At 65.9% G+C, this 57671-nt stretch carries 47 protein-coding genes and 2 pseudogenes (2 of these 49 running past the window's edge); 35 read left to right on the top strand and 14 right to left on the bottom strand.

Annotated features, from left to right (window positions below; genetic code table 11):
* From AB0H00_RS19980 to AB0H00_RS19970, 3 genes are all read right to left on the bottom strand, one after another.
* Nucleotides 1-4807, bottom strand: part of the annotated coding region (locus AB0H00_RS19980; protein ID WP_357268140.1) for a type I polyketide synthase (this coding region is incomplete at its 3' end). 8425 nt of the annotated region lie to the left of the window's left edge; 4807 of its 13232 annotated nt are in view.
* An 88-nt stretch (nucleotides 4808-4895) separates the two neighbouring features.
* Nucleotides 4896-5558 carry a hypothetical protein gene (locus AB0H00_RS19975; protein ID WP_357268138.1) on the bottom strand — a complete coding sequence of 221 codons (663 nt, stop codon included), beginning with the start codon at nucleotides 5556-5558 and terminating at the stop codon, nucleotides 4896-4898.
* 478 nt (nucleotides 5559-6036) lie between these two features.
* Nucleotides 6037-6165, bottom strand: a complete 129-nt coding sequence (locus AB0H00_RS19970; RefSeq protein ID WP_357268136.1) for a hypothetical protein — start codon at nucleotides 6163-6165, stop codon at nucleotides 6037-6039.
* A 676-nt stretch (nucleotides 6166-6841) separates the two neighbouring features.
* On the opposite strand from AB0H00_RS19970, the pseudogene AB0H00_RS19965 reads away from it, so the two are divergent.
* Nucleotides 6842-7925: pseudogene (locus AB0H00_RS19965) on the top strand (DDE-type integrase/transposase/recombinase).
* Between the two features lie 769 nt (nucleotides 7926-8694).
* On the opposite strand, the gene AB0H00_RS19960 reads toward AB0H00_RS19965, so the two are convergent.
* Nucleotides 8695-8868, bottom strand: coding sequence for a hypothetical protein (locus AB0H00_RS19960; RefSeq protein ID WP_357268134.1), 174 nt, complete (start codon nucleotides 8866-8868; stop codon nucleotides 8695-8697).
* A gap of 845 nt (nucleotides 8869-9713) precedes the next feature.
* Here AB0H00_RS19960 and AB0H00_RS19955 point away from each other — a divergent pair.
* From AB0H00_RS19955 to AB0H00_RS19940, 4 genes are all read left to right on the top strand, one after another.
* Nucleotides 9714-10631 (top strand): MHYT domain-containing protein, encoded by a 918-nt coding sequence (locus AB0H00_RS19955; RefSeq protein ID WP_357268132.1) that lies wholly within the window; start codon nucleotides 9714-9716, stop codon nucleotides 10629-10631.
* Nucleotides 10632-10669: 38 nt separating this feature from the next.
* Nucleotides 10670-11848: a serpin family protein gene (locus AB0H00_RS19950; protein ID WP_357268130.1), complete on the top strand. Its 1179-nt coding sequence runs from the start codon at nucleotides 10670-10672 to the stop codon at nucleotides 11846-11848.
* Between the two features lie 102 nt (nucleotides 11849-11950).
* On the top strand, nucleotides 11951-13537 hold the full coding sequence (locus AB0H00_RS19945; RefSeq protein WP_357268128.1) for a cytochrome P450: 1587 nt from the start codon (nucleotides 11951-11953) through the stop codon (nucleotides 13535-13537).
* A 373-nt stretch (nucleotides 13538-13910) separates the two neighbouring features.
* Nucleotides 13911-14237 carry a hypothetical protein gene (locus AB0H00_RS19940; RefSeq protein ID WP_357268126.1) on the top strand — a complete coding sequence of 109 codons (327 nt, stop codon included), beginning with the start codon at nucleotides 13911-13913 and terminating at the stop codon, nucleotides 14235-14237.
* Between the two features lie 141 nt (nucleotides 14238-14378).
* Here the strand turns inward: AB0H00_RS19940 and AB0H00_RS19935 are convergent, their stop codons facing one another.
* The 3 genes from AB0H00_RS19935 to AB0H00_RS19925 all read right to left on the bottom strand — a co-directional run bounded on the left by AB0H00_RS19935 (nucleotide 14379) and on the right by AB0H00_RS19925 (nucleotide 22870).
* A complete protein-coding gene (locus AB0H00_RS19935) occupies nucleotides 14379-15761 on the bottom strand; it encodes an aminotransferase class I/II-fold pyridoxal phosphate-dependent enzyme (RefSeq protein ID WP_357268124.1) in 1383 nt (460 codons plus the stop codon).
* On the bottom strand, nucleotides 15758-22171 hold the full coding sequence (locus AB0H00_RS19930; RefSeq protein ID WP_357268122.1) for an SDR family NAD(P)-dependent oxidoreductase: 6414 nt from the start codon (nucleotides 22169-22171) through the stop codon (nucleotides 15758-15760). Before AB0H00_RS19930 ends, AB0H00_RS19935 begins: the two co-directional genes overlap by 4 nt.
* A 69-nt stretch (nucleotides 22172-22240) precedes the next feature.
* Entirely contained in the window at nucleotides 22241-22870 is a 630-nt protein-coding gene (locus tag AB0H00_RS19925) for a GNAT family N-acetyltransferase (RefSeq protein WP_357268120.1), read from the bottom strand.
* Between the two features lie 528 nt (nucleotides 22871-23398).
* On the opposite strand from AB0H00_RS19925, the gene AB0H00_RS19920 reads away from it, so the two are divergent.
* Nucleotides 23399-23860 carry a hypothetical protein gene (locus tag AB0H00_RS19920; RefSeq protein ID WP_357268118.1) on the top strand — a complete coding sequence of 154 codons (462 nt, stop codon included), beginning with the start codon at nucleotides 23399-23401 and terminating at the stop codon, nucleotides 23858-23860.
* Between the two features lie 303 nt (nucleotides 23861-24163).
* Here the strand turns inward: AB0H00_RS19920 and AB0H00_RS19915 are convergent, their stop codons facing one another.
* Entirely contained in the window at nucleotides 24164-24538 is a 375-nt protein-coding gene (locus AB0H00_RS19915; RefSeq protein WP_357268116.1) for a hypothetical protein, read from the bottom strand.
* Nucleotides 24535-24918 carry a nuclear transport factor 2 family protein gene (locus AB0H00_RS19910; protein WP_357268114.1) on the bottom strand — a complete coding sequence of 128 codons (384 nt, stop codon included), beginning with the start codon at nucleotides 24916-24918 and terminating at the stop codon, nucleotides 24535-24537. The genes AB0H00_RS19915 and AB0H00_RS19910 overlap by 4 nt, the downstream gene beginning before the upstream one ends.
* Nucleotides 24919-25011: 93 nt before the next feature.
* Here AB0H00_RS19910 and AB0H00_RS19905 point away from each other — a divergent pair, with 93 nt between their 5' ends.
* From AB0H00_RS19905 to AB0H00_RS19840, 14 genes are all read left to right on the top strand, one after another.
* Entirely contained in the window at nucleotides 25012-26154 is a 1143-nt protein-coding gene (locus tag AB0H00_RS19905) for an acyl-CoA dehydrogenase family protein (protein WP_357268112.1), read from the top strand.
* Nucleotides 26155-26265: 111 nt separating this feature from the next.
* On the top strand, nucleotides 26266-27054 hold the full coding sequence (locus AB0H00_RS19900; protein ID WP_357268110.1) for an enoyl-CoA hydratase/isomerase family protein: 789 nt from the start codon (nucleotides 26266-26268) through the stop codon (nucleotides 27052-27054).
* Nucleotides 27055-27091: 37 nt separating this feature from the next.
* A complete protein-coding gene (locus tag AB0H00_RS19895; RefSeq protein WP_357268108.1) occupies nucleotides 27092-27466 on the top strand; it encodes an OB-fold domain-containing protein in 375 nt (124 codons plus the stop codon).
* The gene (locus AB0H00_RS19890) at nucleotides 27463-28614 is read left to right on the top strand and encodes a thiolase family protein (RefSeq protein WP_357268106.1); all 1152 of its coding nucleotides are present in this window, start codon (nucleotides 27463-27465) and stop codon (nucleotides 28612-28614) included. The genes AB0H00_RS19895 and AB0H00_RS19890 overlap by 4 nt, the downstream gene beginning before the upstream one ends.
* Nucleotides 28615-28621: 7 nt before the next feature.
* The gene (locus AB0H00_RS19885; protein ID WP_357268104.1) at nucleotides 28622-29851 is read left to right on the top strand and encodes an acyl-CoA dehydrogenase family protein; all 1230 of its coding nucleotides are present in this window, start codon (nucleotides 28622-28624) and stop codon (nucleotides 29849-29851) included.
* A complete protein-coding gene (locus AB0H00_RS19880) occupies nucleotides 29848-30804 on the top strand; it encodes a phosphotransferase family protein (RefSeq protein ID WP_357268102.1) in 957 nt (318 codons plus the stop codon). Before AB0H00_RS19885 ends, AB0H00_RS19880 begins: the two co-directional genes overlap by 4 nt.
* A gap of 30 nt (nucleotides 30805-30834) precedes the next feature.
* Nucleotides 30835-32037, top strand: coding sequence for an acyl-CoA dehydrogenase family protein (locus tag AB0H00_RS19875; RefSeq protein WP_357268100.1), 1203 nt, complete (start codon nucleotides 30835-30837; stop codon nucleotides 32035-32037).
* A complete protein-coding gene (locus tag AB0H00_RS19870) occupies nucleotides 32034-32792 on the top strand; it encodes a glucose 1-dehydrogenase (protein WP_357268098.1) in 759 nt (252 codons plus the stop codon). The genes AB0H00_RS19875 and AB0H00_RS19870 overlap by 4 nt, the downstream gene beginning before the upstream one ends.
* A 13-nt stretch (nucleotides 32793-32805) precedes the next feature.
* Nucleotides 32806-33585: an SDR family oxidoreductase gene (locus AB0H00_RS19865; protein WP_357268096.1), complete on the top strand. Its 780-nt coding sequence runs from the start codon at nucleotides 32806-32808 to the stop codon at nucleotides 33583-33585.
* A complete protein-coding gene (locus AB0H00_RS19860; protein WP_357268094.1) occupies nucleotides 33585-34637 on the top strand; it encodes an NAD(P)-dependent alcohol dehydrogenase in 1053 nt (350 codons plus the stop codon). Before AB0H00_RS19865 ends, AB0H00_RS19860 begins: the two co-directional genes overlap by 1 nt.
* A gap of 59 nt (nucleotides 34638-34696) precedes the next feature.
* Nucleotides 34697-36211 carry a class I adenylate-forming enzyme family protein gene (locus AB0H00_RS19855; RefSeq protein ID WP_357268151.1) on the top strand — a complete coding sequence of 505 codons (1515 nt, stop codon included), beginning with the start codon at nucleotides 34697-34699 and terminating at the stop codon, nucleotides 36209-36211.
* 40 nt (nucleotides 36212-36251) lie between these two features.
* Nucleotides 36252-36875 (top strand): TetR/AcrR family transcriptional regulator, encoded by a 624-nt coding sequence (locus tag AB0H00_RS19850; protein ID WP_357268092.1) that lies wholly within the window; start codon nucleotides 36252-36254, stop codon nucleotides 36873-36875.
* Nucleotides 36876-36944: 69 nt separating this feature from the next.
* Complete coding sequence (locus tag AB0H00_RS19845; RefSeq protein WP_357268090.1) at nucleotides 36945-37280, top strand: EthD domain-containing protein; 336 nt, start codon at nucleotides 36945-36947, stop codon at nucleotides 37278-37280.
* Nucleotides 37277-38296 carry an MBL fold metallo-hydrolase gene (locus tag AB0H00_RS19840; protein ID WP_357268088.1) on the top strand — a complete coding sequence of 340 codons (1020 nt, stop codon included), beginning with the start codon at nucleotides 37277-37279 and terminating at the stop codon, nucleotides 38294-38296. The genes AB0H00_RS19845 and AB0H00_RS19840 overlap by 4 nt, the downstream gene beginning before the upstream one ends.
* Before the next feature lie 34 nt (nucleotides 38297-38330).
* Here the strand turns inward: AB0H00_RS19840 and AB0H00_RS19835 are convergent, their stop codons facing one another.
* A complete protein-coding gene (locus tag AB0H00_RS19835; RefSeq protein ID WP_357268086.1) occupies nucleotides 38331-39095 on the bottom strand; it encodes an SDR family oxidoreductase in 765 nt (254 codons plus the stop codon).
* A gap of 600 nt (nucleotides 39096-39695) precedes the next feature.
* Here AB0H00_RS19835 and AB0H00_RS19830 point away from each other — a divergent pair.
* Nucleotides 39696-40826 (top strand): cytochrome P450, encoded by a 1131-nt coding sequence (locus AB0H00_RS19830; RefSeq protein ID WP_357268084.1) that lies wholly within the window; start codon nucleotides 39696-39698, stop codon nucleotides 40824-40826.
* Nucleotides 40827-40860: 34 nt separating this feature from the next.
* Here AB0H00_RS19830 and AB0H00_RS19825 read toward each other — a convergent pair whose 3' ends face one another.
* The gene (locus tag AB0H00_RS19825; RefSeq protein WP_357268082.1) at nucleotides 40861-41865 is read right to left on the bottom strand and encodes a LacI family DNA-binding transcriptional regulator; all 1005 of its coding nucleotides are present in this window, start codon (nucleotides 41863-41865) and stop codon (nucleotides 40861-40863) included.
* A gap of 165 nt (nucleotides 41866-42030) precedes the next feature.
* Between AB0H00_RS19825 and AB0H00_RS19820 the strand changes: the two genes are divergently transcribed.
* The 14 genes from AB0H00_RS19820 (at nucleotide 42031) to AB0H00_RS19755 (ending at nucleotide 56198) form a co-directional block, all read left to right on the top strand.
* Nucleotides 42031-43026, top strand: coding sequence for a substrate-binding domain-containing protein (locus AB0H00_RS19820; RefSeq protein ID WP_357268080.1), 996 nt, complete (start codon nucleotides 42031-42033; stop codon nucleotides 43024-43026).
* Entirely contained in the window at nucleotides 43023-44000 is a 978-nt protein-coding gene (locus AB0H00_RS19815) for an ABC transporter permease (RefSeq protein WP_357268078.1), read from the top strand. The genes AB0H00_RS19820 and AB0H00_RS19815 overlap by 4 nt, the downstream gene beginning before the upstream one ends.
* Before the next feature lie 9 nt (nucleotides 44001-44009).
* Nucleotides 44010-44780: an ATP-binding cassette domain-containing protein gene (locus AB0H00_RS19810; RefSeq protein WP_357268076.1), complete on the top strand. Its 771-nt coding sequence runs from the start codon at nucleotides 44010-44012 to the stop codon at nucleotides 44778-44780.
* Complete coding sequence (locus AB0H00_RS19805) at nucleotides 44777-45721, top strand: ribokinase (RefSeq protein WP_357268074.1); 945 nt, start codon at nucleotides 44777-44779, stop codon at nucleotides 45719-45721. Before AB0H00_RS19810 ends, AB0H00_RS19805 begins: the two co-directional genes overlap by 4 nt.
* 25 nt (nucleotides 45722-45746) lie before the next feature.
* A complete protein-coding gene (rbsD, locus tag AB0H00_RS19800; protein WP_357268072.1) occupies nucleotides 45747-46136 on the top strand; it encodes a D-ribose pyranase in 390 nt (129 codons plus the stop codon).
* Nucleotides 46137-46221: 85 nt separating this feature from the next.
* Nucleotides 46222-47511, top strand: a complete 1290-nt coding sequence (locus AB0H00_RS19795) for a PepSY-associated TM helix domain-containing protein (RefSeq protein WP_357268071.1) — start codon at nucleotides 46222-46224, stop codon at nucleotides 47509-47511.
* Nucleotides 47512-47752: 241 nt separating this feature from the next.
* Entirely contained in the window at nucleotides 47753-48682 is a 930-nt protein-coding gene (gene ltnD, locus AB0H00_RS19790) for an L-threonate dehydrogenase (RefSeq protein WP_357268069.1), read from the top strand.
* Nucleotide 48683: 1 nt separating this feature from the next.
* Nucleotides 48684-49967: a 3-oxo-tetronate kinase gene (otnK, locus tag AB0H00_RS19785; RefSeq protein WP_357268067.1), complete on the top strand. Its 1284-nt coding sequence runs from the start codon at nucleotides 48684-48686 to the stop codon at nucleotides 49965-49967.
* A complete protein-coding gene (locus AB0H00_RS19780; RefSeq protein WP_357268065.1) occupies nucleotides 49964-50638 on the top strand; it encodes an aldolase in 675 nt (224 codons plus the stop codon). The genes otnK and AB0H00_RS19780 overlap by 4 nt, the downstream gene beginning before the upstream one ends.
* A gap of 82 nt (nucleotides 50639-50720) precedes the next feature.
* Nucleotides 50721-52022: an MFS transporter gene (locus tag AB0H00_RS19775; RefSeq protein WP_357268063.1), complete on the top strand. Its 1302-nt coding sequence runs from the start codon at nucleotides 50721-50723 to the stop codon at nucleotides 52020-52022.
* Nucleotides 52023-52055: 33 nt separating this feature from the next.
* The gene (otnI, locus tag AB0H00_RS19770; protein WP_357268062.1) at nucleotides 52056-52859 is read left to right on the top strand and encodes a 2-oxo-tetronate isomerase; all 804 of its coding nucleotides are present in this window, start codon (nucleotides 52056-52058) and stop codon (nucleotides 52857-52859) included.
* Nucleotides 52856-53899: a D-erythronate dehydrogenase gene (gene denD / locus AB0H00_RS19765; protein WP_357268060.1), complete on the top strand. Its 1044-nt coding sequence runs from the start codon at nucleotides 52856-52858 to the stop codon at nucleotides 53897-53899. Before otnI ends, denD begins: the two co-directional genes overlap by 4 nt.
* Nucleotides 53900-53904: 5 nt before the next feature.
* Entirely contained in the window at nucleotides 53905-54657 is a 753-nt protein-coding gene (locus tag AB0H00_RS19760) for a FadR/GntR family transcriptional regulator (RefSeq protein WP_357268058.1), read from the top strand.
* 383 nt (nucleotides 54658-55040) lie between these two features.
* Entirely contained in the window at nucleotides 55041-56198 is a 1158-nt protein-coding gene (locus AB0H00_RS19755; RefSeq protein ID WP_357268056.1) for a CHAP domain-containing protein, read from the top strand.
* Between the two features lie 275 nt (nucleotides 56199-56473).
* On the opposite strand, the pseudogene AB0H00_RS19750 reads toward AB0H00_RS19755, so the two are convergent.
* The 3 genes and pseudogenes from AB0H00_RS19750 to AB0H00_RS19740 form a co-directional block, all read right to left on the bottom strand.
* A pseudogene (locus AB0H00_RS19750) lies at nucleotides 56474-56576 on the bottom strand (ATP-binding protein); the annotation flags it as partial.
* Between the two features lie 18 nt (nucleotides 56577-56594).
* Nucleotides 56595-57218: a hypothetical protein gene (locus tag AB0H00_RS19745; RefSeq protein WP_357268055.1), complete on the bottom strand. Its 624-nt coding sequence runs from the start codon at nucleotides 57216-57218 to the stop codon at nucleotides 56595-56597.
* A 387-nt stretch (nucleotides 57219-57605) separates the two neighbouring features.
* Nucleotides 57606-57671: the 3' end of a hypothetical protein gene (locus AB0H00_RS19740; protein ID WP_357268053.1), read on the bottom strand. Its footprint extends 480 nt past the window's final position; the window shows 66 of its 546 coding nt (coding positions 481-546); its start codon lies off the right edge, out of view — the gene reads right to left on this strand; it ends in the stop codon at nucleotides 57606-57608.

Genomic DNA, 57671 nt, shown 5'->3' with positions numbered 1-57671 from the left:
GACCGCTGGTCATGCCGCTGCCCTGGTTCCACGACCCCCACGCGATCGACACCGCGGGCAAACCCGCTGCCCGCCGGCGCGACGCGAGGGCATCCAGGAACGCGTTCGCCGCGGCATAGTTGCCCTGACCCGGCGTACCGACCACCCCCGCGACCGATGAGAACAGCACGAAGGCAGAGAGATCCCGATCGCTGGTCAACTCGTGCAGATGCCACGCGGCATCCGCCTTCGACGCCAACACTCGGTCCACCTGGTCGGTGGTCAAGGTCTCGATGGTGCTGTCATCGAGCACACCCGCCGAATGGATCACCGCGCTCGGCGCGAACTCATCGGGCAATTCCGCCAGCAGGGCCGCCAACGCCGCACGATCACTCACGTCACACGCCGCTATCCGCACCTGCGCGCCGAAGGCCGTCAACCCATCCACCAATTCCGCCACACCGTCGGCCTCTTCACCCCGCCGCGACACCAACACCAACCGCCGCACACCATGTGTTTCGACGACATGCCGAGCCACCACAGATCCCAAACCACCAGTGCCACCGGTGATCAACACCGCACCCGCACCCAACACCGACCCGCCCGTCACGGAAGAACCCGCGTGCCGTCGCAACCGCGGCACCCGCAGCCCACCCCTACGCACAGCCAGCTGCGGCTCGTCCGAACCCAGCGCCGCAGCGATCACATCGACCGTCACGTTCTCCTCCACGCCCACGTCGAGAAGAACGAACCGACCCGGATATTCGAACTGAGCACTGCGTACCAGGCCCCATACCGCCGCGCCTGCCGGATCCGGCGACTCACCCGACACGCCCACAGCGCCCCGCGTCAGCACCACCAGCCGCGAGCCGCTCAACCGCTCCTCGGCCTGCCACGTCTGCAACAGTCCCAACGTCGAGTGCACCCACGCACGAGTCCGCACCGCCACATCGCCGACGGTCGAACCCTCCCCGCCCGGCGACCATACGACGATCGCTGGCGTCACCTGGTCGTCGAACAATTCTCCGAGCCCGGCACGAGCACGATCGATCCCCGAAATGCTCTCCGCGCCGAGCGCCGCCATGGACGGCACAGTGCCGGTAGATCCCGAGGACACCGATACCCATTCGACATCGGACAGCGACGCACGACGACCGGCCCCGAAATTCAGTGCCTTGGCATCAACGGGGCGAGCAGCGAGCGCATCGAGGCTCAGCACCGGCGCTCCGGTGTCGTCAAGGACGACGGCCCGCATCCGCCCGGCTCCCGACCGCATGAGTCGAACGCGGACAGCCGTCACCCCGGCGCGGTACAACCGCACGCCCGCGAAGGAGAACGGCAACGGCAGCCGACCCGAGGGAATATCTTGCGCCAGCTCGGTGATCGCCGCGTGAAATGCGGCGTCCAACAGCGCGGGATGAATCCCGAACGCCGCTGCCTGAGTATCGGTTTCGGCCGAAAGAGACACCTCGGCGAGCAGATCGTCGCCGTCGCGCCAGACCGACGTGACCCCCTGGAATGCGGGGCCGTAGCCGAAACCGAGTTCTGCCAACTCGTCGTAAAGCCCGTCGTTCGGCACCGGATCGGCCCCTGCGGGCGGCCATTCTTCGGTTGTCGCCGATCCGTCCCGGACCCACCCGGGAACGGCGTCCGCGGCTGGAGTCAGCACGCCGTTGGCGTGCGATACCCACTCGCCCGCGTCGGAATCCCCGTCGATAACAGCACGGGAGTGGATCACGAACCGACGTCGCCCCGCACCGTCGGCAGGATCGACACCGATTTGAATATCGACCGCGGTGTCACCCTCGAGCAGCAGCGGCGCTTCGAGCAGCAGTTCCTCGACGAACTCGGCGTCCGTCCGCGCGCCCGCGGTCAGCGCCAGTTCCACAAAGCCGGTTCCGGGCAACAACACAGAGCCGAAAACCGCGTGATCGGCGAGCCACGGATGAGTACGTAACGACACCCGTCCGGTGAACAGCCATTCGTCCTTGCCTGCCAGTGGTACGACGCCGGTCAAGATCGGATGATCCGATGACCCCGCCGCTACGTCACCCCGGATTGGCTCCAACCAGTACCGTTGGCGCTGGAACGCATAGGTGGGCAACGACACTCGGCTCAGCCGCCGGCCAGCGAACAACGGTCGCCAATCTACGTCGACGCCGGCGGTATGCATTTGGCCCAACGACGTCACACATTGCGACACCTCGTCAACCGAGCGTCGAGACGCGGCGGCCACCACAGAATCCGTCTCGATGTCCGGGTGTTCGGCCAGGCACTGGCGAGTCATCGATGCCAACACCGCATCCGGGCCCACCTCCACGAATCGCAGCGCCCCTGCCGCGACGAGAGCGTCGACGCCAGGCGCAAACCGCACACAACCGCGCACCTGCTCGACCCAATACCCGGGATCGGTCACCTCGACGCCGACAACAGCACCGGAGACATTCGACACCATCGGAACATTCGGCACTCGATACGTCAGACTTCCAGCCACGGCGCGGAATTCGGCCAGCATGGGGTCCAGCCGCGCCGAGTGGAACGCATGACTCACCCGCAATCGCGACGTCTTGATGCCCTCGTCGGACAAACTGCGCTCCGCCTCGTCGACGGCATCCGTGTCACCGGACAGCACCACCGACGACGGACCATTCACCGCCGCCACCGACAACCGATCCCCGTACGCCGCCACGATCTCGACGGCCCGTTCCTCGGTCACGGCCGCCGCGAGCATCGCGCCGCCCTCCGGCAACGCCCCCATCAACCGACCACGCGCCGCCACCAACACACACGCATCCTCGAGCGACCACACCCCCGCCACATACGCGGCGACAAGCTCACCGATCGAATGCCCGATCACCACATCCGGTGTCACACCGAACGACTCCACCAACCGGAACAACGCCACCTCGAACGCGAACAACGCAGGCTGCGTCCACTCCGTCCGATCCAACACGCCCCCCGAATCGGTGAACATCACCTCCCGCAACGACCCACCCAGATGACGATCGAACTCCCCACACACCTCGTCCAACGCCGCCGCAAACACCGGAAACGCCTGGTACAAACCCGCACCCATACCCACCCGCTGCGCACCCTGACCCGTGAACAGGAACGCCGTCCGACCCTCGACAGGCACACCGGAGATCACCGACGACGACCCCGACGCCAGATCGGCCAACCCCGTCATCAACTGCTCTCGATCGCGACCCACCACCATGCCGCGCCAGTCCCAGCTGGCCCTGGTGTCGATCAACGACGACCCCACACTCCAGACATCCGCGTCCGGATGGTCGAGCAGCCACTGCCGCAACCGATTCGCTTGTGCGCGCAGCGCCTCGCCGGACTTGGCCGACAGCAGCAACGGCACCACATCCGCCGCGGAAGCGGGGCCCGCGCCGTCCGCGGCAGTCCCCTCAGCCGGCGCGACAACAGATGCAGGTGCTTCCTCGAGAATCACGTGCGCATTGGTCCCACTGATCCCGAACGACGACACCCCCGCCCGACGCACCCGCTCACCGGCAGGCCAGGGCTCCGCCTCGGTCAGCAACCGCACCGACCCGGCCGACCAATCCACATGCGGTGACGGCGCATCCACGTGCAACGTCTTCGGCAACACCCCGTGCCGCAGCGCCTGCACCATCTTGATCACCCCACCCACACCCGCGGCCGCCTGCGGATGCCCGATGTTCGATTTCAACGACCCGATCCGCAACGGCTCGCCGCGACCCCGCCCATAAGCAGCGATCAACGCCTGCGCCTCGATCGGATCACCCAACGGCGTCCCCGTCCCATGCGCCTCCACCGCATCCACATCAGACGAATCCAGCCCCGCCGCCGCCAACGCCGACGCGATCACCCGCTCCTGCGACGGACCATTCGGCGCGGTCAAACCATTGCTCGCGCCATCCTGATTCACCGCCGAACCCCGAACCACAGCGAGAACGTTGTGCCCCAACCGCCGCGCATCCGACAAACGCTCGAGGACCAGTACACCCACACCCTCGGACCAACCCACCCCGTCCGCGCCGGCGGAGAACGACTTGCACCGACCATCCCGCGACAAACCCCGCTGCCGCGAAAACTCCACGAACAAAAACGGCGTCGACATCACCGTCACACCACCCGCCAACACCATCGACGCCTCTCCCCGCCGCAGTGCCTGGCACGCCAAATGGATCGCCACCAGCGACGACGAGCACGCCGTGTCCACCGACACCGCCGGGCCCTCCAAACCCAACGTGTACGCCACCCGCCCCGACACCACACTGCCCGCCGAACCAGTACCCGCGTACCCCTCGGCGACCGGACCCGCCGCCCTGGCCGTGTGCTCGTAGTCTTCGTACATCACCCCCGCGAATACGCCTGTGTCGCTGCCTCGCAACGACGATGGATCGATACCCGCGTCCTCCAAGGCTTCCCACGAAGCCTCCAACAACAACCGCTGCTGCGGATCCATCGCCGCCGCCTCACGCGGACCGATCCCGAAGAACCCCGCGTCGAAATCACCGACACCGCGCAGAAAGCCACCCTCCCGCGTGTACACCTTCCCGAACCGGTCCGGATCGGGATCGAACAATCCCTCCACATCCCAACCCCGATCCACCGGAAACTCGCTCACGGCATCCGAACCGGACGCGACCAGATCCCACAACTGTCCCGGCGATTCGACGCCACCCGGGTAGCGGCAGCTCATACCGACGATCGCAATCGGCTCGTCGATCCGTTCCCGCAGCTGTGTCAGATCGTCGCGAGTCGTCATGAGCTCGACAGTGACCTTTTTCAGGTACTCCAACATGCGGTCGGACGAATCGCCAGTGCTTGTGTTCACGTTTCACATCCAGAGGTATCAAAGGTTTGTCGAAGAGCCCGGTGGCGCGAGTGGCAACAGGAGCCCGGGAGCTATCGGTATCGTCTGGTCAGGTGTCGGTTACGACGCGGCGACTCAATGAGTCGGCCAGCGAAAGCCGGTTCGCCGCATAATGTCTCGCCTCGGCTACCGTGGGCGCGCAGTGTATCGGCAGACAATCGGCCATCGATTGCCATTCCACCGGCTCATTTCCGTAAAACTCGAACAATCGCAACAACTTTCGGCCGACCTCGGTGAAGCGCTGCGAAGGATCGGCACGCAGCCGACGCTCCCCTATTGCGAGTTCGGACGACTCCGCGAACGCCGGGGGCTCCGGTCTTGAACCCCGCCCCACGAGATCACCGCGGCAAGCTCTGGCCGGGGTCGCGTCACCATCCTGTCGAAGTTCCGGCATGGCACGGCTTTCCGCCCGCACACGTCGCCGCACGCCCTTCGCGGTAGTCGGCGATATCCGCCGTCTCAGCGCGGCGATGATCTTGTCGGACAGTCCGGCTACCTCACCAAGCCGTCTGTTCGACCATCCGGGGAAATCCGCGAGCGTCCGCGCGGCCGCCACTTTGTGGTCCGCCAACGACAACGGGAGTCCGCGGGCCCTGTTGAGCTCGACAGCGGGCACAAACGCTCCCCGCGGTTCGCCGTCGAAGAAGATGGCATTGATCGACGCCGCCTTCCGCCGACCGGCGACCACCAGACGGTGGACGCCGTCGATCACCCCGATCGTCGGGCGATGGACGAAAATCGGCGCCACTGGCCCGGGCAGCTGCGCCCACGGACCGATGTGTCGAGGGGTCCCACCGCCGACTCGGACGGTATCCGATACACAAATTCGCTCGACCGCGACCTCCGCAATCTCTGATAGCAGTCCTTGACGAATAGCGGCTCGACCGCGCATTTCGACAGGAACATGCTGCTCGACAGCTGGGGAGACGCAGTCCATGTGAACGTTTCCTTTCACTGCGGTGAAAGGAGTGCCGGCAACGTCATAGGCATTGCCCGACTGGACACCCGCTGCCGGTGTCCGACTTCCCTCGTCCAGAAGACGAAATCAGCGCTCATTCGATATCTCTCTTCGCCAAGCAAGCCACAAGAAATGCACTCACGCGACAGCGTGCGTGCTGGGCGGCCGCCCAAGTTTCCTGCTGAGGAGTAGCCTGCCAGCCGCATCGGTTTCTCGCAACCGATGTACCGTCCTATGGTGGCTCGTTGATCCAGGCGGTGATCGGCAGCTCAGGTTGACGTGGTGGGCGCCGAATCAGACCGCGTCGGTGGGTGTAGACGGCGACCCAGACCTTGCCGCGTTCAGCCCGGATCACGACCACCGTGCCATCATGAACCAACGACGCTTCGGCCGCTGCGCCCGAGCCCTCCCATTCCCCTTCCCTGCTCCGCTTCCCTACTGCTCGACACCGTCCCCGGCCAGCAGATCAGCCACACTCGACGGTACGCTCGGAATAGGTGATCTCTCTGAACTCAACTTAACAAAACCGACCGGCCACCTTGTCTCAGTTGGGGCCGACAGGAGGCACCGACCGGAGCTCATCGCGGCCGCCGAGAAGGCATCTTTGCGACGAAGATGGCCGTAGACCGTCCAGTCCGTTCAGCACCTGTCCCACGTGCCATTCTCCACGAGTCTCATGCAGAGGATGAATGTTGCCACAAGTGTGCGGAAGCGCAGAAGCGAGTGGACGTAGCGTTCGTATCGGAGGCCTGGGCGGCGGCATCGGAGGTGCCGACGGGCCGGCACGCCCCACCGACACCGACAGCGCGTCGTGGCCGGAAAGGACATTGATTGCGAGCGGAATACGTTGGTCACAGAAGATGGCGACCATTTCTATCACCGCAGTATTCTCTTCAAGTCCCTTCCTATATCGAGAACCCTCGATCTATAAGACCATGAGAGGTGCACAGCCATTGACAGGGAGTCGAAAGGGAGTGCCCACCGCTTGATCGACTACCGATCCGTGACGATTCATCCTCACTGAAAGGATGTTGGCCCTGCCGAAGCCCTATCCGCAGGAGTTCCAGTAGCGACGTCGAGCCTGCCGCTCGCACGCGCAAGTCTATTTTGCGTCAGGTAGCGAAGGATTTCGGATCTCCAAGGGTTCTCTGCCTAACCGGCTCGAGCCGCCCGCAACGAAGACGTGCACAGCCCGGTTCTCTGCCACGGAGGCGGCAGAGCCGCGTGAACTTTGCGGGCCTGACAATCAGTTGGAGAAGGAGAACGAAATCCTGCGCCGGGCCGCGGGTTCTTTGCCCCTGCAACTGCGCCCAAATGACTTACGCGCTGGTCCTCGATCCGACCGCCGACGGCATCCCCGTGGCGGTGGCCTCCCCGGTTTCGGGCTTCACCACGCACGGGTTCAATCCGCGTGATCGAGAGCATGACACCTTATCGACGCGACCGGCGATATCCACCACGGCGATCCCGCGTTCACCTACCGGTTCGTCGCTGACGAATTGGATGACCCACGGGATCTGCGCCCGGGGAGAATTCGGCGCACCGATCATGCTCACAGCAACGCATGTGGTCGGTCTGCGTCCGCCGACGCAGCCTTTAGAGGTCTCCGGGCCTGCCGGTACACGATGATCTCGTCGAGCGTGACGTCACCAAACCTCGCCGAACCGGGTGTGGCTGACCGATATAACCGAGTCCCGCACCGGCGAGGGCAATCCATGCGCGATCACGGACCGCTATTCGCACCGGATTGTCGACTACTCCATCGACGACCGCAAGACCGTCACGTCGGCGGTGTCAGCGTTGCGGAACGCGTGGGGCTGCGTGCACCGATCGGCACATCGTGCACTCTGCCCCGGGCAGCGGGTTCCGGTCACGATAGTTCGCATATGTGTTGCCCATCAATGGATTACACGGATCAATGGGCCGAGCCGGTACCAACGCCGCGATGGAATCGTTCTCCGCGCTGCCGCAACGCAGCGTCCCCGACGGCATACTGGCGCACCTGCTGAGAACTGCGCCTGCCGCCGTCACCTGGATCGAACGGACCGACCACGACGCCGCATCGGACACCTGACCGCAATCGAATACGAGGCCCCCGATCGGGCCCCACTCGCGGCCTGAAACTGCACGCCCGCCAGTGAAACGAAACGGGGGGCAGTGCGCATTGTCCGGTGGCTCGGAGGGACCAGGCAACTGCACGGACCGACTCTCGAATCACTGACTATCCGCTACAGCCACTGGCCTGCCCGGCGCACCGCGTGGTTGGCCGGCCGGCAGCAACCTTCAGCGCTACCAACTACACCGCAGTTCCTGACATCGCATCCCACACCGCGGCTCAGGTACTCCGGGTGCGATTTCGTCGCGACCGACTCGACGCATTCGGCACTATGGAGAGTTCGACGCCTGTGCAGACTGCCGAAAGAATCAAATTATCCGCAGCCGGCGGCAGCTGCAGTCACCTGTGCCGGGTAGGAGTCACCGTTGGGATGAATGCCATCCAGAAGTCGTGACGTACCTCACCCCAGAGTTCTCCAGCGTGGGCCACCATTCCCGTGGCCGCGCAAGGCCGGTATCGCGCTCGGATAGAAGACGACGATCGGTGTGGCATTGATACCTTGAGTCACATGATTCCTATCTTGTCCTGATCCAGCCGACATGTTGCCTGAAGTCTGTCGACTTCGGTGCGATAGATGCCGTAAATGCCCGATTTCCTCTACCGTCGCGGTCGGTCCGGTCTCGGTATTGATTGGTGCTCTAGGTCCAGCGACGAAAGCTGCTCTCGAGCAGACGTCTCCAAGGGCTCCCGAACTGCCGCAGTCCGTGGATTCCATACCGCGGCCTGCCCATACGCCTGCCAATATCAGGACAGCTCCGCATCGGCTGAGTCATGTCAAAATTCCGAGCATCCTCGGGATGCCTGAATCATTGTTGTGTGCGTCAGTTCGAGCGCGCCGCGTCGTCCGCCCATTTCCAAGCCGCCGCCTGCCCGGCCGAGTTCACCGTGCTCGAGTGGGGACAGCGGGAACGCCCGCCCTGTCGTCTGCTCGATGGTTGTCGAGTCCACGATGTGCATCCCTCCATGCCGTGGCACCGACGTGCAAGAAGTCGGTCGTCCACGGTAGGTCGTCGTCGCTGACGAGTGATGCGGCCGAACTACCGCGGCCGCGGGCAGAACATCTCGCGGGCGTGCGTGGTGTCGCGGTAGTCCCAACAGCGAACGTGACCGGACGAAATGGCTCGTCCTCGTGCGGTGCGCGATGGCATCGGCCGTCCGCCGAGATGAGCAGCGCAGGTTCCGGTCGTGGCGTCGACGCCGGCCTCCTTCAAACGGCAGGCTCAGCGCTTCGGTGGCCGCCGAGTCGCCGACCTACAAGCCGATCACAGACACCCGCTGGCAGTTCGTTCGTCCAACCAGAACCGGAGCGGGTGTGCAACCGATCGATGACCCGATGTCGATCCCGTCGTCTACTACTGGGCAACTTCGGTTGCCCGTTGTCGACCCGTCGAAGGTGAAGAACCGCGGGGCTTCCCGATCACGTGCATGGGCTGACTTCGGATTCGCTGCTGTCTTGCGCGTGGCTTTGCCGGTACTTAGCGTGCGCCTCTTCCGTATTGCTCCGATGTGGTTGTCCATCAGTACGGCCGACGCGGATCGCGCGGTAATGTACCAGCCGATGACCAACCGGGCGGTCCGCCTCACTGCGATCTCTGCACCGGTACGGCCACGAGATCGGAGTGATCTACCAGGAAACTTGCCTCTGTTGCCGCAAACCGAGTGCGACTCGACCAGGGTGCAGGCAGCGCAATCACACGATGCGAACTGTGCATTATGCAACTTTCGGCGAGTTGCGCTATCGTCGCAGTTCGATTTGCTGGCAAGAAGCCAGTCACTAGCTACGGAGCGTGTGCGTGCTGGAACTCGATCACTTCAGCTACGGGTGGGTGACCCCCGTCCTGGCTTACATCATGTCCGTCGTCGGATCGCTGCTCGGCCTTCGGTGTGCGGTGCACGCCCGATCGTCGCACTGGCCCACAGGTTGGCTCATCGCCGCGGCCGTTTCCCTCGGTGGGGCCGGGATCTGGGTGATGCATTTCACCGCGATGCTCGGCTTCTCCATCCATGGTGGAACCATTCGATACAACGTGCCGATGACACTGCTCAGCGCGGCCGTGGCGATGGTGGTGGTATGGATCGGGCTGTCTGTCGTCGTGCGCTGGCGACGGGAAGTCCTGGCGCTGCCGATCGGCGGTGCCATCACCGGGCTCGGCGTGGCCGCTATGCACTACCTGGGCATGCATGCGATGAACACCGATGCGATCGTCGGCTACAAGCTCGGAACTGTTGTGCTGTCACTCGTGATCGCCGTGGTCGCGGCGACCGCGGCGCTGTGGTTCATGCTGCACGTGAAAGGCATCCGCGCGACCATCGGCGCGGCGCTGATCATGGGCCTCGCGGTGTGCGGCATGCATTACACCGGAATGGCATCGATGCGTGCCGAGCACGCCGGTCAGCATGTCGTGCCCGACGGTGCCGACCCCATGCAGCTGCTCACACCGCTGATCATGACCGTCACTGCGGTCACCATCATGCTGATCATCATGGTCGGCCTTGCCGAGCTCGACGAGCTCGGCAATACCGATCCACTCCCCGCGCCTGCCCAGCCCGAACCTGCCCAGCCCGGATCAGTACAGCCCGAATCCGCCCAGCTTCGATCTGCCCGGTTCGGGTCCACCCAGCGCAGATCCGCCACGCTGACAACCGCTCCCGCCGATCTGCCCCGAAGCGGCCGCGAGTGGCCGCGGCGAGAACCGCCGGGCCAGCGCTGACTCCCCTCCCACCTGGAGGCGGTCCGTACCGTTATGCGGTGCAGACTTTTTTGACGCCGCACGTCGGCGCCGTCAACGAGTTGACCGCGCGGTGGTGCGCCGCCGCGGGCGACGACGACTTCGTCGTCTCGGGAGCCGGGGTGTGGCCGCTACTGGCCCTGCTCGCCGCCGCGGCCGACGGACCCGCGCGGTCGGAACTGGAGGCCGCGGTCGGGGTGTCCGCGCACGCGGCGCACGCGGCGGCGCTGCGGACGCTGGACATTCTCGCCGATGCCGTCGACGTGTCGGCTGCGCTCGGCATCTGGATCCGCGGAAATCTTCCCCTCCACGACGATTGGCTGCACGCACTGCCCACCGGCACGGTCGATCTGCTGACCAGCCAGGTTGCACTGGACGAGTGGACGCGGCGGTGCACCGACGGGCTGATCGAACGGTTTCCCCTTTCCGTCACCTCCGACACGCTGCTGGTCCTGGCCACAGCGCTGGCCGCCAAGACGAGCTGGCGGGCTCCGTTCCATGACACCGTCATGGTGCCGGAAGCCGGCCCGTGGCAAGGACGCCGACTCGCCGCGCTCACCCGCGTCGACACCGAACCGACCGATGTCGCCGTCTTGGACGGACCGCGGCCGGTGACCCGAGTGCTCGTCACGGGGCGGGGCGACGTCGATGTGCATCTGCTGGTGGGGTCGGACAGCCCCGGCGATGTGCTGGCCAGCGGATTGGCCGCACTCGGCGGGTTGGTGCCCTACCGCACCGGGCTCGACGCAGGGCCTGGCGCGCCGGGGCTGACGATGCGGCGGGTGTTCGGTTACACACAGCGCGACACGCTGCATGTTCGCCTGCCACCGTTCGCGATTCGATCGAAGCACGACCTCGTCGCGCGTGCCGAACTATTCGGACTGCGGGCGGCCACCGATGCCGGCCGGGGCCACTTCCCTCGAATCTCGCCGGTCCCGCTGTCGATCGAGCAGGGCGCGCAGGATGTGCTCGCCAGGTTCACGCGCGATGGGTTCGAGGCCGCAGCCGTCACCGCGCTGATGGCGGCACCGGGTGCGGCGCCGGCGATCCGTGCGCAGCGCCACACCACCGTGCTGGAAGTGACCTTCGACCGCCCGTTCGGCTTCCTCGCCGTCCACCGCCCGACCGGACTGGCGGTCGCCGCTGGCTGGGTCGCCGAAACGGCCGATGCACCGTCCTCACAGCTCCCCATGCGATAACGAGTTCGCGCCATCATCTGTGCGCACCGTCGCGGCGAAGTCCGCTGCGACGCCTGCCCTGATCTGAGCCCGGATCGCTGGAACACCCGTCACCGCCAAGGCGTGACCACCACCCGGTCGGTCGAGTACCCCGACCTGAACCGGCAGCGCACGCTGTCATCGAACTCGCTGCGCGGAAGCTGCCCTGACCCAGGGTATCTCGCTCGCCGGCTACAGGCCGTCACCACGCTGCGTTTCTGGATGAGCACGGTGACCACCACCCACGCCGACTACCGGCCGTTGGCCGCTGAGCGAGTGATCGCCGCCGACACCACCATCCGTATTCGGGACAGGCTTCCATCGGTTTCCGACGCGGAGTTCTGTTCCGGGGCAGAGGCTCTCGGTTTCAGCGACACGGCTGGCAGTGGTGATCCACACTCACTTGGTACCGCCGGTCCGTCTGCGTGCGGACCAACTGTTCGCACTGTGGGAGAGAACATGACCGAGTCCGTTGTCCATCTGCCGACCGCTGGAGAATCAGTCTTCGACACCTATGAGCGAATCCGCCAGCAGGGCACGGTCGTTCCGATCGAGCTGCCGGGCGAAGTCGCGGCCTGGCTCGCGGTCAGTCACCAGGCGGTGAGCGAAATCCTCGCCGGCGACGGCACACTGTTCAGCAAGAACGCCCGCAACTGCCCCGCACTACACGATGGAACCATTCCGGCGGACTGGCCACTGCGTGCACTGACCGACATCGATCACATGCTCAACAAGGATGGTGACGATCACCGGCGGGCACGCAAAGGGATCAGCCAGGCATTCACCCCCGCCCGGGTCGCCGCGCTCGAACCCCGAATCCGGCAGATCACCACCGAACTCATCGATGATCTTCGCGATCACAACACCGAAATCGATCTGGTTTCCCATTTCACGACGCCGCTACCGGTTCGGGTGATCTGTGAGCTGTTCGGCGTGCCGGCGGGCGAACACGCACAAATCCGGCGCTGGGCCACGACGGTCGTGTCGCACACCAGCACAGGCGAGGAAACGCAGACCGCGGTGACGGAGATGATCGCTTATCTCACTGAACTGCTGGACCGCAAGCGGCGCGCACCCGGTGACGATCTGACTTCCGCGCTGCTGCGCGCCAACGGCGAGAACGGCTTGGCCGACGACAAGCTGGTCGAAACGTTGTGGCTGGTAATCATCGCTGGACACGAGACGACAGTGCACCTGCTGGGAAACGCGGTTATCGCGTTGTGCTCCCATCCCGAGCAACTTGCCAAAGCGCAGGCCGAGGACCGGTGGGCAGATGTCGTCGAGGAGGTACTGCGTTTCCGTACGTCTGCCTGCGTCATGTTCAACAGGTACGCGCTGCAGGACGTCACCATCGCAGGTGTCGATATTCCCGCTGGTGCCATCGTGGGGTGGTACGCCGGTGTCGGACGGGATCTGCGACGTCATCCGGACGCCGATATCTTCGACATCGATCACGATCACCGGGACCAACTGGCTTTCGGTCGCGGACCGCACTTCTGTCTCGGCGCACCTCTGGCTCGGCTGGAAAGCCGAATTGCGTTGTCCACGTTGTTCAATACATTTCCTCGCCTGAGCCTGGCGTGCGACCCCGGACTGATCCCCCACAGCCCGCAGTTCATCACCTGCGGGCCCCTCACTTTGCCCGTGCTCCTCGACACCGCCGCCAATTGACCAGTGCCGGCTGGTCGGCCGGCCGAGAACGACACGTACGACGGCGAGCACCAGGATTCGCTCCGCACACGAGGCGGCACGACGGTGCGCGGCGCGGCGGTGTCCACGTGCACGCGTGCGTGGTCGGTCATCCGGGCCGCGTAATAGGTTGTCGAGCTGGACAATTCGCCGAACTTTACGGCCAAGCGCAGCACGCGAGGCAGGAGTCGCGCGTTTTGGCCGTGACCGCCCCAGATGTTGACATCAACTGCTGTTGACAACATATGATGTCAACAGATGTTCAGCCTGATCACTCGACGCAGACAAACCGCGAGAGCTTCGGGCACACAGGCACTTTCACCGATTCAGCAACGAACGTGGCAAAGGAGTCCCGATGAGAGCGAAACCATCCGCGCTGGGATATCTCCGCAAAGACGTGTCAGGTGTGTCCCAGGATTGGGACGAGGCGCAGATGCGAAGCTTGGCGAAACGGCTGGGCTACGAGTTGACCAAGACCCTGACCTTCGGCGCCACCACCGAGGGGCCGGTGGGCCGACTTATCGACGTCGCCCGGCACTGTGACGTCGATGCGGTGATCTCCCCGAGTCTGCATCACTTCGACGATGCGATACCCGATGAATTGGTCGAGGTGTGTGATCTGATCACGGTGACGCCGGAACAGACTTTCTCTCGATCGGTATTATCGCGGATCTGGGCGTAGGTCTGATCCGCCACGACGAAATAGCGTGCGGCACCATGCCCGCGCACTCCAGCACGAAATCCGACCCCCGGAGTAGGAAAAAGCTCGCGGCCCGCCGACTGCGGGCAGTCCACGGGCCGCGAAGGGCATGGCCGGCGGAGGTTATCCGTCGGCCGTGATGTCCGGGATCTTCTCGGCTTGGCCGATCGTCTCCGTCAGCAGATCCACCGTTGTCGCCAGCTGCTCCTCCGTGTGTTCCGAGGTGACGAAGAAGCGAAGGCGTTCCTGTCCAGCGGGAACGGCGGGCGAGGAGATCAGGCCGGCGTAAACGCCGTTCTCCAGCAGCGTGGAGGAGACGTAGCCGGCACGAATCTCGCCAGGAACGACGACGGGCACGATCGGGGTGCCTTGGGAAACACCGAGATTCAGGCCGCGTTCGGACAGCGCACCATGGAACAAGCGGGCATTCGCCCACAGGCGGGTCAGGCGCTCTGGCTCCTTCTCCAGCACATCGAGTGCCGCCAGGGCGGCGCCGATGGCCGCCGGTGCGGGCGCACCGGTGAGCATTGCGACGCCCGGGGCGGACGACTTCATCGCACCGATGAGATCAGCATCCGCTGCGACGAATCCGCCGGTGCTGCCCACTGCCTTGGACAGCGTGGCCATCCAAATGTCCACGGCATCACCGGGAAGACCGTAATACTCGCGCATGCCATGGCCTTTGTCACCGAAGACGGCGAACGAGTGGGCCTCGTCGACCATCACCGCACAGTCGTATTCTCTTGCGATGGCGGCCAATTCGTCGATGCGGCCGACGGTGCCGTCCATGCTGTAGTGGCCTTCGAGCACCACCAGCGCACGGTCGAACCCGGTGCGGGAGGTGCGCAGCACCGACTGCAGCGACTCCGGGTCGTTGTGGCGAAAGCTGATTCGCCGCGCACCGGACCATTGGGTGCCGGAGATGACGCTGCCATGGATAAGCGTGTCGCAGATCGCGACGTCGCCCTGCCTGAGCAGGAATCCGATCACACCAGCGTTGGTGAGGTAACCGCTGGTGGTCACCATGGCGTCGCCGACACCGTAGATGTCGGCAAGGCGGCGTTCCAGCTCTTGGTAGAGGGGGATCTCCCCGGCGACGATGCGACTGGCCGACGCCGACGCGCCGAACTGATCCAGGGCCCGCTTAGCGCCCGCGACTACCCGGGGATGGTTGGCCAATCCCAGGTAGTTGTAAGCGCTGAAGTTCACGAGATCGACGTCCGCCAGTCTCGGCTCCGCGACGCGGATCACCGTGTCATTCGGCCCCGTTCGTGGCAGGAACAGTGGGTTCACCAGCCGAGTCTGCTCATACAGTGACGCGATCATCGCCCGCTTCCGCACGGCCGCCACCACGTCCGGATGATCGGCGAACTGGCGTCCCGGCCCGCGACGCGAACGGGACTGCGCCACCGGCCGAACCTGCTGTGTCAGCGTCGAAGCCGCTGGATTTCCGGAGCCGCTGCCTGCCAGTAACTTTCGCGCCAAGTCGCGCGCCGACTCGGTCATGCCGGCACCTCGGTCACCGTCGGAGCGCCGACCGATGTGTGTCGAATTCCTTGCGATCCGGCGCCCTCGACGATTACCTCGGCGGCCTTCGCGCCGGCTTGCCCCAGGCTGAACGAACGCCCGAGCTTCAGTGAAATCAGTTCGACACCAAGGGTTTGCGTGACCAGCGAACCGAATTCCACCGCCATGAGCGAATCCAGGCCCAGTTCGGGCAGGGGCACGGTCAGGTCGATCGATTCGGCGGCCACACCCATCACCGAGGCCAACTGCTCAGCGAGCATGTGCGTGACCACTTCGTCGCGTTTGGCCTCGTCGAGGGCGGCGAGCTCGGACCGCAACCGTGCCGCGGCGGAATCGTTCTGCGCCGCCGCCGCGATCATGGCCTCGATCCGGCCGGTCAGTGCCAGCTGAGGTCCCGTGGCCGCGACCCGGGGCCAGTTGATCGGGAAAATGTCGACCCGGGTGACGCCGAGTCGCAATGCCTCCTCTAGATATCGCGGACCATCGTCCATCTCGATCGTGTCGAATCCCGTGTTGACCAGGTACCGAGCAAGATTCTCGTCGGCCGCAGCCATACCGGCCCCGGTCATATGGCCCCAGCCGACGGCCAGCGCGTTGCCCCCCTCGCGGGCGAGGGCTTCGGCATACGCGTTCACCGCGATATTGGCTGCGGTATAGGAGTAGTGGCCGATACCACCAAATATGGCGCTGCCCGAAGAGAACAGGACGAACTGCTCGAGCTGTGCACCGGCCGCCACGACACCGGCGTGCAAGGCACGCGCGCCGTCGAGCTTAGGCCGGAACACCTTGGCCAAGCTGTTGCGATCCATCGCGCCGATCCGCTTGTCGTCTACCGCGCCCGCCGTGTGGAAGATGCCCTTCAGCGGATGCTCAGGCCGGTGCGCCCGCGCGATCGCCTCACTCACGGCCACCGCATCGGTCACATCGACCAGCTCCGTGGTCACCCCGACTCCCTGCTGCTCCCAGATGGCCAGCTGCTGCCGGGCCTCCTCCGTGGCGGCGCCTGCTCGTCCCAGCAGCGTCAGGCGATGCGCGCCCTTACTGACCAGCCAGCGCCCGATCGCCAACCCGAACCCACCGAAACCGCCGGTGATCAGGTATTGAGCGTCTGGGTCTATGACGACATCGGGAATCTGCGGGCGCACATGCGGCGCCTCCTCGTCCATCCGCAACACGACGCGGCCGATCCGGGTGGATCGCGCCACCTCCTCGAACGCCTGGGCGACATCGGCGGTGCCGAACGTGTCGAAGGGCAGCGGCCGGTAGGTGCCGTCGTAAAGCCTGCCGTTGACCGCTTTGACGAAATCGAAGACCTTGTGCTGCCGCAGCTTCATCATCCGGTCGAGGTCGAACGAGAAGTACGCCACGTTCTTGTCGAAGTGCCGCAGCTCCAGGACGCCGCCGAAATAGATGTCTGCCTTGCCGACCTCGATGATGCGCCCGAATTCCGCGACCGCGGCGAAGTTCTGGACCACGATCTCGCCGGGCGCCGAGCTGATCACCACATCGGCGCCTCGACCGTCGGTGAGTTCGAGAACATCGTCGACGAAGTTCAGCGACCGTGACTGCAGCGCATGGTCGGCGCCTTGATCCAACACGTAGGTGCGACGCTCGGGTGTGCTTGCGGTGCCGATCACCCGTGCGCCATGCAGTTTCGCAATCTGCACCGCCGCCGAGCCGACACCGCCGGCCGCGCCGTGCACCAGCACCGTCTCCCCCGGCTGGAGCCGGGCCAGTTCCAGCAGCGCGTGCTCGGCGGCGACGAACGAGGTGGAGCTGCTGCATCGACCGGGTTCGAAACCGTCACCGACGCGCCAGACCAGATCCACACTGAGAGTGTTGAATCGGCCGATCATCCCCTTGCACGCCAAGCTGACCTTGTCACCGATCTCGAATCCGGTGACACCCGGGCCGAGGCGGACGACGGTGCCGTCACCCTCCATACCCGGCGCAGTGCCGAAGAAGGTGTCGCCGAGTTCACGCTCGCCGAGCAAGCCGATGACTCGCAGCGAGTCCTTGTAGTTGAGACCGACGGCCGCCATCCGCACTTCCACCTCGCCCGGGCCGGGCTCGCGCCGATCGCTGCGCCGCCAGCCCAGCCGCGAGAAGGTCTTGGTCTTGGGGATTTCCAGCCGGAAATCGGCTTCCGAGTCGAGCAGCGCCTCGGTCTCGTCCAGCACGTTCAGACGATTCTGCAGCGTCCGGCTCACCACGGTGGTCCAGCGCAAACCGTGGCGCAGGAACACCTCATCGGCATGGTCGAAACTGAAGGCTCCCGGAATGGTCAGTTCCGCCCGGAGATCCGCATCCGCGACGTCTGCTTCGACGTCGATCAGTCGCCACCGCAACCGCGTCTGCTCATTGAGCAACGCACGCCGGGCGCCCGCCAGCGCGGCATGGCTCGGATTCGGTGCGACATCACCCTCCGGGTGCGTGTACGCGTGCTCAGTCACCACAGAGGCATAGAAGGTACCGTCGCCCAGAACATTCCCTTCGGAACCCTGCTCCATCAGCCAGGCGTCGAGGAAATTCTCCGCGGTCGAGTCGAGGAAATGTTCCGCTGCCAGCGCAATCCGGCGCAGGGTCCAGAGGTTGTCCATATCGTCATAGCTCGAGCCGGCGACTACCACAAGATGCAGACGATCGACACCCCGGAGCGCCATTGCCGCCCGCAGGCTTTCGGACACTACCGATTCCAGATCCGCGCGGGATGGATCACCCGTGACGATCAGCGCAGGAACCTCGGCATCGATGTCCGGACGGGTGATCCGAGCGATCTGCTCGGCACGCGCGGTAGCTGCGGAGTCCATCGCGACGACCACGGTGCACAGACCGTCCGTCGTCGGGAGCGCGGCGTGATCGATAGGCTCGCGCATCTCCCAGCGATCCTCATAGAAGAAGTCGATCATGCGCTGCATCGGACCTGGTCGCGGTGCGATCGATCCGAACTTCATCCCGACGATCTGCACGCACGGGTTGTGGTCGGCGTCGAGCAGCTCGATATCCGCCGTCGGCTCATCCGTCGTGTCGAGGCGGGCCACCACGGTGACCCTCTCGGGGAGCGATGCGAACAACCGCACCGCACCGACCGCGACCGGAACCATCGCACCGTCCTGTTTACTGCCGCCCGAGAGCAGCGCGGCCACGCTCTGCAGCGCGGCGTCGACAACGGCTGGGTGCGCTGGATGCCGGGCGTGACGGGCGATGGTGCCGTCCACGGTGCTGATGGCCGTCGAGCCGGAGAGGCGGATCGAGGTCGCGCGGCGGAAAGTCGGCCCGTAGTCGAGCCCATGCGCCGCAAGGCTTGCGTAGAAATCGACGGGATCGATCTCCAGCATCGACTCGTCGTCGGGCACATCGATCTTGGCCGGTTCGTAAACGCCCTCCACGAGCCGTCCGACGGCATTGATCGTCCAGACCGAACCCGCCACATCGCGCGACCGAATGGTGAAGCGCCGGGTCGACTCTTCCAGGTCGAACTCCATGATCGGCGTCTCGCCCTCATCGATGACCAGCGGTGCGACGAAGCGCACGTCTTCGACCGCCACGCACGCGGACTCGGTTCGCAGCACCGCTGCGCTGAGTGCCGCGTCCAGATATGCTGCTCCGGGCAGGATCCGCGATCCGCCGACCACATGGTCGGCCAGCCACGGCAGCGATTCGATGCCCAGCTCGAGCCGCCACATCGAGGTGTCGTCCGGATCCTGGTCGCCCAGCATCGGATACGCGTTCGGCGTGCCGTGCCGCTTGAGTTGGTACGCCGGAATGTCGCTGCGCAGATGGGTTCGCTGCCACGGGTACACCGGCAGATCGATATGCCGTGTCGGGGACGGCAGATCGACGAACAGCGCATCGATATCGAGCACTCCGGCGGTGTACAGGCCGCCGATGGTCTGGCGGATGCTGTCGGCATCGGACTGCTTGCGGCGGAGTGTGGCGACGGTCGTTCCGGCTTCGCCTGCGGCGATGAGGGTCTCGCGGATGTTTGCGCCCAGCACGGGATGCGGGCCGACCTCGAGGAACACGCGACTACCCGCATGCACGAGTTCGGTGATCGCGTCGGCGAAGCGCACCGCTTGCCGGACGTTCCCACACCAGTACTCGGCATCCCAATCCGCCTCGTTGACGCGCGCACCGGTGACGGTGGAATACACCGGGATTCGAGGCTGCGACAACCGCAGATCCGCCAAAACGGAGCGCAGCTCGTCCAGGATGGGATCCATCAGATAACTGTGGTACGGCACCTCGACTTGTAATCGACGGGCAAAGACGCCTTGTTCCGCGACTGACGCCGCGATCTCGTCCAGGCGGGACACCTCACCGGCGATGGTGACCGCCGACGGACTGTTGATGGCCGCAATATCGACCCGGGCGTCACCCTCGATGAGTTCCTGCGCCTTGGCCGGGGTCAGTCCCACCGCGAGCATGCCGCCGGATCCGGCGGTCGTGGCCTGCAACCGGGCGCGGTGATAGCTGACCAGCAGGGCATCGCGCAATGACAGCATGCCTGTCACATAGGCGGCCGACACCTCACCGACGCTGTGGCCGACGATCGCAGCAGGCTTGATGCCGAATTCCTCCAGCATGGCGTAAAGCGATACCTGCACGAGAAAATTCGCGGGCTGTGCCACCGCGGTGGTGGTAACGCACGACTCCTCCTCAGGCCGCATCAGTTCCTCAACGATCGACCAGCCGGCCACCTCCCGGAACACTGCATCGATGCGCTTCGCCTCCGCGGCGAAAGTGCCGCCTGCCTGCAGGAGATCGCGGCCCATCGCCCACCACTGCGGACCCATGCCAGTGAACACGAACACCGGCTCGGGCACCTTGCGGGCGACGGTCCGGCTCACCCGGCCCGCGCCGCCCGCGAATTCGACCAGCCCGCGCACCAATTCGATGTCGTCACCGAAGGTGATCCCCGCCCGGAACAGATGGTGACTGCGCCGGGTCCACGCCGCCTCCGCGAGGCGCCCCGGGTCGGCGCCGTCGGCGATTCGCTCGGCGAAACCGCGGGCGAGATCTCGCACGGCCTGTTCGCTACGGGCCGAAATCGGTAGCACTCCATAGTGTTTCGGCTGCTGATCGCGCTCCTCCTGCGCGCGGTACTCCTGCAGGATCGCGTGTGCGTTCGTGCCACCATAGCCGAATCCGTTCACCGCGATGGTCATCCGCTCGACCTCGGGATCGACCTCCTCGACCTCCAGCTGCAGCCGGATGCCGAGTTCGTCGAAGGGGATTTCCGGGTTCGGTGTGTCCAGCCAACCCTGCGGTGCGATGGTCCGTTTGGACACAGCCAGCGCCGACTTGATGACACTCGCGATGCCGGACGCGGCCTCGGTGTGGCCGAGCTGAGCCTTGACCGAGCCGACGCCCAGCGGTGTGGTGCGGCCCTCGACGGCACCATAGGCACGGCCGATTGCCCGCAGCTCCAACGGGTCTCCGACCGGGGTGCCGGTGCCGTGCGCCTCCACATAGGTGATCTCGTGCGGCCGGATGCCGGCGCGGTGGGTCACCCGCTTCGCCAAGGCCTCCTGCGAATCGGCATTGGGCACCGTGATCGCCGTGGTGCGGCCATCCTGGTTGGATCCGGTCGCCTTGATCACCGCATAGACTCGGTCACCAGCGCGTTCGGCATCGGCCAGCTTCTTGAGCACCACCATGCCGGCGCCCTCACCGCGGCCGTAACCGTCGGCGGCGGCGTCGAAGGGCTTGCTGCGGCCGTCGGCGGCAAGGAAGCCGCCCTTGCACATGGAGACGAACGGCTCGGGCTCGGCCAGTACGGTCACACCACCTGCGATGGCGACCTCGCAGTCGCCGCTGTCCAGGGCCTGGCAGGCCAGGTGCACCGCGACCAGCGAGGACGAGCATGCGGTGTCGACGGTGATCGCAGGGCCGACGAGGTTGAGCGCATAGGCGATCCGGTTCGAGATCATCGTGTACGAGGCACCGACGGCGGTATGCATGTCGACGAACGGCAGCGCGGGGCCGCCGACCGAAACGCCCAGCTGGTCCATGGTGAACGCGCCCACGTAGACGCCCAGCGGTGCGCCGTTGACCCGCCCGGCGATCCCCGCGTCGTCGAATGCCTCCCAGGTGACCTCCAGGACGAGGCGCTGCTGTGGATCCATCGCCGCCGCCTCACGCGGCGAGATGCCGAAGAAGTCCGGGTCGAACGCCCACGGATCACCGGTCATGAAAGCCGCACGCTTGGTGTACATCCGGCCGGGTGTACGCCGATCAGGGTCGTAGAAACGGCGGTAATCCCAACGGCTCGCGGGAATTTCCATTACGCCGTCGCCCTTACCGACGATGAATTCCCAGAAGGATTCGGGGGAATCGATGCCGCCGGCGTACCGGCAGCCGATACCGATGATTGCAATATCGGACACAACAACTTCCTCGGTCGAACTCGGAAAAATTCTCCCCCCGAGGGAATGCGAGACGCGCTGCCGGCCCCGCTACGGGTCAGCGCTGCGTAGTGGCTGACGAGCCACCACGTTCATCACGGGACCAGTGCGGCCCAAGACCGTCTTCGCCACCGGCTCGACGCCGAAGGCACGGTAGTAGTCGACATTCGCGTCCTTACACAGTCCATACAACGGAACCGATTGCGCGTCGGACTTTTTTACGAACGATCCGAACAACGCGCGCCCGACACCGCTGCGCTGCAGCCCGGGGTCGCAGCCGAGATAGACACAGCACAAATGAGGCTCCGCTGGCGCCGTTCGCTCGAGAGCGGTGTCCACGGCAATACCGCGTCGCACCGCGGTACCCATCGCGAGAAGTAGCTGTGGGCCCAAGACGAGCTCGCGCCAGGGGTTCGTCCGGTATCCGGCCGGATACCAGAGCAACACACCGGCCAACGTGTCGTCGACGAGGGCCACCTCAGCACCGCCCGCGGGCAGGAAACGGTGCTCGATCAACAGCCGCAACATCCGCGGAGCACGACGATGACGCGATCCCTCATCCGGGAAGACGAAGTCCTCGATCGGATCGTCATGGGCGAAGGCGGCGCTGAGCACACGCACCATGTCGGTCACATCGTCGCGCGTGGCCGGCCGCACGACCAGCCTATTCGGCTGCTCCAAAGTTGCTTGTCCTCACGTGATCTCGATTACCCGACTTAGCCAGCGGCCCATATGCGAAGCTACCGACCAGTAGACTACATCAACTCACCCATGATGCTACCGGTCAGTAGCGTGCAATGGATAACGGGTTTCATTGTCGCCCTGCACAGCAGTCTTGAGTATGGTGCGTCACATCACAAGCTTTCGGCTTGCCACTTCTGGGAACTAAACCTCGTCACTACCAGCACTTTCCGGCAAATCAGGCAATTCAGACCACAGTGAAGGGTATTGGTCAATCGTTCGAGGCTTTCTCCGCTTCATCCGCGCGACTCCGCCGCGACGGTGCTTCGTTCCACTCGACCGCACCGACCGCAAGCCCTGGATGCGGTTCCAGATGTCTCGGCGCGGCCTCGTCGGAATCGCGGTTGGGCAGGTTACCGTCAGTTTGCGCCGAGTAGATCCCGCCTTTACTGAATGGCGTCATGGGACGGCGGGAAGAAAAAGAGATCTGCGACACGGCGACGCATTGCCTGCGCGAAGGAGCGAGCCATGGCGTTGCTCGACCCGTATCCGCCCGCAGCGGGCCAGCCCGAGGAAGCATCCTCGGGCGCCGAACTCGCGGCGACGCGAGACAATTCCGGTTCACTGCGGCGCATGGACAGCTTGGCCGCGACCAGCAGCCGCACCCGTTGTCCCAGCTGCGGATGGCTGCCCGACGATGAACGGCAACGAGCCAGGCAACGCCAAGACCTCATGGTTACCTGGCTCTACCCCGACCCCAGCGGGCCCGAGGAGCTGCGCACCCACCAGCATTGCGCGCGATGCCAGCCCACTCGGTGCCCGGTCGGGCTCGACTGCGTCATCTGCGGAGACGGTCCACTGCTCTCCGGGGACCTGGCCGTGGCCACCGAATCCGGTGAGCTGCCCGACACCGTCCGTCGTTGGCTCAACAGACAGGACTGGCAGGTGATCGGCGCAGCGCTGTACTGCCCGAGCTGCCGGCCGCGGTAACCCGTCGCATTCGACGGTCGGCGCGCCCTCAGGCCCTGCCTGTACCGCAGGCTATTCGGCGGTCGCGGTGCAAGCACGGCCAGGCGGTGAGCCGCTGCCGGATCCGGGAGCGGGGTTGGCGAGTCGGTGTGGCATGCAGTGGTCGACCAGCGGTCAGGCGCTTGATGTGGCCGCGATCCGGCACACTTCCGGAGCGCCCCCAGCAGCGGAAATCGGTCCGCTCATCCTCGGTGCTGCCGGGCCGCGCCCAAACGCGGTCCGGCTCGCAGCATGTGATCTCGCCGTCGTCCGACCTCGAGCGGATCAGTGGGCGAAAGCCACTTCCGGAGTGCGCGCGATGAGCAGCCGCCGCACGTTGCCGTCGGCGTTCAGTTGCGCCGATGCGTTGAACGACGCCTCGAACGCCCCCGCCCTGGTGGTCCGGCCCAGCGCCAGCTCATGCCGGCCCACCATCGCACCGACGTCGATGTGATGCACGAGGGTGCTCTTCTCCCGTTGCGCAAGGTATCCGATCAGCCCGCTCCGGTCCCCCATGAACTCGGCGCTTTTCCCGCCCCCCTGCGAGAACTGCACCGACATCGCGAAATCGTCGGAGATCATGTCCAGCACGCGGTCCGGGTCGTCGGAATCCATGTATTCGAACCACCGAGCAAGCACCGGCACTGTCGTCGCCATCATTGCTGCGCACCTTTGCTCGTGGACTGCGTCGGCAGTAGCGCGAAGTCCGCACTGAACGAGACTTGGTAGCGATCGATTCGGCCGTCGGGGCCGATGTGCATCACGCCGACGAAGTATCCGGTGGTGACGGCGTCGTGCTCAGTGACCGCCCCGTGCGCGAACTGCACATCACCGTCGGCGGCCACCCGCAGCAGCCGGTGTCTGCGGGTCACCTCAGGCCTGCCGCTCAGGTAGTCGAGCATGGCTGAGCGACCACGGCCACGGTTCACGCCGGTGGGCAGGATCATCGCGAATTCGACATCTGCGGCCAACAAGGACACCGCGGCACGCAGTCGGCCGCTGTCGACCGTCGCGTAATAGTCCTCGATTACGTAGCTCACGAAATGAATTTAGTTCAATAAACCTCTTCTTGTCGAGGGCCGGAACGGTTATCCTCAAGGTTATTGAACTGAACTCAACTCGACCGGAGGATCATGCCTTCGACATCAGTAGCCGCCGCCGAAGCTCCCTGGCCTCGTTCTGAACCGGCCGCGTTGTCACCCACCCCCGAAGACACGGCACTGCGCGACTCACTCCGAGCCTTGCTCGGGAAACACAGCGGGATGGCGCAGGTCCGCGCAGCGGCCTCGTCCGATCTCGGCTATTCGCCGAGGCTGTGGCAGCTACTCGTCGACGAGATGTCGGTGGCCGCCTTGGCGATCCCCGAGGAACGCGGTGGCCTCGGCTACAGCACGACCGCGCTCGCGATCGTTCTCGAAGAATGCGGGCGAGCGCTGGTATGCGAGCCCGTATTCAGCTCGGCCGTCCTCGGCGCGCAGGCACTCCTGCGGGCCGATCCTGCTGACAACAATCCACTTCCGGACGTGCTCATAGGGCGCTCCTTGGCGACAGTCAGTGCACTCGACCCCAGCACCGACGATCTGCGGGCGCAACGCTCCCCGAGGGGATGGTCGGTCGACGGCACGGTCACCCATCTGGCGGGCGGTGGCACCGCCGACGTGATCGTGGCATCCGCCTCGAGCCTTGATGGACGCCGGTTGTTTGCCCTGCGCCCCGACGTGGACGCGGTGCGAACAGAACGACAGGTGCTCGATCCGACCCGGAGACAAGCGGATGTGACGGTGCGCCGCTGTCCGGCCATCGTTCTCACGGAGCCGGATGCGACCGAGGCGGTGACATCGCGGATGCGCGACCTGGCGACACTCGCTCTGGCCTGTGAGAACACCGGCATCGTGGAGCGACTGCTCGAGCTGACGGTGGAGTACACGCGAACTCGTCACCAGTTCGGTCGTCCCATCGGGTCCTTTCAGGCCGTGAAACACCGGTTGGCCGATCTACTGGTCCTGCTCGAACGCGCCCGATCGGCGTCCCGGTACGCCGCCGCCGTCTACGCCGAGGATCCCGACTCGGCACGCTTGGCCGTCGCCGTGGCGGGCGCGGTATGCACCGATGCTGCTGTGCATGCCGCGACGGAGGCCGTCCAGTTACACGGCGGTGTCGGCTTCACCTGGGAGCACCCTGCACACTCCTACTTCCGCAGGGCGTTGGGAAACGAAGCGGCGCAGGGCGACGCCCGTATCCATCGGGCCAGGATCGCCACCCTGATCGGCCTGTGAGCAGGACAGATCGACAAGCGGTGAACGGGCAGCCACTCCCGTATTGACGGCTGCCGCTCCGACCGAGTACAACTGAATTGAATCCAGTTCAATTTCTTGGAAGAGGTCAAGATGGTTGACACCGACCACATCGTGCTCGAGAAAGACGGCGATGTCGCCCGCGTGTGGCTCAATCGCCCGCGCAAGAAGAACGCCGTCACCGTGGAACTGCTGCACCGGCTCGACGAGATCATCGTGGAGGTCGATAACGACCCAGATCTGAAGGTCCTCGTCCTGAGGGGCCGCGCGAACACCTTCTGCTCGGGCTTCGACCTCGACGAATTGCGCGACAACTACGTCGGCAAGACCAATGCGATGGACGTCGCGGTGCTCTCGGCCAAAGTGTGCGATCGCCTCTACTCGATGAACACCCCCTCCGTGGCGGTGTTGGAGGGATATGTCACCGCCGGCGGGTTCGAGTTGATGATCTCCTGCGATTTCGCGGTCGCCGCCGACGACGCGAAGATCGGCGACTTCCATATCCGGCGAGCACTGTTCGGTGGCGCGGGCCCGATCTACCGCTTGCCTCGAATGATCGGTATTCGCAAGACCAAGGAATTGATGCTGACCGGAAAGCTGCTGTCCGGCAAGGAGGCCGTCGATTTCGATCTCATCAACGCCTCGGTCCCGGCGGACGAACTCGACCAGTTGGTCGCCGATTTCATCGCACCCATAGTCGACAAGAGCCCGTTCGCGATGAGGCTCACCAAGATGACTATCGACCGCGGCCTGGACGCCGATATCCAGTCGCTGATGGTGATGGAGCACCTGGCCGTCGGCAACGCGCTGCAGTCCGAGGACGCGCGCGAGGGTGTGAACGCCTTCCTGGAGAAGCGCGAACCCAAGTGGGTCGGTCGCTGATTCTCGGTCTCTCGGGCGACGCCGAAAGGATGAAGACATGGGTGAGCCGGTGACTCCGGTGCTGGTAGGGAGCAAATGCACCGTGTGCGGCACCGTCGGCTATCCGGACAGTGCGGTATGCGCACGCTGCGCCAAGCCGACGGCCATCCCGCTCGCGTTGAGTGGCGAGGGTGTGGTCTGGGCCTACACCGTGCAGCGGTTCCCACCGAAATCGCCACCGTATGCCGTTCCCGCCGAAGGTTTTTCGCCATTCGCGGTCGGATACGTCGAACTTCCCGAGGGGATCAAGGTCGAAGCGGTACTCGACTGCCAAGACTTCGCCGATCTCGACGGGGCGCCGGTGCGACTCGTCGCGGTCGCCCCGGTTCCCCGGTTCACCACATCATCCACCCAGCGGAGCGAGGCCCGATGACACAGCCAGTTTCGATCATCGGTTGCGGACTGTCCCGGTTCGGCAGACAACCCGGCGTCACCGGTCGGCAGATGGCGGTGACCGCGATCGACACCGCGCTCGACGACGCGGGTCTGACATGGCCTGATATCGAGGTGGCCTTCGGCGGCAGCGATGGCTCGGGGCTTGCCGACACCCTCGTCGCCGAACTGGGTTTCACCGGGATACCGTTCACCAACGTCAAAAACGGCTGCGCTACCGGTGGTAGCGCCCTGTCCTCGGCGGTCAACGCGGTGCGCTCCGGTGCCGCCGAATTGGCGCTGGCCGTCGGCTTCGACAAGCACCCCCGCGGAGCGTTCGACCCCAGGCCGGCCGACTGGGGCCTGCCCGAGGGCTACGGCGCGGCCGGGCTGATGGTCACCACTCAATTCTTCGGCGCCAAGATCGGCCGCTACATGCGCGAACACAGGATCTCCTCCGCCACGCTGGCAAAGGTCGCCGAGAAGGCCTACCGCAACGGCAGCCGCAACCCCAACGCCTGGCGACAAGAGCCGATATCGGCGGAACAGATCGCCGCCGCGCAGATGGTGAACGATCCGCTGACCAAGTACATGTTCTGTTCTCCGGGCGAAGGGGGCGCGGCGGTAATCGTCGCCGGTGCGTCGGTGGTGCGACGACTCGGCGGGCGACCGGTTCACTTGCGTGCGATCAGTCATCGCACGCGTCGGTTCGGCTCATTCGAGGTCTTCAGTCCCGCGATCCAGGGTTCGGGCGAGCCGACCAGCGTGAGCGCGGACGCGGCCGCAGCGGCGTTCGAACAGGCCGGGATCGGACCGGGCGACATCGATGTCGCCCAACTACAGGACACCGAGAGTGGTGCGGAGATCATGCATATGGCCGAGTGCGGTTTCTGCGCGCACGGAGAGCAGGAGGCCATGATCGCCGTGGGTGCCACCGAAATCGGCGGGCGGCTACCGGTCAATACCGACGGCGGCTGCATCGCCAACGGCGAGCCCATCGGCGCCTCGGGGCTGCGTCAGGTGCACGAGATAGTCACCCAGTTACGTGGTGAAGCAGGCGCGCGGCAGGTGCCCGGAGCTCCGAAGGTCGGGTTCACCCATGTGTACGGGGCGCCCGGTATCAGTGCCTGCACCGTCCTTTCGGTATGAGCCGAGCATGTCTATCCGAGGTGACACAGTGACCGCACGCACTCTTCTCGACCTCGCCCGGTTCACCGGGGAAGCCCGCGCATGGCTGCGTGGCGTGGCCGCGCCACGCACCGCATCCGCCTGGGGCGACGGACCGGATTCGGTCGCTGTCTTCGAGAACTGGACCGCTGAGGAAGAACGCGTCCACACCGACCGGATCCGCGCGTACGAACGGTCCAAGTTCGACGCCGGGTGGGGGCCCCTGGACTGGCCGACGAATTACGGCGGCCGCGAGCTGCCCCTGTCGTATGTCCTCGCCTTCCGCCGGGCAGAAGACGAGTTCGAGGTGCCGAGGCGCACCGAGATGTTCTCGGTGACACAGCAATTGGTCGCTCCCACCATCGAGCAGTGGGGTACCGGCGAGCAGAAGGCACGCTATGTCCGCGCCATGCTGCGGACCGATATCATCGCCTGCCAGCTCTTCTCCGAAACCGAGGCCGGATCCGATCTGGCGGCGGTCCGCACCCGCGCGATCCAGAACACCGACGGAACCTGGACGATCGACGGTCACAAGGTGTGGACCTCGGGGGCACGAGTCGCCGATATCGGTGTCGCGGTATGCCGCACCGACCCGTCCGCGGCCAAACACGCGGGCCTGACCGTGTTCCTGGTTCCGATGGACGCACCGGGGGTCACGATCCGGCCGATCCGGCAGATGACCGGCGGAAGTTCGTTCAACGAGGTCTATCTCGACGGAGTCCAGGTCGACGACGACCATCGCCTCGGACCGGTCGGCAAGGGCTGGCCGGTCGCGCTCACGGTGCTGGCCGCCGAACGCCTCGACAGCGCGAACCTCGGCCTCGCGAACGCCGATCACGCAGTCGTCTTGGCGCGGCATCTGGGGCGTGACCTGACTGAGCTCGAGCGAGACCGGGTCGCCGATCTGGTCACCCGCAGCTATCTGCAACGGGTCGCCGCTATGCGGGTCGCCGCGGCCATGCTCGCGGGCCAAGCCCCTGGGCCCGAGGCGTCGGTCGGGAAGCTGCTGGCCACCGACACCATGGCCCGGACTTCGGAGGTGGCGCGGCTGTTGCTCGGACGCGACCTGACTACGGATTCCGGTAGGTGGGGCACCTTCGCGTGGACCGAGCACGTCCTCGGGGCGCCCGGCTACCGGATCGCCGGCGGCACCGACGAGATCCAGCACAACATCATCGCCGAACGAGTGCTCGGCCTGCCCAAGGAGCCGCGCCGATGAGCACGACGGTGGAAGAACGAGTCCGGGACCGGCTGCGCGCCGACCTCGACGTCGCGGTCACGACGTTCGAACCGTTGTCCGGCGGCCACTCCGGGCTGACCTATCGGGTTGCCGCGACCTGCGGATCTTACGTGATCAAGGCGGTGCCCGAGGGGCGTAAGCCCATCGGCCGTCACGATATGCTGCGCCAAGCCCGCGTCATGCAGGTGTTGGCCGGAAGCTCGGTCCCGGTGCCGCGCATCATCGCGGTCGATGATCGTGAACCTGCTTGGTTCGCTATGGAATTCGTGGCCGGCGAATCGCTCGAGCCGGTGCTGGACGATCCTGCCGTCGAGCCCGGGCTGGCGGCGGCGCGGATGCGACGCGCCGCCGCGGTGCTGCCCCGGCTGCACGCCGTCGACCCGGCCACCGTCCCCGGCGTCGAGACACCTCTCACCCCGGCCGACGAACTAGCCCGCTGGGCACGCACGCTCGACGCGGTTCCCGCCGACTTGGTCGCCGGCGGCGACGGGCTGCTCGGTCTGCTCGGACGACGCATCCCCGAACCGGTGACACCGACGCTGGTGCACGGCGACTACCGGCTCGGCAACATCATCTCCGACGGCATCGAACCGGTCGCGCTGATCGACTGGGAGATCTGGAGCGCGGGCGATCCGCGGGTCGAGCTGGGGTGGTTCCTCGTCTTCGCCGACGGTGGCAACTTTCCCGGCGTCGGCCGGGAAGTCCCAGGTTTGCCCGGTGCGCCGGAACTGGTGGACCTGTACCGCAACGGCGGGCCGGCTCTGACGGAGCTGTCCTGGTTCGACGCGCTGGGCCGACTCAAGATGGCCGCGATCATGGGCCACAACCTGCGGCGGCACCGGGAAGGCAGGCACTACGACCCGGACCAGGAGAAGCTGCCCGCCACCATCAACCGCCTCATCGAGACCGGAACCGCGTTACTCGCCGGTTGACGTCCACTCCCCCAGCCCAGGAGCCGCACCGTGGATTTCTCCTACTCCGCCCGCACGGAGGACCTGCTCGACAAGCTCGAATACTTCATGGACAGCTACGTCTACCCCGCCGAGCGGATATACGACGAGCAGGTCGCCGCCAACGACAATCCTCACGAGCAACCGCAGATCATGCGGGAACTGCAGGCTGAAGCCAGGGAGATGGGGCTGTGGAATCTGTTCATGACGCACGACGACCTCGGCGCCGGACTCACCAACGTCGAGTACGCACCGCTGGCCGAAGTGGTCGGCCGGTCCGTCATCGGCAACGAGGCGATCAACTGTTCGGCCCCCGACACCGGCAATATGGAGATCCTCGCCATGTACGGGACCGAACAGCAAAAGCGGCATTGGCTGAAACCGTTGCTGGACTGCAGTATTCGCTCCGCCTTCGCGATGACCGAACCAGCAGTCGCCAGCTCCGATGCGACCAACATCGCCTCCACCATCCGCCGTGACGGCGACGAGTACATTCTCAATGGCCGCAAGTGGTACATCTCCGGCATACTCGACCCGGATTGCGAGCTCATCATTTTCATGGGGAAGTCCGATCCCGAGGCCAAGACCTATCGCCAGCAGAGCATGATCTTGGTACCCACCGACGCGCCCGGTATCGAAGTGCTGCGCGACCTGCCCATGTTCGGCTTTCGTGACCGCCTCGGCCACGGCGAGGTCCAGTTCACCGATGTCCGGGTACCCGCCGAGAACATGCTCGGCGCCGAGGGCGACGGCTTCGCCATCGCCCAGGGCAGGCTGGGGCCGGGCCGAGTGCACTACGCGATGCGCGCCATCGGCATGGCCGAAAGAGCCCTGGAGCTGATGTGCCGCCGATCGCTGGAACGCACCGCGTTCGGCGGTCCCCTCGCCGATCGCGGCGTGGTACGCGAATGGATCGCGCGCGGCCGCATAGCAATCGATCAGATCCGGCTGTCGGTCCTGCGGGCGTCCTGGCTGATGGACACCAAGGGGAATGCCGCGGCCCGTTCGGAGGTCGCGGCCATCAAGGTGGCGGCCATGGAGGTGGCACACACCGTGGTGGATCGGGCCGTACAGACCTTCGGCGCCGCTGGTGTGAGCGACGACACCGTGCTGGCGCGCATGCATGCCATCACCCGGGCATTGCAGATCGCGGACGGCCCCAACGAAGTACACCTGCGCACCATCGCACGTCTCGAGGTGAAGAAATACCGATGAGCACAACGGATCTGACCGGGAAGGTCGCTTTGGTCACCGGTGCCAGCCGCGGACTCGGCTTGGCGATCGCGCGCGGGTTGTGCGATGCGGGCAGCACGGTGATCGTCTCCAGCCGCAAGCTGGTGGCCTGCGAGCAAGCGGTGACATCGCTCGGCGACTGCAGGCCGGGCAGTGCCCATCCGCTGGAACTACACGTCGGCAAATGGGACTCCATCGAGCCCGCCGTCGACCGCGTCATCGCGGAGTTCGGACGCCTCGACGTGGTGGTGAACAATGCTGGCATCGCGCCGCTCGCGGAGAATCTCGCGTCGGTCACCGAGGGGTTATGGGACAAGACCATAGAGGTCAACCTGAAGGGCCCGTTCCGGCTGATGGCGGTCGCCGGCGCGCGGATGGCCGCCGCGGGCGGGGGATCGATCATCAACATCTCCAGCATCGGCGCGGTCCGTCCGAGTCCGCCCGAGGCGATGTACGCGGCCGCCAAGAACGGACTCAACGCGTTGACCATGGCCTTCGCGCAGGAATACGCGCCGACGGTCCGGGTGAACTGTGTCATGCCCGGCGGATTCGCAACGGATATGTCCGAGCACTGGGACGACGAGTTCGTCGGCAAGATCGTTGATCGCCTGCCCGCGGGAAGGCTGGGCAGGCCCGCCGAGATCGCAGGACTTGTCACGCACCTGGCGAGCGACGCCGCCGGGTACACCACGGGCGCGATCATCCCCGTCGACGGCGGCCGGACCGCGGTGTATTGAGGTGGCTGTCGCGATGACTGGATCGGATACCAAAACACTGAGCAGGCTGTTCGGGATGGGGGGACGAGTCGCCGTCGTCACAGGCGCGTCTTCGGGCCTCGGGCTCGGCTTCGCCACCATGCTCGCCGGCGCGGGCGCCACGGTCTACGCCGCGGCGCGCAGGCTGGACCGGTTGGAGGCACTAGCCGACAACCAGCCGCGGATCGTTCCGGTGCGCTGCGACGTAACCAGCGACGAGGACCGGCGGGCGCTGGTCGATCGGTGCTACGAGCAGTCCGGTCGCCTGGATGTCCTGGTGAACAATGCGGGTAAGCCCGGGCCGCCGAACGCCGAGGAGGAAACGGCCGACGGGTTCGCCTCCATTCTCGAGGTGAATCTGCTCGCCGGCTTCCACCTGGCCACCTATGCGGCGGCCCGGCTGCCGGACGGGGAACGGGCGTCCTATATCAATATCTCGTCCGTCATCGGCCTGGTGTCGACAGCGCCGATCGGCGGCGCGAGTTACGCCGCGTCCAAGGCGGGAACGCTCGGCCTCACCCGAGAACTCGCCGGACAGTGGGGCCGGCGCGGCATCCGCGTGAACGCCGTCGTACCGGGCTGGTTCGATACCGAGATGACCGACGGCCTGTTCAGCAACGAGAAGTCGGCCGGGTGGGTGCGCCGTAACACGATGCTCGGTCGCGGCGGCGTGACCGGGGAGATCGACGGCGCTGTGCTGTTCCTGGCCTCGGACGCGTCGTCGTATATGACCGGGCAGACGCTCGTCGTCGACGGTGGCTGGACCGCGCGCTGATGTTGGCCGTCCAGCTGACCACGTGGGGCGCCGAGCCGGTGCTACGGGACATCCCCGTTCCCCTGCCACGCGGCGAGGAGCTCCTGTTGCAGGTCACTGCCGCGGGATTGTGCCGTTCCGATCTGCACGTCATGGATGCCCCAGCCGGGAGCTTCGACTACCCGCTGCCGCTCACTCTCGGCCACGAGGTCGCCGGGACCGTCGTCGATGTCGGTCCCGACGCGGACAGCGCCTTGCTCGGCGAAGCGGTCGTGGTGCACGGCGTCTGGGGATGCGGCTCCTGCCGCAGCTGTGCCCGCGGCCGCGAGAACTACTGCCTGCGGCTGCGGCCGAGGCCCGACGGACGGTTGGCGCCGATCGGCAACGGCCTGGGACACCACGGCGGCTTGGCCCAAGCGATGATCGTTCCCTCGTCGCGGTTCGTAGTCCCAGCCGATGGCGTCAACCCCGTCGCGTGTGCTCCGCTCGCCGCCGCGGGTTTGACCGCCTACTACGCCGTGCGCGAGCACCTCGACCTGATCGATGAAAGCGCGATCTGCCTCATGATCGGCATCGGCGGCCTCGGCCATCTCGCGATACAGGTACTGCGTGATCTGGGTGTCGGCCGAATCGTCGCCGTCGACACTCGCTCGGATGCCCTGGACATGGCACGGCGGCTCGGCGCCGACACGGCGCTCGCGGACCTCGGCTCCGCACGCTCGGCTCTGGAGGACGGCGCCGATCTGGTTTTCGATTTCGTCGGTTCACCCGAGACCACCGCATCGGCGGCAGCCGTTCTCGCACCAGGCGGCCGGTTGGCGGTGGTGGGGAGCGCGGGCGGCCGCCTCGAAGTCGGCAAGGATGTCGGTCTCGCCGCCGGCTGGCGTGTCACGGCACCGTTCTGGGGGCCGCGCTCCGATCTGATGGCCGTGGTCGACCTGGCGCGACGTGGCGCGCTGCACATGACGGCGACGACATACCCGCTCACCGACGCCATCGAGGTTTACCGCAGACTTCGGGCCGGCGACATCACGGGTCGTGCGGTACTGGTTCCCCCACTTTTGACCGGCTGAGTGCCCGCCGAAATCAGCGGCGAGTAAACCAGAGAGCACGGCGGCACAAGGAACAGATGATGAAGGCACTGGCGAAGGAAATGCTCGAACGGGCGCGGCGGTCCCCGGAGGAGATCGCGGTCGTCGACGAACTCGGCAAGCACACCGTGGACGAGATAATGGCGGCGGCGCGCATGCTGGCCGAACGCATAGCCGGCCTCGATCGGCACGGCCCCACGGTGCTGGTGCAAGCGGACAACACCTGGCGCACCCTCGCGGCCGCTGTCGCGGTCGGTCTGCGCGGTGGCGTGGTCGCGGTGTTCGGCCCGCACGCCACCGAGTCCGAGTTCCGGCTGGTCGTCGAGGATATCGATCCCGATCTGGTGGTCGCCGAGCCCGAGGCCCTATGCCGCTGGGAGGTTCCGGACGGCGACTTCCCGCTCAGCGAGCCCGCGTTCGGCGACCATCTGTTGCGTGCCCGGTCGGGGCGGTTCGGTCCGGTGGATCGCTGGCGTGGTGGTACCACCATCGCCATGACCTCCGGTTCCACCGGTCGGCCGAAATGCGTGGTGCAGTCCGAGGAAGCCATCCGCTACGCCTGCCGCAGCACGATCGAGGCCGTCGGTCTGCGACCGGGTGACGCGGTGGGAGCGTTCGTACCCCTGTCGTCGGTGGCCGCGTTCTGTTTCGGCATGTATTTGCCGACATATTTGGGCGGCAGGATGGTCGCGATCGGCAAATGGTCACCCGGGGGCGCGTTGGCCGCTATGGCGGCCGACGAGGTGGCCTGGACGATGCTGGTTCCGACCATGGCTCTGCAACTGTCGGTCGTCGAGGACAGTGCGGGCGGATTGTCGACGCTGCGCGCGATGACCGTGGGTGGTGGCCCGATGAACCAACGGTCATTGGCCGAGGCCGAGCACAAGCTCGGTACCACCTTCCTACGGGTGTTCGGCATGTCGGAATGTCTCGGCCACACCACCCCGCGGCTGGACGATCCACCGGCGATCCGGCTCGGCAGGGACGGGCGCCCGTTCGCGGGAACGGTGGTGCGTGCGGTCGACGCCGCGGGCAATGCGCTGCCTGCCGACGAGATCGGCGATGCCCAGGTCAAGGGACCGTCGCTGTTCGTCGGCTACGCGCGTGGCGGCGCCCCGGTGCCGCCGGAGCTCACGGCGGACGGCTTTCTTGCCACGGGTGACTTGGTCGAGGTCGCGGTCGACGGCTCGATCCGGGTGATGGGGCGGCAGAAGCAGATCATCATCCGCGGCGGACGCAATATAGATATCAACGAAGTGGAGGCGGCTATCGCGGGCCTGCCCGGTGTGGTGCAGGTGTGCGTCGTCCCGGTGCCCGACGATCTGCTCGGTGAGCGCGCGGCCGCGCTGGTGGTCACCGACGGTGCACCGCTGGCACTGGATTACGTGACCGAACAGCTCGCGGCGGCGGACTTTCCCAAGTTCAAATGGCCCGAGTATTTGTTCACCGTCGCGGATCTGCCGCAGAACCGCGTCGGCAAATTGTCCCGGCCGGAGGCAGTCCGCCTGGCATCTGAGCTCGCCGCAGCTGACCCGAGTTCACCTCAGGTGCGGTAGTGTTGAAGCATCCACACACTCGACCGGGGGTATTGCGCTCATGACCGTTGACGCCGGAGTACGCCGGGAAAGTTCGCGCTCGAAGCGCGGCAATATCCTCGCCGCGGCCATCGCACAATTCGGACGAGTCGGTTACGAGCACACCAAATGGGCGTCGATCGCCGACGAGGTCGGAATCGGCCAGACCGCCCTGTACCACTATTTCGAGTCGAAGGCGCACTGTCTCCTGACGATCATGCGACTCGAATTGGCCGATTCCGTCGACCGTTTCATCACCGCGATCGAGGACGAAACGGAGCCCGAACAAGCTCTGCGGGCCGCGGTGGCCGCCGCCTTGCGCGCCACACCGACCGATGCCCTCCAGCGACGAATTCTGCAGAACCATATGGATCTGCTGGCGGCGCCACGCCAGTCGGTGAAGGAAGAGGCCGAGCGCCTGCGGTCCCGGGAGCTGGTACAGAAGATCGAGCAGAATTGGACCGAGCTGATCGCACGGGGAATCGACACCGGGGCCTTCGCCGGCGGGGACCCACGCATTCTTGGGCGGCTGGTGCTCGGCGTGGTCATCAGCGTATGGCGTTGGTACCGGCCCGACGGTGACCTCACCCTGGCTCAGATCACCGAAACCGTCACCGACGCGGCTGTTCGGATGGTTCGGAAGTAGCGCCGTCTGGGCGCGGATCAGGAGCCCGCGTCGACCCGTAAACCGAACAGAATTCAGTTAGGAGTAGTGATGTACAACCTCCTCGTTCTGGCATCCCGCCCCAGCGATTGGTCGCACGACCAGTTCATCGATTGGTGGCGCGGTGAACACGCCGAAGTGACCTACCCACTGCCGGGACTACTGCGCTGGCAACACACCGAACTGCTCGATTCGGCCGACGAGAAGTCCGCAGGCTGGGACGGGCTGTCGATATTGAGTTTCGAATCCCGTGCCGCGCTCGACGCCGCCCTGGCCAGCCCGGAATGGAAGGCCGCGGTGCGGAATGTCGGCGCGATGGGCGGGCGGCGCATGATCTGGTTCGGGGAGGAGCAGACTATGGTGCCACTCGCCGGTTCCACCGAATGAGCGCTCACTGGGCCGAACCCGGCTGCTTTCCGATCGCCGAAGGCATCCATCGCATCCCGCTGCGACTACCGCAGGACGGCCTGCGCGCGGTCAACGTCTACGTTCTGGAGACCGACGACGGTCTCGCGCTCGTCGATGGGGGATGGCACCGCCCGGACACCTACCGCGAACTCTCCGCCGCACTCGCGCGGATCGGCCGCTCCCCCGACGAGATCCACGACGTGTTCGTCACCCATATCCACCGTGACCACTACACCTTCGCCGTCGAGCTGCGCCGCAGGCATGGCTGTCGCATCCATCTCGGCGTCGACGAATCGCCGGGCCTCGACGCGATCCGACTGCTGGCCAGTAGCGTGCCGGAGAGTTCGCTGCGTGAACTGCGACGCGCCGACGCGGCCGATATCGCCGCGCGCGCCTACGCCGAGAGCGTCGCCGAGCCCTTCGACCCGCGAGACTGGGAGAAGCCCGATCACTGGTTGCGCCCGGGTTCGGTTTCGCTCGCCGGATACGATTTGCGAGTTCTCGCGACACCCGGACACACCAAGGGCCATATGGTCTTCCGTGATCGTCGACGACGGTTGATCTTCACCGGCGATCACCTGCTGCCCACGATCACCCCGTCGATCGGATTCGAACTGGGCTCGTGGGACCTGCCGCTGGACAACTTTCTGCGGTCGCTGACGATGCTGCGCGATGACGACGACCAGACGATGCTGCCCGCACACGGACCGGTCGGCGGCAGCGTCGGGCGGCGAGCGCGTGATCTGCTCGCCCATCACGACCACCGATTCGCCCAGATCCGCGCCGTAGTCGCGGATCTGGAGCCATGCACCGGACTCGCGGTCGCCGCGGCGCTGACCTGGACCCGGCGCGAACGCCGGTTCACGACGCTGGACACCTTCAATCAGATGGTGGCCACCTGCGAAACCATGGCACATCTCGACGTCTTGGTCGTACGGAACATGCTGACGGTAAAGGACAACGACAGCGTGGACGTCTTCTCCATCGCGCACTGAAGAAGACGTCGCTTCCTGTCGTCGACGGACTGTCTCAGGCGCAAGTCCAACCGCCGTCCACATAGAGTTCGGTGCCGGTGACGAAGGTCGAGTCGTCCCCCGCCAGGAACGCGACCGCCGCCGCGACCTCCTCGCCGCGGCCGAGCCGGCCCATCGGTGTCTTTGTGAGCATCGCCTTGTGTCGTTCGCTGCCGCCGTACCGCTCCAGCAGCTGCTCGGTCTCGATGAATCCGGGATGGATGGAGTTGACCCGAACGCCTTTAGTCGCCCAATGCAGGGCGGCGTTCTTGGTCATGGTGCGGACCGCACCCTTGGCCGCGGCGTACGCAAGGCTGTTGCCGAGCCCGCCGACGGTGCCGAGGATCGAACAGAGATTGACTACGGCACCTCCTCCGCTCTGCTCGATCAGCGCTCCCGCGTGTTTCATCCCCAACCAGGTGCCGGCTTGACTCACCTGGATGACCCGGTTGTACCGGTCGAGATCCTCGTCCACGACCGAGGCCAGGCTGCCGATGGCGCCGTTGTTGACGAGGCCGTCCAGACCGGCGAAACGCTCGCGGACACCGGCGACGACATCGCGCCACTGATTCTCCTGAGTGATGTCCAGGCCCAGCGCGAGATGCCGTTCGGGATGGGCCGACGCTGTTACCAGTCGAGCGCATGCGGTCGCGTCGAGATCGGTCACGACCACCGACGCCCCTTCCTCCGCGAGCCTGCGCACGATCTCTACGCCGATCCCGCCGGTCGAGCCGGTCACCAGCACGACCTTGCCTTGAAGTCTGGACAGGACCGATGCCATAGTGCGGCCTTTCCTTGTCGGGATTGTGCCGACCCGGGGCACGCGGATCATCGGCAGTACCACCAGGTACGCGAGCGCCACCAGGAACCGCCAATAAGAAGAGCAGCGCATCCACTCGCCCAAACTGAACTGATGTCAGTTTGAAATCTAGGTGAAACGCATCGGGGTGTCAAACGTCGCGCGGCAAATAATATGAAGTGAATACGCGCTGCGCAGGCGCCCGGGCGGCCAAAGCCCGATCACCGCGCACCGGTCGGCGCTGATGTCGACTATGACAGTCGAAACACCTTGTCGCGCAGTGGTCGTTCGCCACCGTCGTCGGCGCTGTACCATCGACCGGTTCCGGCCGGAACTCAGGTAACGCGCTCTCCGGAGCAGCGAATCGGCACGGAATCCGCGCCCTACCACCGCAGTGCCCACGAACAGTATGGAGTTCCATCCTTGAGTACGCCGCTGTCCCGAACACAGGCCCAAACCTGCCCGGTATTCCACGGCTCACCGATCGATTCCGACGACCCGCGGGTGCCCCTGCATTTGCCGGAATTCGCTGCGGATCCGCACAGCACCTACCGGCAAATGCGAAGGCAATACGGTTCTTTGGTGCCGGTAGAGCTGGCCGCGGGTGTGCCGGCCACCTTGGTGATCGGCTACAGTACCGCGGTGCGGATCCTCAACGATCCAGTGCACTTTCCTGCCGATCCACGCGCCTGGCAGAAGAACGTCCCCGCCGACTGCCCCATCCTTCCGCTTTTGGAGTGGCGGCCCACCGCGAGTAGAAGCGCCGGGGCCGACTTCACGCGCTACCGACAGGCCATCACCGCGAGCATCGACGCGGTAGATCTGTATGCGCTGCACGGCACCGTGGAGCAGATCGCCATCCCGCTGATCAACTCCTTCTGCCAAAATGGCGGTGCCGATTTGATCCGTCAGTACGTGTTCCCGCTGGTGTTCGGAGCAGTCAATGACTTGCTCGGCTGCCCGCCGGAGATAGGGCAGCGGGTGGCTGCCGCTACGGCCGCGATCGTCGAGGGTGTCGATGCCGAGAACGGCAATCGCATGATGTACGAGGCGCTGCTGGAACTGGTAACGCTCAAACGGGCAGAACCCCGAAGCGACATCACCTCACACCTGCTCCAGCATCCAGCCGAACTGGATGAAATGGAGCTGGTCAACCATGTGGCACAGGTCTACGGCACGGGGATCGAGTTTCTGCTGAACTTGATCGTCAACACCTTGCTGCTGATCCTCACCGACGATCGGTTCGGCGACAGTGTCCTGGGCGGAAACCTGTCCTCCCGCGACGCACTGGACGAGGTCTTGTTCAACGACCCGCCCCTGGCAAACCTCCTGATCACCTATCCTCGTCAGCCGATTCTCGTCGACGGCGTCTGGCTACCCGCTCATCAACCGGTCGTCATCAGCATGGCCGCGTGCAACAACGACCCCACGATCCGGGCAGAGGACCAGACGGGCAATCGCTCCCACCTGGCATGGGGCCTCGGCCCACACGCCTGCCCTGCGCAATCCTTGGCCTACCTGATCGCGCAGGACGCCATCGATCAGCTTCTCGATGCGCTACCCGAGATGCGGCTGGATCCAGCAAACGGCACGCCGACTTGGCGCCCGGGCCCCTTCCACCGAGCCTTGACGGCACTGCCGGTCACATTCCCGCCCTCTGCGCCGTTGAACGCACACAGCGAATCAGTTTCCTGGTCAGCCCCGCGTTCGTGACCCGCTGCCGGTCATAGCCTGCGACCCCGGGCTTTCAGAACTCGTCGGGACAGCCGCATGAGCCACGGGTCTTCAGTTCCGCAGCGAGATTCACCACACCGGGCCGGGGCGAGCGGTTCTCGATCTGTTCCAGCAGCAGGTCCACCGCCACTTCGGCGATGCGCCGCGCGGGCTGCACCATCGTGGTCAGTCCCGGCCGGGTGTAGCGGGAGTACTCGATGCCGTCGAACCCGATCACCGCAAGCTCGTCGGGCACCCGCACTCCGGCGTCGTAGGCCGCACGAAGCATGCCCATAGCCTGCAGATCGCTGGTGACGAACACGGCGGTCGGTTTGCGTGGACCTGCCATGAGCTCGGTGAGGCCCCGATACCCGGCCGCACCGCCGAAATCGGTTCGTACGATGGGACCTTCGGGCAAGTCGGCGGCAGCCAGCGCGTCCCGGTAGCCCTGCACGCGATCCTCCGCGGTGGAGACATGCGGACCGCTCAGGCAGGCGATGTCGCGGTGGCCGTGCCCGATGAGATGCGCGACGGCCTCTTGTGCGCCGGTCACCGAATCGCACATGACGTGGGCGCAGCGCGCTGGATCGATGATCCGGTCCAAGGCAACCAGTACCATGCCGGCCTCCTCACACGCGTCGGCGATGCCGGTCCCCCACGACGAGGAGATGGCCAGCATTCCTTCGACGCGGCGATCGATGAACGTGCGCACGTAGGCGCGTTCGCGCGCCTCGTCCCCGGCGGCATTGCCGACGAACAGCGGATACCCCTTGGCGAACGCGGCCGCCTCGATGACCGCCGACAGTTCGGCGAAGAACGGGTTCGCCCCGTCGGGGATCACCATGCCGAGCGCGTGCCCGCGGTTCATGCGCAGACTGCGCGCGGACATATTGGGACGGTAGCCGAGTTCGGCGATAGCGGCCTCGATGCGGGCCCTGGTCGCGGGCGCGACCTGCCGCGGTCCGCCGTTGAGCACATAGCTCACCAGGGCAGGGGATGTGCCGGCCAAGCGGGCCACGTCGGCTCGTGTGACTGCCATCGAGATCTCTCCTTGTTCGACCGCCCGGGCGAGCATTTCGCACACGCCTCTTGACAGTTGGTGACTCGGGTCACAGACTACTCATCAACTCGAGTTGATCAACACGAGTTGATGATCGGATACGGATAGGTCGAACACACCATGAATGCTGGATTCAGGCGTGCAATGGCGCCGCTTGTCCTCGTCGGCGCGCTCGCCGCGGCTGCCTGCGGTCGCGGTGGCGATGACGGGAGCTCGGAGGATTTCAAGATCGCTATCGTCACCCGCAACTTCACCAACCCCTACTGGGCGGCGCTGCGGGACGGCGCCCTCGCTGAGGGGGCCGAGCTCGGGGTCAAGGTGACAGTGCAGGCCGGTCAGTCCGAGACGGACGCCGATGGCGAAAACGCCCAAATCTCCACCATGGCCGCGCAGGGCTACGACTGCTTCGGAGTGGTCCCCGTCAACAGCACCAATGTGATCACCCCACTCACGGCGGTGGCCCGCAAGAACATCCCGATCCTCAACCTCGACACCCAGATCGACCCGAAAGCCTCGGAGCAGGCCGGGGTGTCCTACGCCGGCTTCATCGGTTCGGACAATCTCGACGCCGGCCGGATCGCAGGCCAGAAGATGCTGGAAGCGCTCGGCGGCACCGGCAAGGTGGCCATCCTGCAGGGTATCGCCGGCGAGCAGAACGGGATCAATCGCGACCAGGGCTTCAGCGACACCGTCGCGGGCAAGCTGGACGTCGTGCAGAAGGCGCCCGCCGACTATGAACAGGACAAGGGACTGCAGGTCACCGAGGCGATCCTGAAGGCTCACCCTGACATCACCGGCATCTTCGCCGCCAACGACACCATGGGCCTCGGCGCCGCGCAGGCGATCAAGAACGCCGGTATGACCGACCGGATCAAGGTGATCTCCGTAGACGGCATCCAGGCGGCTCTCAACGCGGTCAAGGCAGGCAGCCTCTATGGCACAGTGACCCAATACCCTTATGCCGAAGGCCAACTCGCGGTCCAGGGCTGTCTGGCCCAGCACCATGGCAAAAAGCTGCCCGAGCGAGTGGTCTCGCCGATCGCGTTCATCGGCAAGGACAACGTCGATCAACAGATCTCCGCGTTCCCGCGCCCGATCGTCGCGTTCGACAGCCCGCTGGAAGGACTGCTGAACAAGTGACGGCCGGGGCAAACATCGAATCGGCAGACCCCCGTGCGCGTGAGGGGCGCACGGGGCTCCTCGCCAAGGTCGCCGAATTCGCGGCTCCGCTCGCCCTGGTCATGCTGTGGGTGGCGTTCTTCATCGCCACCCCCAACTTCCTGACTCTCGACAACATCGGCGATCTGCTGGTCGCCTCGACGATCCTGACCGTGCTGGCACTGGGCCAGCAGTTCGCGATTACCGTCGGCGGCATCGATCTGTCGGTCGGCGCCAACCTGCCCTGGTCGGCCGCCCTGCTCGGCTACATGACCAGCCACGGGCATTCGGTGACGGTCGGCATGGTCGTGGCGATTCTCGGTGGACTTGCGGTCGGCGTGATCAACGGCCTGCTGGTGGGGCGGCTGCACATGACCGATTTCGTGGTCACGCTCGGCATGCTGAGCGTCCTCAGCGGCTGCACCCTGCTGCTGACGCACGGGAACACGGTCGCGGTGAATTCCCGCTTCCTGCAACGGCTCGCGCTAGACGGAATCGGCCCGGTGCGCTGGTTCTGGCTGCTGGCGCTGGTGGCGGCGCTCATCGTAGCCGGCATCATCTTCCACACCCGGATCGGCACCCATCTGCTCGCCACCGGCGGGCGGCTGGAAGCCGCGCGCGACACCGGAATCTCGGTGGACCGCATCCGGCTGTTCGCCTACGCGATGGCCGGGCTGCTGTGCGGCGTCGCAGGCGTCATGCTTGTCGCCCGCAACGGCGGCGCCGATCCGTCCGTGCAGACCACCTACCTGTTGAGCTCGATCGCGGCGGTCGTGCTGGGCGGCTCGTCGCTCAGCGGCGGCAAGGCATCGGTGCTCGGCACTGTGTGCGGTGCGGTGCTGTTCACCTCGCTGATCAACGGGTTCACCATTCTCGGCATCTCGCAGTACTACCAGCCGGTCGCCGTCGGCGCCGTGCTGTTGCTGGCCGCCGGGATCTCCCGATTCCGAAAGTAGGCCGACGCCATGTCGATTCCATTGCTCGAGGCCCGTGACCTCACCAAGTCGTTCGACTCGGTCCGCGCGCTGGCCGGAGTCACGATGACGATCCCGGAAGGCGAGGTGACCGCACTGGTCGGCGACAACGGCGCCGGCAAGTCCACGCTGGTGCGCTGCCTCACCGGGGTGCAGCCGCCGGATTCGGGGCAGATTCTGTTCCACGGGGAATCGGTGCGCCTGCGCTCTCCCGAGGACGCGCGCAAGATGGGCATCGAGACCGTCTACCAGGACCTCGCGCTCATCGATGACCTGGCCGTATGGCAGAACCTGTTCCTCAACCGGGAACTGGTGTATCCGCTCGGCATCGTCAACCGCAAGGCGATGATTACCCGCAGCGGGGAGATCCTGCGCGAACTCGACGTCGACGTGCCCTCGGTCCGCACCACCGTGCGCCGGATGAGCGGCGGCCAGCGCCAGAGCATCGCCATCGCCAGGGCCGTGGCCTGGGGCAAATCGATGGTGATCATGGACGAGCCGACAGCCGCACTGGGTGTGCGCGAGACCGCTGCGGTGGAGAAGCTCGTGCGTGGCCTGCGGGACCGCGGCGTCACGGTACTCATCATCAGCCACGACCTGGCGCAGGTGATGCGCGTCTGCGACAACGTGGTGGTGCTGCGCCGCGGCAGATCCGTTGCGGCACATCGAATCGACGAGGTCGACGGCGACCGGCTGGTCGCGCTGATCACCGGCGCCGCGCCCGGCAACCTCGAGGTCGCCGCGGCCGAGGGAGTCTCGTGAAGGTCGTCGTCCTGGGGTCGGTCAACCAGGACGTGGTGTGCGAAGTGGAGCGACTGCCCGGGCCAGGAGAAACGGTGCTTTCACTCCGGTCGCGAACCAACTTGGGCGGCAAGGGATCCAATCAGGCCGTCGCGGCGGCCCGCGCCGGCGGACAGGTCGAATTCGTGGCCAGGGTCGGCCAGGATGCGGATCCGGAGCTGCGGAAATCGTTGCGCGAACACGGCATCGGACTCACCGCGATGCGCGAGGTCCCTGGCGCACGAACCGGGAGGGCCTACATCACCGTCGCCGACGGCGAGAACCAGATCGTCGTAGATCCTGGCGCCAACTTCCACTGGGAGTTGGAGACCGAACTCGGCACGCTGGCCGAGGACGGGCTGCTCGGTTCAGCGGATGTCGTTGTCGCCCAACTGGAAGTGCCGGTGCCGGTGGTCGCTTGGGCGGCGCGCCGCGCCCGCCGGTTCGTGCTCAACGCCGCGCCGGCCGCGCCGCTGGCGGATGAACTACTGCGCCGTTGCGACCCGCTGATCGTCAACGAATCCGAGCTGTCGACGTTCAGCGGGGCGACGGCGGAGACATCTGCGGAGGCATTCGACCAGGCCCGTGCCCTATGCCTGCGCGGGATACCCTCCGTGGTTGCCACGCTGGGCGCCGCCGGCTCGGTCTGGGCCCGCCGCGTCGATGATCCAGCGACCGTTGTCGGGACGTATCAACCCGCACCACAGGTGAATGCAGTGGATTCCACCGGAGCCGGCGATGCCTTCGTCGGCGCCTTGGCCACCGCACTCGCCGACGGATCGGACCTCGGCGCCTGCGTGGCCTTTGCCACCGCGGCCGCAGCCGTCGCGGTGCAGTCGCCCGGGACCCACGCCTCCTACCCCACCCGAGATCAGGTTGTCATCGCGCTCGCGGCCCTTCCCCCGGCCCAGCGACTCGTCTGAATCCTCTCTTCGAAAAGGAACGAACTTGCGGACCAGCGGACTCATTCATGCCGAACTACTTTCGGCGCTCACTGCCCTGCGCCACACCGACCTGTTCGCCGTCAGCGACTCCGGGCTTCCGGTGCCCGTCGGTGTGCCGGTCATCGATCTGGGAATCAGCTACGGATTCCCTCGATTCGAGCCGGTGCTCGACCTCATCCTGCAGGAGGTCACCGTCGAGGCCGCCTGGGGCAGCCGTGACGTCGCCGACCAGAACCCTGAAGCGGCAGCGCTGCTCACGGATCGTCTGCGGGCCGAACTCATCGACCACGACGACTTCAAGCGGCACATCGGGCACTGCCGCTTCGTGGTACGCACCGGAGAGGCCCAGCCCTACGCGAATGTGTTGCTGCGAGCGGGGGTGCCCTGGCTGTAGTGGGCCGGCCGTCCAGATCCGAGGAAAGCCCGAAATGCCTATGCGACCGAGCGCGGACATCTTCAATTAGGTTAGCCTTCCCTCTATGACTGGAGTCAGGGTACGGGCGGATGGTGTCGACAACACCGTATCCAGCCGTCGATCGGCAGACGGGGCCGCAGATCGCGGCAGCAGGTCCGTGACTCGTTTCCGCAAACGAAAGCCGGTGCGCGGGGCACTGATCACGACCCACCGCTGGTCGTCGCTGATTCTCGGGCTCCTGCTGGTGATCCAGTCGACGTCCGGAGCAGTCCTGCTTTATCACGCGGAACTGTTCCGCGTGAGCCACCGCTCGTTCTACCAGCACACCGACACTCCACCGGTGGTGAGCACCGAGCAGGCGGTGGACCTGGTGCGAACAGTCGACCCGAACTTCGATGTCGGCTGGGTCGGCTCGGATGGCGGTGTGATCGCCGTCGGCAACCGCGACCGCACCGCGGCCTACTCGGTGGACCCCGGCACCGGACGAATCAACGAACACGCAAGCATCACCGACGGCGCACTCGGCTTATTGCAAAACCTGCACAACTGCGCGTTCGGCTGCGTCCGCTACGCGGGTGCCGTGCCCGCGGTCAACGGACACGCACCGATTCTCGACTTCTCCTGGGCGGCGCTGATTCTCAGCACTGTGGGCCTACTTCTGGTGTTGCTCGCAGTGTCGGGCGCCGTCATTTGGTGGCCGTCTGTGAAGCGTTTGCGCCACGGCTTCCGGGTACGAACCAGAAAGGGCCGCTTCGCTCGCGACCGCGACCTGCACAACGTCATCGGGATCGTCAGCGTCCCTTTCCTGCTCATGTGGGGAATCACCGGCGCCGCTTTCGAATTTCCCGCGGTGGAGCGAGCTTGGCTGGCTATGACGGGCGGAGAACCCGTCACCGCATTGCCACAAGACAGCTTCACCCCCAGGCAAGCGCCCCCCGGGGCCCCGACGATTTCCATCACCGAAGCCTCCGACCTCGCCCTCCATCAAGTCCCCGGCAGACTCGCCTACCTGATGCTTCCCACTGAAGCCGCGAACTACTACCGCGCCGCCATCGCAGCCGCTGACGCCTACTCCCCCTACGAAAACCGAGCCTTCTACAGTGGCGACGTCTTCGTCTACATCAATGCCAACGACCCCACTGATACAAAGACCGTCGACTCCAGCCAGGCGCGCCCGCTCGCCAACAGCTTCTACGACCAGGTCTTCCAACCTGCCCATTTCGGCTGGCTGGTCAACAGCTGGTGGCGCCTGATCTGGCTTCTCTTCGGCCTCACCCCACTGGCCCTGGCCGTCACCGGCCTCTCCACCTGGCTTTTCAAGCGTGCCACCCAGCGCCGCAAACGAGCCGCCTAGCATCGCGGGCACCACGGGGCCGAGAGTCGAAAGTGCGTTGACCGGCAGGCGTTGGGCCAGGCGTCACTCTTTTGGAAGAGTGACGGATTCCGGGTGACCGGCCCCTAGGAAGCCGATCCTCAAATGATGTGACAAACATCACAGTGTCTCCCATCACAAATCAGGTCATCATATGACCTGATCACATTAGGAGAGGCTGCGCCTGGCGCGGCATTGCACCGGCACACAACGAGGATGAGCGATGGACGACCAGCACAGACCAGCAGAGGACAGCTCGGCCCGGCCGCGAGTGGGCGTGGTCGGCCTCGGAGCTATGGGACTCGGCATGGCCCGCAGCCTGCGTAACGCCGGGTACGACGTCGGCGTCCACGACATGAGGTCGGAGGTGGCCGAGACGTTCGCCCAGGACGGTGGGACGGCATTCGCTTCCGCCCGGGACCTGGCGGCCACAGTGGATGTCCTGGTCGGTGTGGTAGTCAACGCGGCTCAGGTCGAATCGGTCCTGTTCGTTGACGGGGTGGCAGACCAGCTCGCACCGGGCGCTGTCTTCGTGATGTGCTCCACCGTCCCCCCAGACTGGTCCGCCCAACTCGAAGGGCGCCTGGCCGAAAGAGGTGTGCTCTACCTGGACGCACCCATCTCTGGTGGTGCCGCGCGCGCCGCGGCCGGCGAGCTCACCATGATGACGTCGGGCTCCGCCGCGGCATACGCGGTCGCCGACCCAGTGCTCGAGGCCATGAGCAGCAGGGTCTACCGCCTGGGCGACCATGCCGGACCGGGCTCGCAGGTCAAGATCGTGAACCAGCTGCTGGCAGGCGTGCACATCGCCGCGGCGGCCGAGGCGATGGCCCTGGGCATCCAGGCAGGCGTACCGGCCGAGGCACTCTACGAGGTCATCACGCACAGCGCCGGCAACTCGTGGATGTTCGAGAATCGCATGGCGCATGTGTTGGCCGGCGACTTCACTCCACTGTCCGCGGTCGACATCTTCGTCAAAGACCTGGGTATCGTGCTCGAGTCCGCACGGCCGCAGCAGTTCCCGCTCCCGCTCGCCGAAACGGCGCATGCGATGTTCCGCCAGGCATCGGCCTCCGGTCTGGGAGCTGAGGACGACAGCGCGGTCATCAAGATTTTCCCAGGCATCGAGCTGCCCGAGCCGGCCGAGGTCTGACATGGGAATCCGACTCGGCTGCATCGCCGACGACCACACCGGCGCTACGGACCTGGCCAACAACCTGGTGCGCGCAGGCATGCGCGTGGTCCAGCTGATCGGGGTGCCACCCGCCGATACGGGCCGAGAAATCGACGCCGACGCCGTGGTCATCGCACTCAAATCGCGCACGATCCCGGCCGCCGAGGCCGTCGCCGCCTCGCTCCGGGCGCTCGCCTGGTTGCGGTCCGCGGGTGCCGACCAGATCTACTTCAAGTACTGCTCCACTTTCGACTCGACGCCCGAAGGGAACATCGGTCCGGTGACCGAGGCCCTGATGGAGGCGATGGGCGCCGACTTCACCATCGCTACCCCGGCGTTCCCCGACAACAGGCGAACGGTCTTCAAAGGCCACCTATTCGTCGGCAATGTGTTGCTCAGCGCGAGCAGCATGCGCCAGCATCCGCTCACACCGATGACCGACTCGAACCTGGTCTCGGTCCTCGGCGCGCAGACGACGCGAGCGGTCGGCCTCATCGACTACGCGGTCGTCGCGGACGGCGCGAAGGCGATCCGGTCGCGCATCGACGCCCTACGCCGGGAAGGTGTCGCGGTGGCGGTCGTCGACGCCCTCTCCAACGACGACCTTGTGCACTTGGCCGCCGCGGTGCGGGGAATGCCGCTGGTGACCGCCGGCTCGGGTCTGGCGATCGGTCTGCCCGCGAACTGGGGGTTCGCACCGTCCCGGGCCGCCGCACAGCTGCCACCCCCCGACGGTCACCAGGCCATCGTCTCCGGTTCGGTCTCCGCGGCGACGAACCGCCAAGTTTACGAGCACCTGCGCAGCGGGCTCCCCGCGTTCAGCGTGGACCCGTTGCGCGTCGCGGCCGGCACGGACGTCGTCGGCCAGGCATTGGCCTTCGCCGAGGCGCACCTGGCGGACCGGCCCGTCCTCGTCTACTCCACCGAGTCACCGCAGGTGGTCCGCGATGTTCAGGGCCGCCTCGGCGCCGCCGAGGCCGGTGAACTCGTGGAGCGGACCCTTGCCCGCGTCGCGCAGGGGCTTGTCGGGCAGGGCGTTCGCCAGCTCGTCGTCGCAGGTGGCGAAACCTCGGGAGCGGTGGTGCAGGCCCTCGGCATTACCGGGCTTCGAGTCGGACCACAGATAGACCCGGGTGTGCCGTGGTGCGCGGCAACCCTCCCCGAGGGGGAAACCCTCCACATCGCGCTCAAATCCGGAAATTTCGGCGGTGCCGAGTTCTTCACCGCCGCGTTCGCCTTGCTGGCCCGGGAGGCTGCCACATGACAAAGCTGCTCAGCACCGCGATAGACGAAGCGCGCGCGGAGATCGTCCGGGTGGGCACGAGCCTGTTCGCCCGCGGCTACGTCCACGCCGGCGCTGGCAACCTCAGCGCGAGAATCGGCGACGACTACCTGATCACACCCACCGACGCCGCTCTCGGCTTCCTCGACTCCGACCAGCTCGCGCTGGTCGACGCGGATGGCGAGCAGATCGCCGGGGACCGCGCCAGCAAGACGCTGGCCCTGCACCAACGTATCTACGCCGCCGACCCCGCGGCCCGCTTCGTCGTCCACACCCATTCCACACACCTGGTCGCGCTCACCCTCTCCGGCGTGTGGAACCCCGACGACGTGCTCCCACCCCTCACCCCCTACTACGTAATGAAAGTCGGACACGTCCCGCTCATCCCCTACCACCGGCCCGGCGACCCGCGCGTGGCCGACCTGGTGACCGCTCGGATCGCCGACCGTGCAGCACGCGGCACGCCGATCAGAGCCGTCCTACTGGACCGGCTCGGGCCTGTGGTCTGGGGGCCCGACGCGGCTACCGCCACCGCCGTCCTCGAAGAACTCGAGGAGACCGCACGCCTATGGATGCTGACCGACCGTCGCCCTCAGCCACTGCACGCCTCGGCCCTCGACGAGCTGAGGTCCACCTTCGACGCCGCCTGGTGACCGGCGCCGACAGAGTCCTGACATCACCTTGCCGGCCACGCCCGGTACCCTTCCTCAACGCCGAGAAAGTTCCATCATGTCCATGCCCATCACGACGACCGAGACGCCCGACCTCGCCCGCGAGGACGCCGTCTTCCGCAAGGTCGTGCGCCGCATCGTTCCGTTTCTCATCCTCTGCTACGTCGTGTCCTACCTGGACCGGGTCAATGTCGGCTTCGCGAAACTGCAGATGTCCGACGACCTCGGGTTCAGTGAAGCGGCGTTCGGTCTCGGTGCAGGCCTGTTCTTCATCGGGTATTTCCTCTTCGAGGTCCCCTCAAATCTGCTGCTGCAACGCATCGGCGCCCGCGTCTGGATAGCCCGGATCATGATCAGCTGGGGCCTGGTCTCGGCATTGTTCGTGTTCGTCACCAACGAGACGATGTTCTACGCGCTCAGGTTCCTCCTCGGCGCCGCGGAGGCGGGGTTTTATCCGGGGGTGATCCTCTACTGCACCTACTGGTTCCCGTCCCACCGTCGGGCCAGAGTGATCGCGATGTTCATGTCCGCCATCCCGGTAGCCGGCATCTTCGGCAACCCGCTCTCCGGCTGGATCATGGATCGGTTCCAGGGCGTGCACGGGTGGCAGGGCTGGCAGTGGATGTTCCTGTTCGAGGCGCTGCCCGCGGTGGTCGTCGGCGTGATCACGCTGGTGTACCTCGACAACAGTGTGCGGAGTGCGAAGTGGCTCACCGACGAGGAGAAGTCGATCGTCGAGCGGGCGGTCGCCACCGATGCCGCGCACCAGACGGTGCACGGCCGGGTGTGGGACGCATTCCGCGAACCCAAGGTATGGCTGATGAGCGTCATCTATTTCTGCTTCGTCATGGGTCAGTACGCCCTGACTTTCTGGATGCCCACCTTCGTCGAATCCACCGGTATCAAGGGTGGCTTCGCGGTCGGGTTGCTCAGCGCCGTGCCGTTTCTGGCCGCACTCGTCGCGATGAACCTGTTCGGCCGTTCGGCCGACAAGCGCCGCGAGCGCCGCTGGCACCTGGTCATCCCGTCCCTCATGGGGGCCGTAGGTTTCACGCTCGCGGCAAGCTGGACCGGGTCGACCGCGCTGTCGCTCGTGGCGCTGGCCGTCGCCGCCGCCGGGGTGCTCACCTGCGCGCCGCTGTTCTGGTCGCTGCCCACCGGATTCCTGGGCGGCGCGGCGGCCGCGGCCGGCATCGCCGCGATCAATTCGGTCGGCAACCTGGCCGGCTTTGTCAGCCCCTACATGATCGGCGCACTCAAAGACGCCACCGGCTCGACGTCGATCCCGATGTACGTCCTGGCGTTCGCCCTGCTCATCGGCGCCGGGGCGGTGCTCACCACCAAGAAGCAAGCCGTCAACCGCTGACCCTACGGTCAGCATCCGAGCACAGGAGCCACCATGCCGAGGTTCGCCGCGAACCTGTCCACGATGTACGCCGAACACGACTTTCCAGATCGCTTCGCCGCAGCGGCCGCGGACGGCTTCGAGGCCGTCGAGTACCTCTTTCCCTACGACTACGATGCCGCCGAGCTGCGCCGCCGACTCGACGACCACGGACTGCGACAGGTGCTCTTCAACGCGCCTGCCGGGGCATGGCAAGCCGGAGACCGCGGGATCGCGGCTCTACCCGGGCGCGAGGGGCAAGTGCGCTCCGGGATCGACCGGGCGCTGGAGTACGCCACGGCGCTGGGCTGCCCGCGGGTACACATGATGGCCGGGCTGGTCCGGTCGAACGCCACTCCGGCGCAGCTGACCGGGCACCGTGACACCTACCTGGCCAACCTCACCTGGGCGGCGGAGCGGGCAGCCTCCGCGGGCGTCGACATCCTGATCGAACCGATCAACCACCGCGATATGCCGGGCTACTTCCTGACCACGCAGGCCGAGGCCCACGCACTGTTGCGGGACGTGGGAGCAGCGAATCTGAAGGTGCAGCTCGACCTGTACCACTGCCAGATCGTCGAGGGCGACCTCACCGCGACTCTGCGCCGAGACATACCGACCGGCCGAGTCGGTCATCTGCAAGTCGCGGGCGTACCCGAGCGCCACGAGCCGGACCACGGTGAGCTCGACATCCACCACCTCTTTCGCGTCATCGACGATCTGGGCTTCGACGGGTGGATCGGCTGCGAGTACCGCCCCATGGCCGGAACGAGCGAGGGGCTCGGCTGGCTGGACGCATACCGAGGAGCACACGCGTGAGGATCGTCATCACGGGCGGCTTCGGCTTCCTTGGCCGAGAAGTCGCCGCGGCGCTGCTCGACAGCCGGACATTCCGCGGTGCCCCGATCGAGCACCTAGTGCTCGCCGACCGATTCGTGCCGCCCGACTCGTCCGTGGCGACCGATCCCCTCGTGGACATCGTCAAGGGCGATCTGATCGATGGCCTCGGGGAGCTGTTCGCCGAGCCGGTGGATGCGGTGATCCACCTGGCCTCTGCCGTCTCGGCCGAGTGCGAGGCCGACTTCGACCTCGGCATGCGCGCCAACGTGGATACGACGCGCGCGCTGCTCGAGGCCGCTCGGACACAGTCGGATGCCGGAGGGCGGACGCCGAGGGTCGTGTTCTCCAGCAGTGTCGCCGTCTACGGGTCCGACCCGATGTCGCCGCTACCGCCGGTAGTCAGTGAAGCGACCTTGCCCGCGCCGCGGTCGAGTTACGGAACGCAGAAGTTTGTCTGCGAGCTGTTGATCGCGGACTACACCCGGCGTGGCTACATCGACGGACGCGTCGCCCGGCTGATGACCGTATCCGTGCGGCCGGGCAAGCCGAATGCGGCGGCTTCCGGCTTTCTGTCCGGCATCGTCCGGGAGCCGCTCGCGGGCCTGCAGGCGATCTGCCCCGTCGATCCGGGTCTGCGTGTGGCCTTGGCCTCCCCCCGGCGGACGGTCGAGGGAATCCTGCGCGTCGCGGAAGTCGAACGCGGCACCGGGCCGGGCCGGCTCGAAGGCGCAGGGCCGGTCAACCTTCCGGCGCTCACGGTCTCGGTCGCCGACATGCTGGCCACGCTGCGGAGGGTGGCCGGCGATACCGTCGCCGAACTGGTGACGATCGCGCCTGATCCCGAGGTGGAGGCACTCGTGGGTTCGTGGCCCGCGGTCTTCGACAACGCGCGCGCCGCCGCCCTCGGGCTGGAGGCCGACCCGGACTTCGAGGCGGTGGTACGGGATTACCTCGCCGACAATGCCGATGCGATCACGTATCGCCTTGCGGCAGCGGGCGACGCGGCGCCGATAGACTGACAACCATGCTTTCCAAGGTGCGCGGCCCGGTCCGGCTCGCGGATCGGGTTGCCGCGATGCTCTCGGAGGAGATCGATTCGGGCCAGCTCGCCGAGGGCGACCGGTTACCGACCGAGGTGGAGCTGGTCAAGCAGTTAGGGGTCAGTCGTACGGTGGTGCGCGAGGCTGTGTCGCGACTGCGTAACGCGGGGCTTGTCGAGCCGCGGCAAGGTCTCGGCGTGTTCGTCACGTCGCGGCGCACCCGTCCGCTCGACTTGGCGGCCGAGGCCGCCGACACAAAGTCGAAGGTTTTGCAGATCGTCGAGGTTCGCCGCGCGTTGGAGGCCGAGGCCGCCGGTCTCGCGGCCACCCGAGTCACGCCGGATACCGTTGCCCGGATCCGTCAGGCGTTGGACGCGATCGACGCCGCGGTCAGGGCCGGCGGTGACGGCGTGGACGAGGATCTCGCCTTCCACCGCACTATTGCCGAGTCGACCGGGAACTCGGTGATGGCCTCGACGGTGCGGTACTTGGGCGACCTGATGCACGGCGGTATCCGCGTGACACGCGCGAACGAGGCGCGGCGTGCCGATTTCATCGCTGCCGTCCGGCAGGAGCATCACGCCATCCTGGCCGCCATCGAGGCCGGAGACACCGGGGCTGCACGAGCGGCCGCGCGCCGCCATATGAAGCATGCCGCCGCCCGACTCCAGGATGCGGATGATCGGTTCTGGACCGAAACCGATGAACTCGAGGTCGATCTCGACACCGCTCCCTGACCCCGCAGCCCGTTTCGAACCAGATATCCGCTCGCCCGTTCCACCAGAGATTCGACTTCCGGCTCAGCGGGACGTCGCTGACTCGATCCAACTCCATCCCGGCCGCCGTTGCCGACAACCGAAGGACTCACTGGCTTCGCGTGAAATACACGGGCGCGCCGGCTATTTCGGCAGCGGGTGGACAATGTCGCCCTGTGCCGCCGCGAGTGGTGCTCGAACGACGTGGCAGAGTGCGGGCGAGTTACCAATGTCGGGAATGCCCGATACTACGGCGGTAGAGAGGAATGCCGCCTTGGTATCCGGCGGTCTTGGAGTGAGGTTACGAATGGTGCTCGTAAGCCCGCTGACTGGGATGCCAGGGCGGTCGCAGGAAGGGGGCACGAATGGCTACTACCCGCGATGAGCTGATCGGGTTCGTCGAGGACCTGTACATTCCCAAGATCGCCAGGTATGGCCTCGAGTCCGTGATCCACGCAGCGCAAGAGGCCATGGAGGCGTCGATCCTGCTGTTCGCCTCCGGCGAAGGTGGCGAACAACCGGATCTGGTGGGTTGGCTGGACAAGCGGAACCTGCTCAGCGACGACGGACTCGACGAGCCACCGGGTGAGTCTGTGATGGCCGACAATTACAGCTCGCGCCAGTCCGAAGTCAACACAAAAAAAGACGAAATGGATCAGCAGAGTCGCAAAGTCAAGGACTCAGCGTTCAAGACCTTCAGTCTCTCGAACGATACGTACATGTCGATCAAGGAAAGGGTCGGCAAACTCGACAAAGATCTTCGTGATATCAACCAGCGCACGGACGAGGGCGGAGCTTATCTGCCCCTGACTTTTGCGGAAGAAACACGTGCGATGCGCTACGTACTGCAAGCCGTCGAGGATGTGCACGACGCTGTCGAAGGTGCATCCGACCACATCCGGAATCAAGCGGCCGACATCGATGGCTCGCGCCCGTCCTTCGCGAGCGCACCGCGCGGTAATGGTTCTTACTCGCCGCCAACTCTTTCGACACCGTGGACCGCGAGCAAGGCCAGCTATGACCCGACCAGGAATGGCACTGTCGACGATATCCTCAGCAGAGCACGGCACGAGCTGGATCTCGGTGTCCGTGAAAGCGGCGGCAACAACGTCGCCGGGATATACGACAAATACGGCCGGCTCGTGGAGAAGAGGCCGTACAACATATCCGACGCCTGGTGTGCCTCCTTCGCCAGCTGGTTGTGGGAAAAAGCCGGTTACAAGGTCAACTGGACCAACAAGAATTATGTGCCCAGCATCTGGTCGGACGCCAAGAAGATGGGATTGGCGGCAAACGCGGCAAACGCCCAACCCGGCGATATGATCATCTTCGACTGGCAGGGTGACGGGAACCCCGACCATGTCGGAATCGTGGAATCCGTCAACGGCAATTCGATCACCACCATCGAAGGTAACTCCAGCGACGCCATAAGGCGCAACAACTATCGTGTGGGCACCTCGAGCCTCGTCGGTGTCGTAAAGCCGCCGCCCGCGGGAACCCAGGCGCAAAACGTCGCGGTCTAGCGGAGTTCGAACGGCATGCCCGCTGGTCGGCGCCGGCGATCTGCGGCAGCTACCAGCCTCGTGTGGACATCGGAGCTCGATACAACGGAGTGCGGCGAGAGACGCTATTCGGCTGCCGTCACGAACTACCGCTGATGACTTGTCCGACAAAGGATCTGCCGGCGATCATACCTTGGGACAACACGCTCGGATGCCGCGTATGACGCGGACGGTCAGTCGTTGGTCTCGGCCGCCGGGCTCGGCCGAGACTCGCGGGCCTAGGCAAAGCCGTCGCCTTAGAGGGAGATAACTTCCGTGTGGTGGACCAGCCGGTCGATCAGCGGCGGCGACGATGTCATCGCCGAACACGTCGCCCCACCGACCGAACGGCCGGTGGCTGATCCAGCGGCATACGGATCACTTCGTCAGCGCCTTGCCGCCATTCGGAGCCACCGCGAACCACGTCCCGCCGACACCCTGTCCAAGCAGATCCCCCGGCTTCTGGTCCTTCGAGAAGTAGTACACCGGCCAACCGCCGATGGTGATCTGGCATGTACCGTCCGCCCGTTCGATGAATCCGACGAGCTGGGGGTCGACGCTCGACGCGTAGACCGATTGGTCACGGGCCACGGTCAGTGGCGGCCAGGTCACCGCACACTGCCCGGCACAGTTGGATACCGACGGCTTCGCGGTGTCCTTGTCGAACCGGTACAGCGACCGGCCCGACCCGTCCGACACGTACTGTCCGACACTCGGATTGCTGGTCACATTGAGCTGCACCGTATTCGCGGTCCCGGCCGGGGCTGCTCCGCCGTAGATCTTCAGCCAGCCCTGTGTCTTCGCCACTGCGGGGGCCTGCCCCGCGGCGGGCGCCAGCGCAGCGGTGGCCGTGGTCGAGGATGCCACCTGCGACGCCGGCGCGGCCGCCGGCTCGGGCTGGCCGCCTTTGTCGCCACCACAGGCGCTCAGCAGGCCCGCGAGAACGACCGCGGTCGCCGCGACCGGCACTGCGGCACGCTGGAATCGTTGGGCTGAGCTCATGTTTCGAACCTTCCGTCGCTGTTCGATGAGGCGCACACTGCATCTCGTCACTCGTACTACGAACTGCCGCGACCACCGGTTCACCCGGCGCGCCATCATCGCGGCGTGCGCTACATCACACTCACCGTGGCAATGGGCTGGCTCCTCAGCGGCAACGCTGTCGACCAGGCGATCCGGCGGCTGGGGCGGTGAACCCTTGGACAGGCAAGTCGTTGCGGAACGCCCACGCCGCCCGCGAACGATCGACCAACCTCCGATAGACCCTCAGCGACCCCTGCATGATCTTCCGCCTCCCTGCGACCCGGGCCCGGAGTACGGCAGGAGCCCACCCGGGCGATCGTGTCAGCACTACTTCAGGCCGTGCGACGACAAAATCGCCGTGACACGTCAAAGAATCAGTGGTTGTCGACCGGGCCGGGTCCGGCGCCATGCCACAGCGAGGAATAGGACAAG

The sequence above is a fragment of the Nocardia sp. NPDC023852 genome, assembly GCF_040639505.1.
Lineage (GTDB): Bacteria > Actinomycetota > Actinomycetes > Mycobacteriales > Mycobacteriaceae > Nocardia.
This window is presented reverse-complemented; position numbering and strand designations above follow the sequence as displayed.

Excerpts from the sequence above, each read along its gene's own strand:
- otnK (WP_357268067.1), top strand. The coding sequence starts at position 48,684 with ATGGGAATCCGACTCGGCTGCATCGCCGACGACCACACCGGCGCTACG.
- AB0H00_RS19820 (WP_357268080.1), top strand. The coding sequence starts at position 42,031 with ATGGCGCCGCTTGTCCTCGTCGGCGCGCTCGCCGCGGCTGCCTGCGGT.
- AB0H00_RS19850 (WP_357268092.1), top strand. The coding sequence starts at position 36,252 with ATGACCGTTGACGCCGGAGTACGCCGGGAAAGTTCGCGCTCGAAGCGC.
- AB0H00_RS19885 (WP_357268104.1), top strand. The coding sequence starts at position 28,622 with ATGTCTATCCGAGGTGACACAGTGACCGCACGCACTCTTCTCGACCTC.
- ltnD (WP_357268069.1), top strand. The coding sequence starts at position 47,753 with ATGGACGACCAGCACAGACCAGCAGAGGACAGCTCGGCCCGGCCGCGA.
- AB0H00_RS19895 (WP_357268108.1), top strand. The coding sequence starts at position 27,092 with ATGGGTGAGCCGGTGACTCCGGTGCTGGTAGGGAGCAAATGCACCGTG.
- AB0H00_RS19905 (WP_357268112.1), top strand. The coding sequence starts at position 25,012 with ATGCCTTCGACATCAGTAGCCGCCGCCGAAGCTCCCTGGCCTCGTTCT.
- AB0H00_RS19870 (WP_357268098.1), top strand. The coding sequence starts at position 32,034 with ATGAGCACAACGGATCTGACCGGGAAGGTCGCTTTGGTCACCGGTGCC.
- AB0H00_RS19745 (WP_357268055.1), bottom strand. The coding sequence starts at position 57,218 with ATGAGCTCAGCCCAACGATTCCAGCGTGCCGCAGTGCCGGTCGCGGCG.
- AB0H00_RS19755 (WP_357268056.1), top strand. The coding sequence starts at position 55,041 with ATGGCTACTACCCGCGATGAGCTGATCGGGTTCGTCGAGGACCTGTAC.
- AB0H00_RS19760 (WP_357268058.1), top strand. The coding sequence starts at position 53,905 with ATGCTTTCCAAGGTGCGCGGCCCGGTCCGGCTCGCGGATCGGGTTGCC.
- AB0H00_RS19865 (WP_357268096.1), top strand. The coding sequence starts at position 32,806 with ATGACTGGATCGGATACCAAAACACTGAGCAGGCTGTTCGGGATGGGG.
- AB0H00_RS19840 (WP_357268088.1), top strand. The coding sequence starts at position 37,277 with ATGAGCGCTCACTGGGCCGAACCCGGCTGCTTTCCGATCGCCGAAGGC.
- AB0H00_RS19935 (WP_357268124.1), bottom strand. The coding sequence starts at position 15,761 with ATGACCGAGTCGGCGCGCGACTTGGCGCGAAAGTTACTGGCAGGCAGC.
- AB0H00_RS19860 (WP_357268094.1), top strand. The coding sequence starts at position 33,585 with ATGTTGGCCGTCCAGCTGACCACGTGGGGCGCCGAGCCGGTGCTACGG.
- AB0H00_RS19920 (WP_357268118.1), top strand. The coding sequence starts at position 23,399 with ATGGCGTTGCTCGACCCGTATCCGCCCGCAGCGGGCCAGCCCGAGGAA.
- AB0H00_RS19810 (WP_357268076.1), top strand. The coding sequence starts at position 44,010 with ATGTCGATTCCATTGCTCGAGGCCCGTGACCTCACCAAGTCGTTCGAC.
- AB0H00_RS19880 (WP_357268102.1), top strand. The coding sequence starts at position 29,848 with ATGAGCACGACGGTGGAAGAACGAGTCCGGGACCGGCTGCGCGCCGAC.
- AB0H00_RS19835 (WP_357268086.1), bottom strand. The coding sequence starts at position 39,095 with ATGGCATCGGTCCTGTCCAGACTTCAAGGCAAGGTCGTGCTGGTGACC.
- AB0H00_RS19915 (WP_357268116.1), bottom strand. The coding sequence starts at position 24,538 with ATGATGGCGACGACAGTGCCGGTGCTTGCTCGGTGGTTCGAATACATG.
- AB0H00_RS19795 (WP_357268071.1), top strand. The coding sequence starts at position 46,222 with ATGACTGGAGTCAGGGTACGGGCGGATGGTGTCGACAACACCGTATCC.
- AB0H00_RS19900 (WP_357268110.1), top strand. The coding sequence starts at position 26,266 with ATGGTTGACACCGACCACATCGTGCTCGAGAAAGACGGCGATGTCGCC.
- AB0H00_RS19890 (WP_357268106.1), top strand. The coding sequence starts at position 27,463 with ATGACACAGCCAGTTTCGATCATCGGTTGCGGACTGTCCCGGTTCGGC.
- AB0H00_RS19775 (WP_357268063.1), top strand. The coding sequence starts at position 50,721 with ATGCCCATCACGACGACCGAGACGCCCGACCTCGCCCGCGAGGACGCC.
- AB0H00_RS19825 (WP_357268082.1), bottom strand. The coding sequence starts at position 41,865 with ATGGCAGTCACACGAGCCGACGTGGCCCGCTTGGCCGGCACATCCCCT.
- AB0H00_RS19780 (WP_357268065.1), top strand. The coding sequence starts at position 49,964 with ATGACAAAGCTGCTCAGCACCGCGATAGACGAAGCGCGCGCGGAGATC.
- otnI (WP_357268062.1), top strand. The coding sequence starts at position 52,056 with ATGCCGAGGTTCGCCGCGAACCTGTCCACGATGTACGCCGAACACGAC.
- AB0H00_RS19845 (WP_357268090.1), top strand. The coding sequence starts at position 36,945 with ATGTACAACCTCCTCGTTCTGGCATCCCGCCCCAGCGATTGGTCGCAC.
- AB0H00_RS19855 (WP_357268151.1), top strand. The coding sequence starts at position 34,697 with ATGAAGGCACTGGCGAAGGAAATGCTCGAACGGGCGCGGCGGTCCCCG.
- AB0H00_RS19940 (WP_357268126.1), top strand. The coding sequence starts at position 13,911 with ATGAGAGCGAAACCATCCGCGCTGGGATATCTCCGCAAAGACGTGTCA.